Origin of the sequence: Exiguobacterium sp. PHA03 (genome assembly GCF_041945985.1) — a bacterium.
GTDB lineage: Bacteria > Bacillota > Bacilli > Exiguobacteriales > Exiguobacteriaceae > Exiguobacterium_A.
On sequence record NZ_JAUTYQ010000004.1, the window covers coordinates 115,343 to 173,013 of the forward strand.

Annotated in this window: 56 protein-coding genes, 2 tRNA genes, 1 pseudogene and 1 riboswitch (2 of these 60 running past the window's edge); of the genes and pseudogenes, 25 read left to right on the plus strand and 34 right to left on the minus strand. The window is 44.2% G+C overall.

The window, feature by feature from the left end:
* On the plus strand, positions 1-725 hold the 3' portion of the coding sequence (locus Q7C19_RS14390; RefSeq protein WP_035412496.1) for a YitT family protein. 142 nt of this gene lie to the left of the window's left edge; only the last 725 of its 867 coding nucleotides appear in the window; its start codon lies beyond the left edge, outside the window; its stop codon occupies positions 723-725.
* Positions 726-926: 201 nt separating this feature from the next.
* Entirely contained in the window at positions 927-1,565 is a 639-nt protein-coding gene (locus Q7C19_RS14395; RefSeq protein ID WP_035412493.1) for a CHASE3 domain-containing protein, read from the plus strand.
* A gap of 44 nt (positions 1,566-1,609) precedes the next feature.
* Here Q7C19_RS14395 and Q7C19_RS14400 read toward each other — a convergent pair whose 3' ends face one another.
* The 7 genes from Q7C19_RS14400 to Q7C19_RS14430 all read right to left on the minus strand — a co-directional run bounded on the left by Q7C19_RS14400 (position 1,610) and on the right by Q7C19_RS14430 (position 7,903).
* Entirely contained in the window at positions 1,610-1,978 is a 369-nt protein-coding gene (locus Q7C19_RS14400; RefSeq protein ID WP_035412491.1) for an ArsR/SmtB family transcription factor, read from the minus strand.
* A 58-nt stretch (positions 1,979-2,036) separates the two neighbouring features.
* Positions 2,037-2,459 (minus strand): hypothetical protein, encoded by a 423-nt coding sequence (locus Q7C19_RS14405; protein WP_375092365.1) that lies wholly within the window; start codon positions 2,457-2,459, stop codon positions 2,037-2,039.
* Positions 2,460-2,491: 32 nt separating this feature from the next.
* Positions 2,492-3,130 (minus strand): thiamine phosphate synthase, encoded by a 639-nt coding sequence (thiE, locus tag Q7C19_RS14410; protein WP_035412485.1) that lies wholly within the window; start codon positions 3,128-3,130, stop codon positions 2,492-2,494.
* Entirely contained in the window at positions 3,120-3,887 is a 768-nt protein-coding gene (gene thiM / locus Q7C19_RS14415) for a hydroxyethylthiazole kinase (protein ID WP_290787980.1), read from the minus strand. Before thiM ends, thiE begins: the two co-directional genes overlap by 11 nt.
* Positions 3,868-4,671, minus strand: coding sequence for a bifunctional hydroxymethylpyrimidine kinase/phosphomethylpyrimidine kinase (gene thiD, locus Q7C19_RS14420; RefSeq protein WP_056063516.1), 804 nt, complete (start codon positions 4,669-4,671; stop codon positions 3,868-3,870). The genes thiM and thiD overlap by 20 nt, the downstream gene beginning before the upstream one ends.
* A 116-nt stretch (positions 4,672-4,787) precedes the next feature.
* Positions 4,788-4,898, minus strand: a riboswitch (TPP riboswitch).
* Positions 4,899-4,962: 64 nt separating this feature from the next.
* A complete protein-coding gene (locus Q7C19_RS14425; protein ID WP_035412479.1) occupies positions 4,963-6,240 on the minus strand; it encodes a murein hydrolase activator EnvC family protein in 1,278 nt (425 codons plus the stop codon).
* A 202-nt stretch (positions 6,241-6,442) separates the two neighbouring features.
* On the minus strand, positions 6,443-7,903 hold the full coding sequence (locus Q7C19_RS14430; RefSeq protein WP_290754057.1) for a murein hydrolase activator EnvC family protein: 1,461 nt from the start codon (positions 7,901-7,903) through the stop codon (positions 6,443-6,445).
* 264 nt (positions 7,904-8,167) lie between these two features.
* On the opposite strand from Q7C19_RS14430, the gene mce reads away from it, so the two are divergent.
* On the plus strand, positions 8,168-8,578 hold the full coding sequence (gene mce, locus Q7C19_RS14435; protein ID WP_313490003.1) for a methylmalonyl-CoA epimerase: 411 nt from the start codon (positions 8,168-8,170) through the stop codon (positions 8,576-8,578).
* Positions 8,579-8,625: 47 nt separating this feature from the next.
* Here the strand turns inward: mce and Q7C19_RS14440 are convergent, their stop codons facing one another.
* The 5 genes from Q7C19_RS14440 to Q7C19_RS14460 form a co-directional block, all read right to left on the minus strand.
* Complete coding sequence (locus Q7C19_RS14440; RefSeq protein WP_035412470.1) at positions 8,626-9,138, minus strand: type 1 glutamine amidotransferase domain-containing protein; 513 nt, start codon at positions 9,136-9,138, stop codon at positions 8,626-8,628.
* Between the two features lie 27 nt (positions 9,139-9,165).
* Positions 9,166-9,339, minus strand: a complete 174-nt coding sequence (locus tag Q7C19_RS14445) for a hypothetical protein (protein WP_197026247.1) — start codon at positions 9,337-9,339, stop codon at positions 9,166-9,168.
* A gap of 26 nt (positions 9,340-9,365) precedes the next feature.
* Positions 9,366-9,800: an organic hydroperoxide resistance protein gene (locus tag Q7C19_RS14450; protein WP_035412467.1), complete on the minus strand. Its 435-nt coding sequence runs from the start codon at positions 9,798-9,800 to the stop codon at positions 9,366-9,368.
* A gap of 176 nt (positions 9,801-9,976) precedes the next feature.
* On the minus strand, positions 9,977-11,314 hold the full coding sequence (locus tag Q7C19_RS14455; RefSeq protein WP_056063508.1) for a hemolysin family protein: 1,338 nt from the start codon (positions 11,312-11,314) through the stop codon (positions 9,977-9,979).
* A gap of 192 nt (positions 11,315-11,506) precedes the next feature.
* Positions 11,507-11,989 (minus strand): DUF456 domain-containing protein, encoded by a 483-nt coding sequence (locus Q7C19_RS14460; protein ID WP_035412760.1) that lies wholly within the window; start codon positions 11,987-11,989, stop codon positions 11,507-11,509.
* Between the two features lie 279 nt (positions 11,990-12,268).
* On the opposite strand from Q7C19_RS14460, the gene Q7C19_RS14465 reads away from it, so the two are divergent.
* Both Q7C19_RS14465 and Q7C19_RS14470 read left to right on the plus strand, forming a co-directional pair.
* Positions 12,269-13,753 (plus strand): aldehyde dehydrogenase family protein, encoded by a 1,485-nt coding sequence (locus tag Q7C19_RS14465; RefSeq protein ID WP_081780441.1) that lies wholly within the window; start codon positions 12,269-12,271, stop codon positions 13,751-13,753.
* A gap of 60 nt (positions 13,754-13,813) precedes the next feature.
* Positions 13,814-14,203 (plus strand): tautomerase family protein, encoded by a 390-nt coding sequence (locus tag Q7C19_RS14470; RefSeq protein WP_056063504.1) that lies wholly within the window; start codon positions 13,814-13,816, stop codon positions 14,201-14,203.
* A 107-nt stretch (positions 14,204-14,310) separates the two neighbouring features.
* On the opposite strand, the gene yidD is transcribed toward Q7C19_RS14470, so the two are convergent.
* A complete protein-coding gene (yidD, locus tag Q7C19_RS14475) occupies positions 14,311-14,595 on the minus strand; it encodes a membrane protein insertion efficiency factor YidD (RefSeq protein WP_035412458.1) in 285 nt (94 codons plus the stop codon).
* Positions 14,596-14,699: 104 nt separating this feature from the next.
* Between yidD and Q7C19_RS14480 the strand changes: the two genes are divergently transcribed.
* The 5 genes and pseudogenes from Q7C19_RS14480 (at position 14,700) to Q7C19_RS14500 (ending at position 20,370) form a co-directional block, all read left to right on the plus strand.
* Positions 14,700-15,665, plus strand: a complete 966-nt coding sequence (locus Q7C19_RS14480; RefSeq protein WP_313490837.1) for a quinone oxidoreductase family protein — start codon at positions 14,700-14,702, stop codon at positions 15,663-15,665.
* A gap of 149 nt (positions 15,666-15,814) precedes the next feature.
* A complete protein-coding gene (locus Q7C19_RS14485) occupies positions 15,815-18,133 on the plus strand; it encodes a YhgE/Pip domain-containing protein (RefSeq protein ID WP_290775335.1) in 2,319 nt (772 codons plus the stop codon).
* A complete protein-coding gene (locus tag Q7C19_RS14490; protein WP_035412451.1) occupies positions 18,120-18,674 on the plus strand; it encodes a TetR/AcrR family transcriptional regulator in 555 nt (184 codons plus the stop codon). Before Q7C19_RS14485 ends, Q7C19_RS14490 begins: the two co-directional genes overlap by 14 nt.
* Before the next feature lie 110 nt (positions 18,675-18,784).
* Positions 18,785-19,964: pseudogene (locus Q7C19_RS14495) on the plus strand (IS3 family transposase).
* A 124-nt stretch (positions 19,965-20,088) separates the two neighbouring features.
* Positions 20,089-20,370 (plus strand): hypothetical protein, encoded by a 282-nt coding sequence (locus Q7C19_RS14500; RefSeq protein WP_375092366.1) that lies wholly within the window; start codon positions 20,089-20,091, stop codon positions 20,368-20,370.
* 36 nt (positions 20,371-20,406) lie between these two features.
* On the opposite strand, the gene Q7C19_RS14505 is transcribed toward Q7C19_RS14500, so the two are convergent.
* A complete protein-coding gene (locus Q7C19_RS14505) occupies positions 20,407-21,141 on the minus strand; it encodes a metallophosphoesterase family protein (protein WP_375092367.1) in 735 nt (244 codons plus the stop codon).
* A 362-nt stretch (positions 21,142-21,503) separates the two neighbouring features.
* On the opposite strand from Q7C19_RS14505, the gene Q7C19_RS14510 reads away from it, so the two are divergent.
* The gene (locus Q7C19_RS14510) at positions 21,504-22,526 is read left to right on the plus strand and encodes a PTS sugar transporter subunit IIC (protein ID WP_035412440.1); all 1,023 of its coding nucleotides are present in this window, start codon (positions 21,504-21,506) and stop codon (positions 22,524-22,526) included.
* Positions 22,527-22,623: 97 nt separating this feature from the next.
* On the opposite strand, the gene Q7C19_RS14515 is transcribed toward Q7C19_RS14510, so the two are convergent.
* Positions 22,624-22,696: transfer RNA gene (locus tag Q7C19_RS14515), tRNA-Val, on the minus strand.
* A gap of 184 nt (positions 22,697-22,880) precedes the next feature.
* On the opposite strand from Q7C19_RS14515, the gene Q7C19_RS14520 reads away from it, so the two are divergent.
* Positions 22,881-26,021 carry an efflux RND transporter permease subunit gene (locus tag Q7C19_RS14520; protein WP_375092368.1) on the plus strand — a complete coding sequence of 1,047 codons (3,141 nt, stop codon included), beginning with the start codon at positions 22,881-22,883 and terminating at the stop codon, positions 26,019-26,021.
* A 200-nt stretch (positions 26,022-26,221) separates the two neighbouring features.
* Here the strand turns inward: Q7C19_RS14520 and Q7C19_RS14525 are convergent, their stop codons facing one another.
* On the minus strand, positions 26,222-27,049 hold the full coding sequence (locus tag Q7C19_RS14525; protein WP_047395064.1) for a D-alanyl-D-alanine carboxypeptidase family protein: 828 nt from the start codon (positions 27,047-27,049) through the stop codon (positions 26,222-26,224).
* Between the two features lie 213 nt (positions 27,050-27,262).
* On the opposite strand from Q7C19_RS14525, the gene Q7C19_RS14530 reads away from it, so the two are divergent.
* A complete protein-coding gene (locus tag Q7C19_RS14530) occupies positions 27,263-27,808 on the plus strand; it encodes a methyltransferase family protein (RefSeq protein WP_375092369.1) in 546 nt (181 codons plus the stop codon).
* A 17-nt stretch (positions 27,809-27,825) separates the two neighbouring features.
* A complete protein-coding gene (locus tag Q7C19_RS14535) occupies positions 27,826-29,313 on the plus strand; it encodes a phytoene desaturase family protein (protein WP_375092370.1) in 1,488 nt (495 codons plus the stop codon).
* A 59-nt stretch (positions 29,314-29,372) separates the two neighbouring features.
* On the opposite strand, the gene Q7C19_RS14540 is transcribed toward Q7C19_RS14535, so the two are convergent.
* Genes Q7C19_RS14540 through Q7C19_RS14550 form a run of 3 tightly spaced genes read right to left on the minus strand, consistent with a single transcriptional unit; the run spans position 29,373 to position 31,956 of the window.
* Positions 29,373-29,939, minus strand: a complete 567-nt coding sequence (locus Q7C19_RS14540) for a histidine phosphatase family protein (protein WP_375092371.1) — start codon at positions 29,937-29,939, stop codon at positions 29,373-29,375.
* Positions 29,940-29,957: 18 nt separating this feature from the next.
* Complete coding sequence (locus Q7C19_RS14545) at positions 29,958-30,605, minus strand: response regulator transcription factor (protein WP_375092372.1); 648 nt, start codon at positions 30,603-30,605, stop codon at positions 29,958-29,960.
* A 1-nt stretch (position 30,606) separates the two neighbouring features.
* Complete coding sequence (locus Q7C19_RS14550) at positions 30,607-31,956, minus strand: HAMP domain-containing sensor histidine kinase (protein WP_375092373.1); 1,350 nt, start codon at positions 31,954-31,956, stop codon at positions 30,607-30,609.
* Between the two features lie 148 nt (positions 31,957-32,104).
* Here Q7C19_RS14550 and Q7C19_RS14555 point away from each other — a divergent pair, with 148 nt between their 5' ends.
* Positions 32,105-32,656, plus strand: a complete 552-nt coding sequence (locus Q7C19_RS14555) for a YdhK family protein (protein WP_313491899.1) — start codon at positions 32,105-32,107, stop codon at positions 32,654-32,656.
* Between the two features lie 45 nt (positions 32,657-32,701).
* Here the strand turns inward: Q7C19_RS14555 and Q7C19_RS14560 are convergent.
* Positions 32,702-32,774, minus strand: a tRNA-Val gene (locus tag Q7C19_RS14560).
* Between the two features lie 139 nt (positions 32,775-32,913).
* Positions 32,914-33,540 (minus strand): nitroreductase family protein, encoded by a 627-nt coding sequence (locus tag Q7C19_RS14565; protein WP_375092374.1) that lies wholly within the window; start codon positions 33,538-33,540, stop codon positions 32,914-32,916.
* A gap of 185 nt (positions 33,541-33,725) precedes the next feature.
* On the opposite strand from Q7C19_RS14565, the gene yhfH reads away from it, so the two are divergent.
* From yhfH to Q7C19_RS14585, 4 genes are all read left to right on the plus strand, one after another.
* Positions 33,726-33,872: a protein YhfH gene (gene yhfH / locus Q7C19_RS14570; RefSeq protein WP_064505459.1), complete on the plus strand. Its 147-nt coding sequence runs from the start codon at positions 33,726-33,728 to the stop codon at positions 33,870-33,872.
* 191 nt (positions 33,873-34,063) lie between these two features.
* Positions 34,064-34,909, plus strand: a complete 846-nt coding sequence (locus tag Q7C19_RS14575) for a polysaccharide deacetylase family protein (RefSeq protein ID WP_290754118.1) — start codon at positions 34,064-34,066, stop codon at positions 34,907-34,909.
* A gap of 15 nt (positions 34,910-34,924) precedes the next feature.
* Entirely contained in the window at positions 34,925-35,566 is a 642-nt protein-coding gene (locus tag Q7C19_RS14580) for a YkyA family protein (protein ID WP_290774802.1), read from the plus strand.
* 100 nt (positions 35,567-35,666) lie between these two features.
* Positions 35,667-36,569: an EamA family transporter gene (locus Q7C19_RS14585; protein ID WP_290754124.1), complete on the plus strand. Its 903-nt coding sequence runs from the start codon at positions 35,667-35,669 to the stop codon at positions 36,567-36,569.
* A 21-nt stretch (positions 36,570-36,590) separates the two neighbouring features.
* On the opposite strand, the gene nagE is transcribed toward Q7C19_RS14585, so the two are convergent.
* The 3 genes from nagE to Q7C19_RS14600 form a co-directional block, all read right to left on the minus strand.
* Positions 36,591-38,099 carry an N-acetylglucosamine-specific PTS transporter subunit IIBC gene (nagE, locus tag Q7C19_RS14590; protein ID WP_035412415.1) on the minus strand — a complete coding sequence of 503 codons (1,509 nt, stop codon included), beginning with the start codon at positions 38,097-38,099 and terminating at the stop codon, positions 36,591-36,593.
* Between the two features lie 212 nt (positions 38,100-38,311).
* Positions 38,312-38,509: a CsbD family protein gene (locus tag Q7C19_RS14595; protein WP_035412412.1), complete on the minus strand. Its 198-nt coding sequence runs from the start codon at positions 38,507-38,509 to the stop codon at positions 38,312-38,314.
* A gap of 154 nt (positions 38,510-38,663) precedes the next feature.
* On the minus strand, positions 38,664-39,866 hold the full coding sequence (locus tag Q7C19_RS14600; protein ID WP_023467138.1) for an ornithine--oxo-acid transaminase: 1,203 nt from the start codon (positions 39,864-39,866) through the stop codon (positions 38,664-38,666).
* 186 nt (positions 39,867-40,052) lie between these two features.
* On the opposite strand from Q7C19_RS14600, the gene Q7C19_RS14605 reads away from it, so the two are divergent.
* Complete coding sequence (locus Q7C19_RS14605; protein WP_375092375.1) at positions 40,053-42,080, plus strand: EAL domain-containing protein; 2,028 nt, start codon at positions 40,053-40,055, stop codon at positions 42,078-42,080.
* Positions 42,081-42,137: 57 nt separating this feature from the next.
* Here Q7C19_RS14605 and Q7C19_RS14610 read toward each other — a convergent pair whose 3' ends face one another.
* On the minus strand, positions 42,138-43,535 hold the full coding sequence (locus tag Q7C19_RS14610) for a basic amino acid/polyamine antiporter (protein WP_201247407.1): 1,398 nt from the start codon (positions 43,533-43,535) through the stop codon (positions 42,138-42,140).
* 111 nt (positions 43,536-43,646) lie between these two features.
* Here Q7C19_RS14610 and Q7C19_RS14615 point away from each other — a divergent pair, with 111 nt between their 5' ends.
* Positions 43,647-44,330 (plus strand): MgtC/SapB family protein, encoded by a 684-nt coding sequence (locus Q7C19_RS14615; protein WP_375092376.1) that lies wholly within the window; start codon positions 43,647-43,649, stop codon positions 44,328-44,330.
* 109 nt (positions 44,331-44,439) lie between these two features.
* The gene (locus Q7C19_RS14620) at positions 44,440-46,074 is read left to right on the plus strand and encodes a peptide ABC transporter substrate-binding protein (RefSeq protein ID WP_375092377.1); all 1,635 of its coding nucleotides are present in this window, start codon (positions 44,440-44,442) and stop codon (positions 46,072-46,074) included.
* Positions 46,075-46,205: 131 nt separating this feature from the next.
* Here the strand turns inward: Q7C19_RS14620 and Q7C19_RS14625 are convergent, their stop codons facing one another.
* Both Q7C19_RS14625 and ade read right to left on the minus strand, forming a co-directional pair.
* Entirely contained in the window at positions 46,206-46,463 is a 258-nt protein-coding gene (locus Q7C19_RS14625; RefSeq protein ID WP_035412398.1) for a hypothetical protein, read from the minus strand.
* A 263-nt stretch (positions 46,464-46,726) separates the two neighbouring features.
* On the minus strand, positions 46,727-48,460 hold the full coding sequence (gene ade, locus Q7C19_RS14630; RefSeq protein ID WP_375092378.1) for an adenine deaminase: 1,734 nt from the start codon (positions 48,458-48,460) through the stop codon (positions 46,727-46,729).
* Between the two features lie 124 nt (positions 48,461-48,584).
* Here ade and Q7C19_RS14635 point away from each other — a divergent pair, with 124 nt between their 5' ends.
* The gene (locus tag Q7C19_RS14635; protein WP_047395039.1) at positions 48,585-49,124 is read left to right on the plus strand and encodes a gamma carbonic anhydrase family protein; all 540 of its coding nucleotides are present in this window, start codon (positions 48,585-48,587) and stop codon (positions 49,122-49,124) included.
* A 112-nt stretch (positions 49,125-49,236) separates the two neighbouring features.
* Positions 49,237-49,422, plus strand: coding sequence for a hypothetical protein (locus tag Q7C19_RS14640; protein WP_035412391.1), 186 nt, complete (start codon positions 49,237-49,239; stop codon positions 49,420-49,422).
* Positions 49,423-49,567: 145 nt separating this feature from the next.
* Here Q7C19_RS14640 and Q7C19_RS14645 read toward each other — a convergent pair whose 3' ends face one another.
* Both Q7C19_RS14645 and Q7C19_RS14650 read right to left on the minus strand, forming a co-directional pair.
* Positions 49,568-51,151: an ABC transporter permease/substrate-binding protein gene (locus Q7C19_RS14645; RefSeq protein WP_056063467.1), complete on the minus strand. Its 1,584-nt coding sequence runs from the start codon at positions 51,149-51,151 to the stop codon at positions 49,568-49,570.
* A complete protein-coding gene (locus tag Q7C19_RS14650; RefSeq protein ID WP_035412384.1) occupies positions 51,148-52,275 on the minus strand; it encodes an ABC transporter ATP-binding protein in 1,128 nt (375 codons plus the stop codon). The genes Q7C19_RS14645 and Q7C19_RS14650 overlap by 4 nt, the downstream gene beginning before the upstream one ends.
* Positions 52,276-52,467: 192 nt before the next feature.
* On the opposite strand from Q7C19_RS14650, the gene Q7C19_RS14655 reads away from it, so the two are divergent.
* Positions 52,468-53,463 (plus strand): LysM peptidoglycan-binding domain-containing protein, encoded by a 996-nt coding sequence (locus tag Q7C19_RS14655; RefSeq protein WP_375092379.1) that lies wholly within the window; start codon positions 52,468-52,470, stop codon positions 53,461-53,463.
* A 120-nt stretch (positions 53,464-53,583) separates the two neighbouring features.
* On the opposite strand, the gene lysA is transcribed toward Q7C19_RS14655, so the two are convergent.
* The 5 genes in view from lysA to dapB are tightly spaced (at most 25 nt apart) and all read right to left on the minus strand, a layout consistent with a single transcriptional unit that may run on beyond the window.
* Positions 53,584-54,900 carry a diaminopimelate decarboxylase gene (gene lysA / locus Q7C19_RS14660; RefSeq protein ID WP_375092380.1) on the minus strand — a complete coding sequence of 439 codons (1,317 nt, stop codon included), beginning with the start codon at positions 54,898-54,900 and terminating at the stop codon, positions 53,584-53,586.
* Positions 54,901-54,913: 13 nt separating this feature from the next.
* The gene (alr, locus tag Q7C19_RS14665) at positions 54,914-55,972 is read right to left on the minus strand and encodes an alanine racemase (protein WP_035412376.1); all 1,059 of its coding nucleotides are present in this window, start codon (positions 55,970-55,972) and stop codon (positions 54,914-54,916) included.
* Positions 55,969-56,901 (minus strand): branched-chain amino acid transaminase, encoded by a 933-nt coding sequence (locus tag Q7C19_RS14670; protein ID WP_375092381.1) that lies wholly within the window; start codon positions 56,899-56,901, stop codon positions 55,969-55,971. Before Q7C19_RS14670 ends, alr begins: the two co-directional genes overlap by 4 nt.
* 25 nt (positions 56,902-56,926) lie before the next feature.
* A complete protein-coding gene (dapD, locus tag Q7C19_RS14675; RefSeq protein ID WP_029340774.1) occupies positions 56,927-57,634 on the minus strand; it encodes a 2,3,4,5-tetrahydropyridine-2,6-dicarboxylate N-acetyltransferase in 708 nt (235 codons plus the stop codon).
* On the minus strand, positions 57,621-57,671 hold the final stretch of the coding sequence (gene dapB, locus Q7C19_RS14680; protein ID WP_290784118.1) for a 4-hydroxy-tetrahydrodipicolinate reductase. The gene runs 696 nt beyond the window's last position; the window shows 51 of its 747 coding nt (coding positions 697-747); its start codon lies beyond the right edge, outside the window; its stop codon occupies positions 57,621-57,623. The genes dapD and dapB overlap by 14 nt, the downstream gene beginning before the upstream one ends.

Consider the following 57,671-nt stretch of genomic DNA (forward strand, 5'->3'; position numbering starts at 1 on the left):
TCATTCAAGAGCTTTTCCACACTCCAATCGGATTAACCCAATTGCTCTTAAACATTCCCCTTTTCCTTTTAGGTTTCCGTTTCTTACGAAAGCGATTCATGTTCTTATCTGGCATCATTGTCGTTGCCTCTTCTTTTTTAATCGACTGGATTCCGACTCAGATCGTTCCCGAGTCGTTGAATGATCCGCTTGTTGCCTCCATCTTTGCCGGTCTAGTCTCTGGTCTTGCAATGGCATTGATTTTCTTTGGTGGCGCATCGACAGGTGGACTCGATATTCTTGGAAAGTTTTTCTTTGCTCGTTTTCATAATTGGCCACTTCCTCGCATATTTCTGATGCAAGATCTTGTCATCTATATCTTGGTATGGTGGGTCTTCGATTTGAAACACGTTATGTATGCTCTTATCATGAGCTTCGTTCGCGCCAAAGCTCTTCAAACGGTTTACAGTTTTTATTCCGCTTCTAAGCAATGTATCATTATTTGCGAAAAGGCGGATGAAATAAATGAAGTCATCACAAAAGAACTTGGTCGTGGTGTGACGATCCTTGATGCACGGGGAGGATACTCCAACCGAACGAAGAAAATGGTCTATGTCGTCGTTCAAAATAATGAAATCGTTCGTTTGCAAGAAATCGTTTCTTCTGTCGAACCTAACGCGTTCGTTACGTTCTCAGAAATCCATACTGTTTTTGGGAATTATAAGGAACATTCGTATTCGTTTTAAACTCAAGCGCAGCCTAGCTGTGCTTTTTCTATTTCGTTTACTTTAAAACAGCTTCTCGTATTGCACCAGCTTTCCTGCTTTTTTATTAGGAATACTGATTTTTTTACTTTCTTCTCCCTATTCAAAAAATGGACAGGCTTCACTTTTTTTGCGATAGTAGTTAAGCTTATGACATGTCTATTTATTTAAAGGAATGATTGCATGCACTCACTTTGGCGTCAGCGTATTCTGCTGATCCTTTTGATCAGTTTATTCGCTTCTATCCCAATCATTTACGCCCTATCCGGTTATCGGACGATTGCAACGATAACAGAGCAAATGAAGGATCATGACATACCGTTAATCAATCAAGTGGACCAGTTGGTTGAACATAACCGAGATCGTGCCAATGCGGTGCGTGGTCTTTTATTGTATGAAGATAGTCGTTATCTCGAACAGTATTACTTTTCTACTTCTAAAATTCATGATTTACGAAACAGTCTAAATCAATCGTCGACCACGCCAGGAGCAATCAAGGATTTACTACGTCGCAATAATGTCTGGGAGTCCGAGATTGAACGAGTATTCGTCGTCTATGAGCGTCAGAGTCCAACGGCAGCAAAGCGCCTTGCCAAACAAACGACGCAAACGACACAAACGATTCTCGAGGACTTATCTCGTGTGAAAGATGATTTGTATAAGACACTTCAAGCAAAATTACAACAATCAGATACTTTAGTCGCTACATATAAATGGATGTGTCTCAGTCTCTCTATTCTGTCCTTTTTATTAATTAGTGCGACGATCTTTTTTTCCCACCGGTTCGCACCTAACAAGTCAGACGAATCGTCCTTAGAGTAAACGAAAAGCGCAGCTTCGGCTGCGCTTTTCGTTTACTCTAAAAATTATTCAGATACTGCTTTTCCCTCTTGTACATGCTCCATCGCCATATGAACAAGCGACGACACATGATGGTCATCTAAAGAATAATACACGACTTTTCCATCTTTACGAAACTTGACGAGCCCTTGTTTCAACAGGGAGCGAAGATGATGAGATGCTGTCGCAATCGAGCAGTCGACAGAAGCAGAGACGTCACAAACGCACAATTCCTCTTCGATCGTCAACGCATAAACGATTCGTAGTCGTGTCGCATCTGAAAGGATCTTAAATAATTTTCCGATTTCAAGCGTCGGAATCGTATCAACGACTTGTCCAATCTCAGACGCACGCTGTTCATCAATAGCAATCGTTTCACAACGGGGAATGTCCATGTCCGTCACCTCGTTTCTATTTCTATATTGCACCATGAGAAACAGGACATTTGCAAGTTCAGCGCATCCGCCTACGAATGAGCCAAAATACAAACCATCCCCCTACGTAATCACCGATATCCCAAACGATTCGATTTTGATCGACCGCACGTACACCGATATCGATGATCTTCGTACTCTCCAATCGATTCCTATAACGCTTACGTAATCGAGCAGGAATCGGGAGACGAAGCAGTATTCGATAATAGATGTCTAAGTGGGTGTGTCCCCAAATTTCTGTAGCGATCGAACTTGTCTTGATATACAACGGACGTTTGTAGCGTCTTTCATACTTTTCCTTCAGCAAGAGAGCCATTTCATAAGATACACGATTAGGACGCGGAAATAAAATTTTCCCCAAATGGTAGATCCCCCGATTATCCACGCGAATGATTTGTGGTTCCAATCGATACCGGATCCAATAGCCCCGAAAACGGATCATCTGCCATTTCAATACAATCACCTCTGAACGGATTATACCCTGTTCTGAAGAGATTGATGCCATTCCCATACAGCATCTGTCATATGTTGTGCAGCACGTCGTCGATCTTCTTTAGCAAAAATTTCCGAGATGACCGCATATCCTTCTAATGGGATAGGAAGAGAAGCGACATTCGTTGCCGTAATTCCACCAATGCCGATTAAAGGTAAGCGCACGGCTTCGCGAATCGCTTGAAGCATCGTGTGTGACATCGAGTCGGCGTCTGCTTTCGATGACGTCGCAAATAGAGAACCTACACCTAAATAAGATGCTCCATCTCGTTCTGCTTCAATCGCTTGCGCGACGGTTGCTACCGATACGCCGATCACAGTGTTCGGTAAGAGACGGCGCGCTGCGGTTAGAGGAATATCTTCTTGTCCGATATGCAAACCAGCTCCGACAAGTAACGCAATATCAATTCGGTCATTGATAATCAAAGGAACATCATGACGATCCGTCAATCTCTTTAACCGGACTGCCTGTTCGAAGAATTCCTTTCCCTGCGCTGTTTTTTCCCGTAATTGTATAATCGTTGCACCACCTAAAATCGCTTCTTCAACGACCGTTTCGATTGCAACTCCCGGATGATATCGACGATCTGTCACCGCATAAATGGAATAATCAATTGACATGTTCTACCACCTCCATCAAATCTTGCTCCGTCATCAGACTGATTGCATTGAACAACTCTCGTTTGAAATTACCTAGACCTTTTTCTGATGCTGCCTGTCCTCCTGCTTTTCCCATGATAAATGTTCCGTGGACTGCTGCCTCAAACGCAGAATATCCTGCACCAAGAAAACTCGCAATCAAAGAAGCTGTCATACACCCCGTACCTGTGACGTCTCCGAGACGCGGCGTACCTACTTGTAGTTCCACTTCGCGCATGCCATCCGTGATGTAGTCGATTGGACCTGTGACGACAATGACGGACTTTTGTTTACGAGCGAATGCACGAATGATTTCTCGATCCATGATCTCATCACTAGCAGCATCGACTCCTTTTGTTCGTCCATTCTCCCCAAGCAATGTCTTGATTTCTGAAGCATTTCCTTTAACGACCGTACATCCGAGTCTACTCAATTCTTTTGAAAAGGACGTACGCAATGATGTAGCTCCCGCTCCAACTGGATCAAGGATGATCGGAACGTTCAAGCGTCTCGCTTCGCTTGCGGCGAGTCGTTGAGCTGCTTGCATGTCTGCATCAATTGTTCCAATGTTCAAGACAAGAGCTTGCGCAAGTCGAACCATCTCTTCCACTTCGCGAATATCCTCCGCCATGACTGGAGATGCGCCAACGGCGAGTGTGACATTGGCGCAATCATTGATCGTGACTGTGTTCGTCAAATGATGAATGAGTGGTTTGTGTTTAAGAATGGTCGTAAACATGTGTATCCCTCCAAAGTGAATGAAAATGATGTGTCGGTCCAATCCCTTGTCCGAGAGCAAATCCATGACGAATCGCCTCTGTAACATACTTCTTGGCCTGACGTACACTGTCCGGTAAAGCTTCTCCAAGTGCCATCCGTGCCGCAATCGCTGCAGATAAGGTACAGCCTGTTCCATGAGTATGTTGATTATCTAACCGATCTGATGTGAAACGGTATTCCTCTTGCCCGTCCCATAATAAATCCGTGGCAGCTCCCGGTAGATGTCCACCTTTTAGCAAGACGGCTCCAGTCTTCATAGCCAACTGATGCATCGCCAGTCGCATCTCCTCTAGATTAGTAACTGACTGCCCTGTTAAGCGCTCTGCTTCCGGTAAATTTGGTGTGACGAGTGTCGCAAGTGGCAGTAACTCCGCGATTAGTGCTTCCTCTGCCTCCGTCCGCAATAGGGCATGCCCGCCTTTTGCGACCATGACAGGGTCTAGTATGATCGGAACTGTCTGTTTGCGAAGATGTGTTGCAATGACGTGAATCGTTTGTGCATTCGAGACCATACCGATTTTGATAGCATCCACACGAATATCTGAAAAGATTGAAGCTAATTGGGCATCAACGATTTCCGATGATAACTCTTCTACTGCTTGAACGCCCAGTGTATTTTGAGCCGTTACCGCCGTCAAAACACTCATCCCATAAACGCCCAATGCCGAAAATGTCTTTAAATCTGCCTGAATTCCAGCTCCACCACCGGAGTCAGATCCCGCAATCGTCAATACATGTTTCATATTTTTCTCACCTTTCCATCGAGCAATGTAAGGGAGTTGTTACCGACAAAAAAAAGCGTCGACCGCTGTAAAAAAGCAGTCGACGCTATACGAAATCGTTATCCAACCATTTCGGTATTCGTTCGGCTCAACTTTCCTACGCTGGTATTATCCAGTTCAGGTAATAGGGTCGAAAACAGATTGGTTTTCCTCTCAGCCGGATTCCTCCAGCTCCCCTAGTTGCTCAAGTATTCATTTCGCCTTAACTGTAGCATAGCGGCAAGAAAAAAACGAGCCGAAGCTCGTTTTGAATTATAGGTATGCTAATGGATTAACTGCATTCAGAGGAGAAGAGGCACTGTACTGATAGCCTCCGACATGTAGTTCGAAATGCAAGTGTGGTCCTGTTGAATTCCCAGTACTACCAAGTGTTCCAACTTGCTGACCTTGAGAAACTGTTTGTCCTGCATGAACAGATAATGAACTCATATGAGCGTAGACTGTCGTATAGACTTTCCCGTCAAGGAAGTGAGAAATCATGACGTGATTTCCATAAGGCCCACCACCTGAAGCTGTAATGACCGTTCCAGCTGCTGCTGCGACGATTGGTGAGCCGACCGAACCACTGAAATCGACACCATTATGGAACGTATAGCCGTTCGCACCGCTTGCTGGTCCAAACCCTTGTGATACGCCACCAGAAGATGGACGAACGAATTTCCCACCGCTCGAAACAACGGGTGGGGCAACTGAAGTAGGTGATTCTGAACTCTTACCTGCTTGTTTTGCTGCTTGAGCATTCGCTTTAGCGGCTTTTTCAGCTGCTGCTTTCTCGGCTGCTGCTCTTTCAGCCGCTGCTTTAGCTGCTGCCTTCGCTGCCGCAATCGCACGTTCTTGAGCTTCAAGTGTGGCTTGTAGTTCTTTCGCGTCTAGAAGTTCTGTCGTAAACTTCGTCTTACCTTTTCGTAATTTTTTAAGCGTAGCACTGCGTTCTTTCATTTGAACTTTCAACGCTTTTTTTTGTTCGATTAATGTTTTCTTCTCTTCAACCTGCTCCGCCTTTTTTTCAACGAGCGCTTGTTTTGCTTCCGCTAGCTTTTGTTGGGTTGCGATGTAATCCGAAATCATTTTATCATCTTGCTCCGCGATTTTTTTCCCTGCCATGACACGACTAAATAAATCACCTAAATCCTTCGATCCAAAAATGACTTCTTCCCATTTGATTGAGTTTCCATCGTTTTCTTGGAAGACACGTAGACGATCACCGAGTAGTTCTTCTTGTTTTTTCAACATCTCTTCGTAGCGAACGATGTCTGCTTTTAATTCATCGATTCGCAAATTCAATTTCTCGATTTGTTTATTTTTTTCGGAAATCTGAAAAATCTTTTCGTTGATCGCTGCATCGATTCGATTGATTTGACGTTGTTCTTTCGAAATTTTCGACTCTTGTTTTTTAATTGCTTTTTCTAATTTACGTTGTTCTGCGGCATTTTCAGCCTTTTTTTCTTTGATCGTTGCTGCTGCAATTGGTTGTGTTCCTGTTATAAGTAATGCTCCTAAAACAATGGTAGAAATTAGTTTTTTTAGCATATATCGTTTTCCTCACTTATGTTTTTCATATTTTATTATAGTATTCAAGTTTCTCTCATATCTGAAATAGATTATAGCACCCTAATCGTTTCAAAAAAATTTCATTTACATTTCAAATGAAAACGTTTTTTTGTAATATAATCATTTATTTTTTGAAAATCGCAAAAAAAGAACCGCTGCATAAGCAACGATTCTTTACTGTTTAAAACATCGTCATTGGGTTCACTGAGCTAGCTGGACCAGTTGCACTATAGCTGTATCCACCGACGTGGATTTCAAAGTGTAAGTGTGGACCAGTTGAATTCCCAGTACTTCCACGTAAACCGATTTGTTCACCTTGACTGACGCGTTGACCTGCGTGAGCATTGAGTGCGCTCATATGAGCATACAATGTTGTGTACGTTTTACCGTTTAATTGGTGAGCAATCATGATGTGGTTTCCGTAAGGACCACCACCTGATGCTGTAATGACTGTTCCTGTTGCAGCTGCAACGATTGGAGTTCCAACCGGACCACCAAAGTCGATCCCGTTATGGAACGTATAACCGTTTTCTCCACCTGCTGAGCCATAGCCTTGCGTGACAGCCCCAACCGTTGGATGGATGAACAGACCACCGGATGATGGTGACGGTTTAGGTGTCGCAGGTGCTGACGGTGTTGGCGCAGCTGGTGCTGGCGCAGCTGGTGCTGGCGCAGGTGTAGATGCTTTTGGAGTCGATTGTTTCGTCGAACCAGAAGGTTTCGCGGCTTGCGACGCTTTCTCTTGTGCTGCCTGCTGAGCCGCTGCTTCTTTAGCTGCTTGTTGCTCAGCTTCTTTTTGAGCCGCTGCTTGAGCTGCTTCAGCTTCTGCTCGCGCTTTTGCTTCACGTGCTGCTTGAGCTTGACGCTCTTTTTCGATACGTGCTTCACGTTCACGTGCTGCCTTTTCAGCTGCAATCGCTTTTTCTTGAGCAATCAGAATTTGCTGGACTTCTTTTGCATCCATCAATTGTGTTTCAAATTTCTCTTTTTTCTTACGTAATTCTTTTAAGCGTTTGTTTCGCTCTTTTAATTGCGATTCAAGTTCTGCTTGTTGGCGTTTCAATTCTTGCTTTTCAACAACCAATTGTGCTTTCTTGTCTTTCACTTCTTGTTGTGCATCCGCTAATTGCTTTTGCGTATTTTGATAATCCGTGATCATTTTATCATCTTGCTTTGAAATCGATTTTCCGGCCATGACACGGCTAACGAGGTCACCGACGTTTTTTGCCCCAAAAATGACTTCTTCCCATTTAATCGAGTTCCCGTCATTTTCTTGCATGACACGAAGACGATCCCCAAGTAGTTTTTCTTGGCGTTTTAATTTCGCTTTATACTTTTCGATTTCTTTTCCAAGTTGAACGATTTCTCGTTCCGTCGCCTTAATTTGACGATCTTTCGTTTCGACAGCAAAGATCTTTTCATTCAAGGCTTCGTCTAATCGATTGACTTCTTGTTGCGTCTTAGAAATTTTTTGACCCTCCTGATTAACGGAAGACTCTAAGTTTTTTTGTTTTTTAGCATTGTCTTGTTGCTGTTGTTCGTTTTTAGCTTTCTGTTCACTTAAATCGTCAGCTGCTGCAAAATGAGGTGCTGATGAAAGAACTAGTGCGGAAACGATGAGCGACGCGAACGTTTTTTTCATGTAGTATTCCCTCTTTTTCTCTAGTAGTATGTCGATGCATTATATGGAATAACAGTTACGTTAAAATTAAATTCTATAATAGTTTTTCTTATTTATAGGAACGTTTTTGATTATAGCATTCATTCCTCTTCCATAATATTTCAGTGATATTTCATTTTAAATAAATTGTTCCTCTTCTATGTAATAGAAAATGATGGAAAACAGCTTCCCATTGCAACTTTGATTCATTTTTGGGAAACTGAAGCGAATGGAGGGAAACATCAGATGAAACTAGATCATACCGGCATCGCCGTTCGCAATATGCAAGAAGCAATCTCATTTTATACAAAAGTACTTGGTGGAACATTAACAAAAGAGTACTCAAACCCCGCACCTGGTGTCGCTTCCAACATCGCCGTCATCGAGTTCGATGATGCGCATATCGAGCTGTTGACACCAACTAGCCAGGATAGTCCAATCGCTCGTTTTTTAAAACAACGTGGAAAAGGAGTCCATCACATTGCCTACCGTGTTGATGATTTAGATCAAGCAATTGCCGAAGCAAAACAACAAGGCTTAACATTTTTAGAAGATACGTATCGAACGACGCCGTTTGGACGACGACTGATTTATATGAACCCTCGTCATTCACATGGGGTTATCACGGAACTCTGTGATTATCCAGAGAACTCATAAAAAAATCAGCACTGCGACAACGCAGTGCTGATTTTTGTTTTATACGATTAGCCGAGTTTTGCAACGATTTCTCGATTGAATGCAGGAATGTCATCCGGTTGTCGACTTGAGATAAAATTATCATCAACGACGACTTCTTCGTCCGCGAAATCTACTCCAGCATTTTCTAGGTCGATGCGAATTGATTTATAACCTGTCATTTTTCTTCCTTTAACGATTTTGGCGTTAATCATCAACTGAGGTCCATGACAGATCGAGAAGATCGGTTTTTTTGACATATCAAATTCTTCGACGAATGAGACGAAACGCTCATCTTCGCGTAGTAAATCTGGTGAAAATCCACCTGGTATCAAAAGGGCATCATAGTCTGCCGCCGATGTCTCATCAATTGAGAGATCAACGGTTACTTTTGCATCTTCCTGTTTACCAACAAGCTCTGCACCTTTTTTGGCACCAATGACAGTAATGTCGTGCCCCGCTTCTTTTAACGCATCAACCGGTCCAGTGAATTCTACATCTTCAAAATGATCGGCGAGTACGACTGCTACTTTTTTAGACATGTGATTCATCTCCCAAGTTATTTGAATTTAAATCGGATCTTCTCCGCGATCTCGTGGAGAAACCGGATCATCTGGCATCTCGTTTTTCCCTTTTAGGATTTCCTTTTGCTGCTCCTCTGTCAGTTTCCGTTCTTTATCAGACAGACGATCCCGTTCATCTTCCAATTTTTCATTTGGACGATCGGTTTCTTTTGGTGCCATCGAAAACCCTCCTTAAGGATGTATTCTTATAACGAATCGACGACTTTAACAGAAAGGTCAACATCGATGTTGCCACGAGTCGCTTTTGAATACGGGCAGAAATTGTGTGTCTTCTCAAGTAGTTCTTCTGCTTCTTCTTGCGATACCCCAACGACTTCGACGACAAGTTTCGCCGCAATTTTCACACCGTTATCCGCTTCGTCCTGTAAGAGGCTGACTTCTGAATTCGTCCGCGTCTCGACTCGTTTTTTCGCTTGGCGCGCCATCAAATTGTAGGCACCATCAAAACAAGCGGCATATCCTGCTGCGAATAACTGTTCCGGGTTTGATGTCGGAATGTCTTCTTTGCCTTTTGTTCCAGGCATGACTAAATCAAGATTAATGACGTTATCATCTGAAGCGACTTTCCCGTCGCGACCACCGACTGCAGATGCGCGTGAAGTAAGAATGACGTTTGACATGATAGAAAACCCCTTTTCCTGTTGAATTAAAAAAAGACTTTTTTGCCACATAAACAGTAATACCCGTCACTGGCGGAGATAAACACAAGGAGTGTTCAATCCCTTTACCCTGCCATTCTTTCAATAACGAAAAAAGACGATGAACTTAATGTCCATCGTCTTTTGATTTTGCTATTTTATCCGATATCCTCTGTTGCAACTTCTTCTTGATCAGGCAATTGAAGATAAATCGACTTCACTTGGTGGTTATCGACTTCCATGACCTTGATCGTATACGCTTGATAGCGGAATTCTTGACCACTTGATACTTCTGTATCCTGTGCCATGACCCAACCACCAATCGTATCAATATCTTCTTCTTCAATACCTAGGTTAAAGCGTTCATTTAAGTCATCAATTAAGACACGACCTGAAATCCGGTATAATCGCTCATGAATCTGTTCGATATCCGCTTTCTCATCTTTATCGAATTCGTCTCGGATTTCTCCGACGATTTCCTCCAATATGTCTTCCATCGTGATGACACCAGCTGTCCCTCCGTATTCATCAATGACGAGTGCCATTGGCGTCCGTTCCACTTGCATCTTCAGCATCGCGTCTTGAAGCGGTGAATACTCGGATACGATCGGCAAGTTATGGATGTAATAACTTAATGCTTTCCCTTTGTTCGCCATATGGTCCGTAAATAATTGTTTTGCATTGATGAAGCCAAGTATTTTATCCTTATCTCCTTCTTCCGCTACCGGATAACGTGTGAACTGATACTCTTCAACGAGACGAATAATGTCCTCCATCGATGCATCGTTCGAAATCGTGATTAAATCTGTCCGCGGTAACATGATGTCTTTCGCGATCCGCTCATCGAACGAGAAGATATTTTGCATGTAGGAAAGTTCGGTCTGGTTGATTTCTCCACTCTTGTAACTCTGCGTCATGATGATTTTAATTTCTTCTTCCGAGTGAACTTCTTCGTGACCAGCAGGTTCAACACCAAACAAACGAAGAATGACCCGGGCTGAACCGTTCAATGTCCAAATGAAAGGTTTCATGACCTTACCGAACCAATAAAGCGGTGGTGCGAGTAACATCGTGATGGCTTCCGTCTTTTGAATAGCCAAGGACTTAGGAGCTAGTTCTCCAAGCACGACATGAAGAAACGTTACAATTGAGAATGCAAGGACGAACGAAATGATCGTCGAAACGGAGTTTGGGATGTCGATTTCTTCGAACAACATACTGAGAATCGCACCTACCGTCGATTCTCCTAACCACCCGAGACCAAGCGCTGTCACGGTAATTCCAAGTTGACAGGCTGATAAATAATAATCCAAATTCTCAAGCAGCCTTTTCGCTACTTTCGCAGTCTTGCTTCCTTCTGTAATCAACTGATCGATTCGAGACATTCGCATTTTGACGACCGAAAATTCGGCGGCAACAAAAAAAGCGGTTAAAATGATGAGTAGTGCAATGACGAGTAGTCGAATAATGATCGTCGTCGTGTCGAATGTCTCCATTGAGTGTGTACTGTCCAATCGTTTCCCCGAAGAAAGGGGATTCACCTCCATTAATATAAAGCCAGATGCAAAGGCATCTGGTCGTTTACAGCAAAAAGAAGCTTTATTCTTTCAAAGCTTCCTTACTTTTTCATATTCATACTATAACGGAACTTTTGCAAAATGTGTACTTGAAGACACGATTTCAATCGGTCAGACCACGTATAGGATGAAGATTACAATCATGAGCAACATCGCGATTCCCTTTAACAACGCACTTGATAAGATACCAAGAACCGTACCGATCCCTACTGAAACGGCTGTTTGCCATGTTTTTTTACTAATGATTTTTTCCGTCAAGATGGCAAAGACGAACGGGAAAATCAATAGTCCGATTCCTGGTAAAATAAACGGTCCAGCAATCAATCCCACTGTCGTCGCGATTTTAGCCGCTTGAGATCCTCCCCGTCGATCAACAGTGTAGGCGCTGACGAGATAATCCAGTGTGAACAAGAGAATGATGAAAATCGCTTGAATCACCCAAAAACTAATTGATAATTCAGAGAAACCGAATCCGAATCCATAAATCAAAAAGCCTACTACTAAAATCGGCGCACTTGGGATGATCGGATATACGAGTCCTGCAAAAGCGACGAGAAAACACACGACGATTAGACTCCATAATAAAATTGTCACTTCCATCCCTCCCTTCTTCTAAAGTTCTTGCTTTTATTACGAACGTGAAGAGGCAAAGGTTTCATCAAGCGCTTGTTTCAATCGTCCTTCTAAAAAAGAACGATCCCACTCATTTTTATAGCATTATATTGGTTAAATTCCTGGTTTAAAGTTCTTTAAAACCCGCTTGACTGACTGATTTTGAGCAATATGTTTGGTAGAAGTGTATGGATGTGTTTTACTTCTTTTCATAACGTGAATAACTTAATTGTTATAATAACGAATGGAGGATGAAATGAGATGGCTCAACAAAACGAAGCTACATTGCATACGGATTTTACGAAGATTTATATTGACGGTCAGTGGCGCACAGGCGCAAGTGACAGCAACATGACGAACACAAATCCATTCACTGGAGAAGAGCTCTTTACGATCTCTGCCGCGAACCAACAAGATTTAGATGATGCGTATGAAGCGGCTCAAGTTGCTCAAAAAGACTGGGCGAAAGTTCCTGCCTTAAAACGCCAAGGTCTCATCGAAAACTTCCTGAAGGTGTTGTACGAAGAAAAAGAGACTATCATCGATTGGCTAATCAAAGAGTCAGGAAGTACACGTATTAAAGCGGAAGGTGAATTCCTCGCCTCAGTCTTGATCGTAAAAGAAGCTGCTACCTTCCCATTACGGATGCACGGTGAAATTCGTCCATCGGTCGTACCAGGCAAAGAAAACCGAATCTATCGTAAAGCACTTGGCGTCATCGGTGTCATCAGTCCATGGAACTTCCCGTTCCACTTAGCTGTGCGGTCGATCGCTACTGCTATCGCTATTGGGAATGCAGTCGTCGTTAAACCGGCAACAGACACACCTGTCTCAGGCGGTTTAATTTTCGCTAGCCTGTTTGAAAAAGCTGGATTACCAAAAGGTGTTTTAAATGTTATCGTCGGTCGTGGTTCAGAAATCGGTGACGCCATCGTCGAACACCCTGTCCCACGCTTGATTTCCTTTACAGGATCAACTGAAGTCGGTCGCCACATCGGAGAACTTGCCGGTAAACACCTGAAGAAAACAGCGCTTGAACTTGGCGGAAACAACGTCTTCGTCGTACTTGATGATGCTGATCTCGATCGTGCGGTTGAATCTGCTGTCTACAGCAAGTTCTATCATCAAGGTCAAATCTGTATGTCGACGAACCGAATTCTTGTCGCTTCTTCGATTCATGATGAGTTCGTCGAAAAATACGTTGCTCGTGTGAAAGAATTACAGTATGGTGATCCATCACATGACCGGACACAAGTCGGACCACTCATCAATCAATCACAAGTCGAACGCATCCTTGAAGATCTTGAAAAAACAAAAGCTGCCGGTGCAACCGTTCGTGTAGGTGGAGAAGCAAAAGACAACGTCATTGCGCCAACTGTCGTCACAGGCGTCACGAACGATATGCCGCTTGCTAAAAATGAAATCTTTGGACCAGTTGCAGTCATCATCCCATTCGATACAGATGAAGAGGCACTTGAAATCGCAAACTCTCTTCCATACGGATTGAGTGGTGCAGTGCACGGTTCATCTATTGAACGTGCGACCGCTTTTGCACTGGAAGTCGAGACAGGTATGATTCACATCAACGACCAATCGGTCAACGATGAGCCACATATGCCATTTGGTGGTGAAAAAGATTCAGGACTTGGTCGCTTTAACGGTGAATGGGTACTTGAAGAATTCTCAACTGTACAATGGTTGTCCGTCATGCATGATCGCCGCCAATACAAACCATTCTTTGAATAAATAATCGAGAGCAGGGAACTCTTCCCTGCTCTACATACTTAAAAAAGGAGCTGAACGGTTATGCCATTATTACGATTCGACGTCATTGAAGGACGTTCTGAAGAAGAGTTGAACGTGTTACTCAACACTGCACATGACGCGATGGTCGAAGCATTCGACGTACCGGAACGTGATCGGTATCAAATCGTGCATACACACAAAGCCCACGAAATGGTCATTCAAGATACAGGTCTTGGTTTTAAGCGGAGTAAAGATATCGTCCTTATCAGTGTGACAAGTAAAACGCGGACGAAAGAGAAGAAGCAACGTCTCTATCAATTGCTCGCTGAACGATTAGAAGCAAATTGTGGACTTGCTCCGACTGATTTAATGGTTTCAATCGTCGAAAATGATGCGGCGGACTGGAGTTTCGGTCTCGGTGAAGCACAGTTTTTAACAGGTAAACTATGAGCGTTCAACAAATGAAACAATTAAAGGGGGGTGTTACCGATGATTTCCGGTAACACACCCCCCTTTTTCTTCATTCATTAAACTATTAACATAAACCCTAACATGACTTATTCCACAGTGACTTCGACCTTCTCACGGGGATTTTCTCGCTGTAACGGCGCTTTCCAACTAAACTGATCAGGTTCTGGAACGAAATCGAGACCTCCTGGATGAAACGGTTGGCAACGGAGCAAACGGCGTGTCGTCAAATAACTCCCTTTTACTGCACCATGACGTTCAATTGCCTCCATCCCGTAATGGGAACACGTCGGATAGAATCGACATGTGGCTGGTTTCATGGGAGAAATGACTTTTTGATAAAAGCGAATGCCTCCCATTAAGACACGTTTCATAACGTCCCTTCTTTCTTCTTTTTTTCTAGTGTAACGCATCTGTCCATCATTTTCAGATGTTCTGCTTTATACTATAAGCAGATTTAAAAGAAGGATGTGTTGAGATGAAGGCATTAACATTCCACGAATTCGGAGGTTCTGATGTATTACGCTTCGAAGACGTGCCAACGCCAACAATCAGCGAACAGGAAGTTCTGATTGAAATGAAAGCGATCGGTCTGAATTTTGCAGATATTTATCGTCGAAAAGGAAACTATCATTTAGAAGGACAGCCTCCCTATATTTTAGGTTACGAAGGAGCAGGAGTCATCACCGCAATCGGTGCAGCCGTTTCAACGTTCCATGTAGGTCAACGGATTGCTTTTGCGGACGTTCCGCTTGCGAACGCTGAGTACGTGGCGGCACCCGTTGATAAATTGATTCCGCTTCCTGACGGTATCTCATACGAAACAGCAGCTTCTGTCTTATTACAAGGATTGACGGCACATTATTTGACTCGCGACAGTTATCACGTTCAACCAGGAGATACCGTCTTAGTTCACGCTGCTGCCGGTGGCGTGGGGCAATTACTGACACAACTCATTCGTTTACTTGGTGCAACTCCGATTGGCTTAACTTCTTCTCCCGATAAGGCACAGATCGCAAAAACTGCCGGTTGTGAGTCTGTCTATTTGTACTCAGAGAACTGGGTCGAGCAAGTGCTTACACAAACTTCTGGTAGAGGGGTCGATGTCGTTTATGAGTCTATCGGTTCTACGCTAATGGACAGTTTCCATGTAACGAAAGTACATGGGACCGTCGTCTTCTATGGTATGGCAGGCGGTGATCCCGCACCTGTCGATCCACGCTTTTTAATGGATACGTCCAAAACATTAACAGGTGGCGACCTTTGGAATGTGTTAACGTCTTCTGAGGAACGCATCCGCAGATCGGGTGAGCTGTTTGATTGGATTTTATCTAGTCACCTTAACCTGCCCTCTCCGACAATTTTTGCTTTATCTGATGGAAAAGCAGCGCATGACTTTTTAGAAAGCCGACGTAGTACAGGAAAGTTACTGTTAATTCCTTAATCATTTTCTAGAGACGACTCTCCGTGAGTCGTTTTTTTGTGTGAAATTGGAATTATCGATTGATTTTTTATAATGAAGAGAGTAAAGTAAATCTCATCAAAACCTAAAACTCAAATTAGTTTTGAGTTTTAGAAAGGGGATTTGTATTTATGTTTCGCTCAGAATGGAAGAAATTGAAGAGTCCGATGATGATCGTCGTTATTCTCGCCCTCATCCTCGTACCGTTTCTTTACAACTCCATCTTCTTATCTGCATTCTGGGACCCGTACGGTCGTACAGAAGATATTAAGGTAGCTATCGTCAACGAAGATCAGGCGACAAAGTTTAAAGGAGAGAAAGTCGACATCGGGGATCAATTCGTCGATAAACTCAAAAAAAATGATGATTTTGATTGGCAGTTCTTGTCTCAGGATAAGGCAGAGAAAGAATTGCGTGACGGAAAAGTCTACATGACAGTCGTCATTCCAAAGAATTTTTCTAAAAATGCAACGACACTACTCGATGATCACCCGAAGAAGATTGAGTTAGAATATTACTTGAATCCAGCGAAAAACTACTCGGGAACACAAATTTCGAGTACTGCCGCAAAACAGTTAAACGAAAAAATCCGAAAATCCGTTACGAAACAATATAGTAGTGCTATATTCGGTGCGTTAAAGAAAATCGCAAACGGAATGGAAAAAGCGTCGGACGGTTCCTCTAAACTCGAGGACGGTAACCATAAAACAGCGGATGGCGCTAGAACACTAGCAACAAATCTTGGAAAACTCGCAGATGGCAGTCTGACACTGTCCGAAAAACTCGGGGAAGCAAATCAAGGTTCTAAAAAACTGAGTGATGGTGTCACGACACTCGACGAAAAAACCACCCTCTTCGCTCAAAAAACGGGTGAGCTATCTTCTGGATTGAACACACTCGATGAAAACGGTGGCAAGTTACAGGCAGGTGCCGCGCAACTTCAAGAAGGCGCAACAAAACTCAGTGGTGGCTCAACACAGGTACGCCAAGGGGCAGAACAACTGGCTGCGGGTACTGCTCAGCTTAATGAAAAAATTCCTCAGTTGACGGACGGATTAAATCAACTGGATGAAAAAGCACAAGCTGCGAATGCCTTTTTAACACAACTCAATCAAGATGCTGAACAGGCGAAACAGGACTTACGGGCCCGTCGCGAAGCACTTGAAGCAAACGTCGCTCAACTAAAAGAAGTTATTTCTGCTTCTGAACAGTTATCAGATGAAGAAAAACAAACATTACTCGGTTCTATTGGTTCATTAGAAGAAAATATTCAAAGTCTTGCTGCCCAAGAAGGTGCAATTGATCAGAGTCTTGCTCAAGCAACAGAAGCAACGAAGAAAATCGGTCAACTCGCCGCAGGTGGTCAGCAAGTCCAGTCTGCTGTATCGCAACTAAACGCTGGACAATTGAAGCTCGTCGATGGTGCGAAACAAGTCGAGTCTGGCGCACAACAATTAGCTAGTGGACAACAGACGTTCAATGAAAAACTCGGTCAGTATACTGCGGGTGTGCATAAAGCCGCAACAGGCGGTGCCCAACTAGCTGACGGCGCGAACCAACTGTCAGATGGTACACATCAACTTCAAGCTGGGGCTAGCGCGTTGAATAACGGATTAGGACAATTGGCATCTGGTTCTTCTACGATTACAGATGGTATCGGCAAAACGACCGAGGGTGCTTCAAAAATCGCGGATGCCAACACGAAACTTGAAGATGGAGCTAAAACACTGAAGGATGAGCTCAGCAAAGGAGCTAAAGACGCGACGGTCAAGCCGACAAAAGAGCGGGATAATATGCTAGCAGAACCCGTCGTCTTAAAAGAACATGACTATTCGACTGTCAACAATTACGGTTCTGGTTTATCAGCTTATATCCTTAGTATTGCCTTGTTCGCAGGTGCCTTGATGTTCTCTTCGGTCTATCAGATTCGTCCCGAACATGGTGAGAGTCTGACATGGCGCTTCCTCGTCGGTAAATTATCACTTATCTTACCGATTGGCGCATTACAAGGTGTCGCAGCGGCCACAGCCATCGTCTATGTGCTGGATGCTGATGTCGCGAGTGTCCCTGCGCTCTATGGATTCGCTGCCTTGACAGGTATGACGTTCATTACCATTCTATTCACGCTCGCGATGCTACTCGGTCGCGTCGGACAGTTCCTTGCCTTCTTACTACTCCTTCTTCAAATCGGTGGTAGTGGTGGAACGTTCCCTGTCGAAATGACGCCAGGGTTCTTCCAAGCGATTCACGCTTTCTTACCGATGACATATTCGGTCGGTGGATTCCGCGAAGCGCTTGGACTCGGTGTGACGGATGCCCTCGTATCCAATAGTCAAGTCCTTGCGATCATATTAGTCGTCGCATTAATCATCAGCTTCGTTGGAGGGCTCGGAGCCAAACGGATTCTACTCTCAACGAAAGCGAGACGAAAACAACATGACACAGTCTGATAAAGAAACTTTGATACTCGACTCAGCAATGGCTTGCTTTTCAGAACTCGGTTATAAGGGAACGACGATCGAGCGTGTCGCCCGACGCGCTCATGTCGGAAAACCAACCGTCTATCAATTGTTCGAAAGTAAACTCAATCTGTTTGAATCACTCGTAACACGTGTGTTGCAAGAGATGAAAGAAGAAGCAGAACGCGCTTACGTCGAACAGGCGACCGTAGAAGAAAATAAACAAGCAATGATCGACGCCATCGTCTATCATCAGCAACAACACTTATTCATTCTTCAAATCATCGAAGAAACACGCAACTTAAAATTACAAGAGATGCAGGAATTACGGATGCGGATTGAACGACATGTCGTCGAATATATCAAGACATTACTTGAGACTCGTCTTGGTCAAGACGATCGCGACATACCGGTCGATGTCACGGCCTTCCTGATCTTTCGAACGTATATCGCGTTGATCGCCGAATGGCCATCGATTGCGCGTCCACTTGAACTCGATACGATTCGACGTGCCATGTTGCGCGTTCTGTGAATAAAAAACCGCTGATCAATGGATTGGGCTAACCTAAAATTTTGAGACAATATAAAACACCTTCGGAGTGGTACACTTTTAAAAAGTACTAACATCGGAGGTGTTTTTGCATGGGCAAAAACGTATATTCAAGTGAAGTGAAATGGGCAGTAGTAAAAGATAAGCTGAGTGGTAAGTTAACGACGAAAGAGATTATGGAGAAGTACGGAATCAAAAATGAATCTCAAATTAAAACATGGATGAGATGGTATCGCGCTAACGAACATTATCGATTTGATCAGCCGATTGGAAAACAATATACCTATGGACATGGTCCAGATTCTGCAAGTGAGGATGATAAGAGAGAACGACAAATGTCTCATCTGAAGATGGAAAACGAAATTGAAGATGGAAAACGAAATCTTAAAAAAGTACATGGAGATCGAAAGAGAGTTGAGAAAGAAGTAGTCATAAAAATTGTAGAGTTTCTTCGGGGAAGTATACAATCACCGCTATTCTTAGCGTTTTGAATGTACCGAGAGCAAACTATTACCGTTGGATTAAGGAATCTGTGAAAGCACCCTCGGTGCTCGAAAAAGCATCATTGGACTAAGTAAGCAGACGAAGTATCGGAACGGACATCGAAAAATAAAGGCATTATTACAGCAAATTTATCAGTTGAAAGCCAATCGGAATACCGTACAGAAAATCATGCAAAAACACCATCTCCAATGCCGGATCAAGCTGAAACGAAGATGGAAGTCTCAAGGTGAGCGCATCGTAACGGCACCGGATCTCATCAAGCGCGACTTCACAGCAAGTAAACCGAATCAGAAGTGGGTGACGGATATCACCTATATCCAATACGGCAGCACGACGAAATATCTTTCAACTATCATGGACTTATTCAATAACGAAATCATCGCCTACAAGTTATACGAGCATCAACAAATGCCTCTTGTGATCGATACGTTGAAGATAGCGCTTGAGAACCGAAACTATCCCGAAGGGGTCATCCTTCATTCGGACCAAGGCAGTGTCTATACGTCATATGCCTTTCAAGAATTCGTTAAGAGCAATCACCTAATAAGTAGCATGTCTCGTAGAGGAAACTGTTGGGACAACGCAGTTATTGAATCGTTCCACTCTAATTTAAAGTCCGAGGAGTTCCAGTACGTCAAATTTAACTCGCTAAGAGACCATGAGGTCTCTGAACGCGTTATTAATTACTTAAACTACTATAACGAAGAACGAATCCAAGAAAAATTAGGCTACCTGACACCGAAAAGATACGGTGTACTGGCAGCCTAATCAAGGTGTTTTATATGTGTCTCATAGTGCTAGGTCAGTCTATACGTTCATCGATTCGTCACGTTTTTTCCTGCAAGACATATAGTCATCTTTGCTCCTTCCCTTATACTAAAAAAGGAATGGAGTGATGATCGTTTTGAGTTTATCGACCGGAATCATCTTTGTATTACTCGCTTATACACTTATGTCGCTTTACGACATGTGGCAGGTTTACCGGACAACGAGCAAGCTCTGGATATTTGTTTTATTTCTTGCAACACTGATCAGTCTTGTTCTTGCCTTTTTCGTGGCCCCTGTACTTGCACTATTCTTCTACTGGTCACGCCACTCGTTGAAACGAAATATCGGTATCCTGTTACTGATTATCGTCTGCCTCGTCTCAATCATGACGAAACTGTCTGCATGATCGACTTCCTTCATGATCTATTCATGAAGGTTTTTTTCATGATCTATTTCCGAAGAAGAGACGTCGCATCAATTCACGTTCCGGCATTTCTGTTGTATTGAGTACATTTAGAAATGGGCGGTCATCGTAAGGAATCGTCAGGATTTCCGAACGAACTTGTCCTTTTTCTAAAGTGAGGATTGCTACTGGGGCAAGAGCTGTTTCCTGACACCCGATCGCTCCAGGGTTGATGTACAGCGTTTGATCCGTCTCAACTTGTTGTGCTGGATGGTGGTGACCAAAGCCAATGATTCGCGCCTCATTTCCGGAAAAAAGGACGGGTAAGTTTTCTTTCGTTCCATCCACTGCTGGCTTTAAGGGCTCCTCACCGATTTTTTTCGTCTGATCGGCATAGGCATAATGTGTCAGATACATCGTTTGTTCCTGATGGGTGACATTCAATACACGCGGTAAACGCTCCAAATAACTCTGATTCTCCTGCGTCAATGAATCTGCAATCCATTGGTGATGCTCTTTCGCATGTTGGTAACTAGCGGGATAGACATCCCCATGAATCAAAGCAAGGACGCATTCATCATGGTTTCCTGAAATCGTCTGAATATCAGGTCGCTGCCTTAACAAATTGATGACCTCATTATGTTCAGGTCCGATACCGACGAGATCACCGAGGCAATATATAGCATCGATGTCTGAAGACTGATCGAGATAGGACAACACGGCACGCAATGCTGAAGCATTCCCGTGAATATCTGCAAAAATCATTACTTTCATGTAAACGCCTCCATTGTTAGTACATTAGGATTTCCCGATGATAGCGTGAATTCCTATTAGATTTAGAGAAAAAATAAATTGTCAGAAAATATTGATTATTGATCAGAAGCATGTTAGGCTTAGAAAAATTCACAGAGAGGGGCACGATTGAATGATTCCGACGCAACAGCCATTTAACCAAGCCGGACGACTGATTATTCTATGCATGAGGGACTGAAAACTTTTCCGGTGATGAAACGGAAATGATTTTTGGGCCCTCCTTTCGATGCATCGAATGAGGCGCCCGCACAGAATGAGTGGCGCCTATCCCAAAAATGGATAGGCTTTTTTCATGGCAAAAAATAGAGATAGATAGAGAGAGGATGACAACGTTGAAAGAATATGCGATGGATCGAATGGTAAAAGTATCAGCTGGAATGGCGAATGCCGTTCTTGTAACACTCGGTGTCGGACTCCTGATTGAGACGCTCGGCAATTTTTTACATATCCAAATGCTACTGACGATTGGCGGCGTCGCAAAAGTACTGCTTGCTCCTGCACTCGGTGCCGGTATCGCCTTTCAGCTCGGAGGAAACACACTTGTCCTGTTCAGCGCGATGATCGCAGCGACGATAGGTGGTGCTGCGCTTCAATCGACTGCTTCTGGACTCGTTCTTGCCCCCGGTCAGCCAATCAGTGCATTACTCGCAGCTGCGGTCGCTGTATACGTTGGAAAACGCATGACTGGAAAAACAAAATTTGACATGATGGTCATCCCGATGAGTGCTGTGCTTGCCGGTGGTATCACTGGTATCGGTGCTGCTGCCGTAACGACACCACTCCTTACAAAATTCAGCGCTATGATCACCGCTTCAGTCGAATCGTCTCCTATTGCTACATCTCTTGTCATTGCACTCATCTTTAGTGTCTTATTGATGTCTCCCGCTTCGTCCGCTGCACTCGCTATCGCTTTGCAGCTTGATCCTGTAGCAAGTGCCGCTGCACTCATTGGCTGTTCCGCTCAATTCGTTGGCTTCACATTGATGGCATATCGTCAGACGGATCCCGGTGGTTTGATTGCTTCTTTCTTTGTCACACCTAAAGTACAATTCCCGAATATCGTTAAAAATCCACGTCTTGTCGTTGCACCGTTTCTCGCAGCGATGATTTCAGCTCCTGTAGCGACGCTTCTTCTCTCTTTGAAAGTACCATATGAACTCGCTGGACTCGGTTTAAATTCGATGATTGCGCCACTCAATATCTTCGTCAACCAAGGTCCTCAGGCGTTCCTTATCTTCTTCTTGACTGGTGTCGTTTTACCTGGCGTCTTGACACTCGTCTTCTATCGATTGACGACTGTCGCAGGCTGGACGAAGCGTGGCGATCTTCATCTCGAAATCCAATAAAATAATATCTCTACCTTCCAACTATTCCTGATTGATTTCGGGAATAGTTTTTTTAATGCAAAAAAAATCGTTCCTTCGAAAAGGAACGATTTCGGTATGATTCTGACTGGGCTCGAACCAGCGACCTCTACCCTGTCAAGGTAGCGCTCTCCCAGCTGAGCTACAGAATCATGCTGTGTTGTTACTGGGTATATTTTTATTATAGCAGCATATCGAAAGGTGTAAAGCCTTTTTAACAAAAAAAATTATCTTTTTTCAAAAAGATCTTTTTGAATAAAACAGTTTTAAAGTTGCGGGTTCTATGAGTGTCCTCTACTATGTAAATAAGCACATATAAACGAAAGGAGTGTTCATATGAACTTTTTAACCCGATTCAGTTTAAAGAATTCGGTGGCTGTTTTCATCATCGCCATTCTTTTAGTTTTAGGAGGCGTCTATTCTTTCTCGAAATTAAAAGTCGATCAGTTCCCAGAAATCGAATTTCCTCAAATCTCTGTTGAAGCAGTATATCCTGGTGCTTCGCCCGACGATGTCGATAAACAAGTCGTCTCGAAGCTTGAAACTGCTTTGAAAGGAATCGAAGGAGCTACTAAGCTGACAAGCTCTTCTTATGAAAGCATCGGTATCTTAAACATCGAATTCCCGTTCGATACTGATATGGATAAAGTCGAACAACAGATTGATGCTGCAATCCAAGATGCGAATCTACCAGAGGAAGCAACAACGAAATTAAATCGTCTGTCCTTTGGATCGTTCCCAATCTATAATATCTCTTTCTTTAGTAAGGATGGTAAAGACATCGAAAAAATCCTCAAGGACGATATCGAACCTGAACTTAATAAGATTCCAGGAATCAATAGCGTTTCCGTTGGTGGCTACAAAGATGATCTCGTTCAAATCACCGTCGATAATCAGAAAGCAACAGAAGCAGGACTCTCGCTCTCAAGTATCAAGGAACAAATCAACGGAAAGTATGTCTCGTTCCCATCTGGTCAGCTATCAGAAAACGATTCAAAAATACCGATTCGCGTTGAGGAAAAACTAGAAAATCTAGATAAACTAAAAAATCTACAATTGACACCCGTTGCAGGTGCGACTAGTTCAGCTAGTAGCGATCAAACAGGTGGTTCATCTGCTGGCGGTCCACCACAAGGTGCAACACAAGGACCACCAAGTACAACAGGTGGAGCAGCTACAGATCAGGCGTCTGAACCTGCAGAACCGATTCGTCTAGAAGATATTGCAAAAATCGAAGCAGTCTCGCAACAAAGCGAAAAAACACGTTACGATTTAAAAGATTCCTTATCGATGGCAATCACGAAAAAACAAGATGCCAATACGGTCGAAATCGCAGATGAAGTCACGAAGATCCTTAATAAATATGACGATCAAGTCGACTATACGATTGGGATCGATTCAGCGAAGGATATCGAGGAATCCGTCGCGACACTCGTCAAAGAAGGATTACTTGGTGCCCTCTTTGCCTCTCTCGCTGTACTCTTGTTCTTACGAAATATTCGCGCAACGATTATTGCCATCGTCTCGATTCCTTTATCGTTACTCATTGCTGCTATCTTCTTGAACTGGCAAGATATTTCTCTGAACATCATGACACTTGGCGGGATGGCCGTTGCGGTCGGTCGTGTCGTTGATGATAGTATCGTCGTTATCGAGAACATCTTCCGGCGTGTTCGAAAATCCGAATCCGGTATGACGGATGAGATCATCGAACAATCGACAAAAGAGATTTTAAAAGCAATCACGTCATCGACGCTAACGACCGTCGTCGTCTTCCTGCCAATCGGATTCGTCGGTGGAATCACTGGTAAGTTCTTCTTACCGTTTGCTTTGACAATTATTTTCTCATTACTTGCTTCACTACTCGTTGCGATCACGATCGTACCGATTCTTGCGAAATTTGCCTTTAAGAAGGTTCCAGCAGAAGAAAAAGAAGGTGCTCTTCAACGGTGGTATGGCAAGCTGATTGAAAAGTCACTCTCGCATAAGGCGACGATCTTAATTGTATCGTTCATTCTTCTCGGCGGTTCTCTAGCGATCGTTCCACGTCTCGGCTTTACGTTCATTCCGAACGAAGCCTCAAAGACACTAACGGCATCGCTTGAACTTCCGGCTGCCACATCGCTCGAGAAAACGAGCGACGTCTCATTTGAGATGGAACAGATGTTTGATAAAGAACAAGCAATCGCTGACGTCACGACGTCTGTCGGAGCACGAGACTTTACGACAGGCTTACGTCTCGATAATAAAGCAAGTTATTTCTTGAACCTGAAGGACGGCGCGAACGTTGAGCAAACGATCAAATCACTTGAGACACAGATGGAGGACATCGCTCAAGAGGAAAACGTCAATGTCAAAATCAGCGTAGCTGAATTATCAACAGGTGGTCCTCCGTCGAACAACAACGTCGATGTCGACCTGTTCTCGAACGATCTCGAAGCGCTTCAAAAAGCTGCGAAATTAGTCGAGGATAATATGTCCAAAAATAGTGATTTAAAATATATCACAAACAACTTCAGCGAAAAACAAAAGCAATTCCTCGTTGAAATCGATCCTGAAAAAGCAAGTGATCGTGGACTATCCGGCTTTCAGATCCTCGGGACCGTCAATGATCAAACGAAGCCTGTTACTGTTGGCACGTTGAATCTTGATAATAAAGATCAAGATGTACAATTGTCTTATGAAAAAGGACTCGTTTCGAAGAAAGATCTCGAAGACGTCCAACTGTTCTCAGCAAACGGTCCTGTTGCTCTAAAAGATGTCGCGACCGTCAAAGAAGTTGAGACCTTCACATCAATTCAGAAGCTCGACGGAAAAGTATATGCTCGCGTTTCCGGACAAGTTAAAGGAGACGACGTACAAAACGTTTCTAATGCTGTAAAAACAGAGGTCGAAAAAATTAATTTACCGGACGGTGTCTCGTTGACAAGTGGTGGTGGGAATGATGATACAGTCGAAATCTTCCAGTCCCTCGGAATCGCGATTGTCGTTGCAATCGGGCTTGTTTACCTGACGATGCTGATCACGTTCGGAAAAGCACGAATTCCGTTCATCATCTTGTCTTCACTGATTTTTGTTCCAATCGGTTCACTCGTCACGCTCTTCTTTGCAAATGAACCATTATCGGTCAGTGTCATGATCGGCTTCTTGATGTTAATTGGTATCGTCACCACGAATGCCATCGTTCTCGTCGACCGTATTGGTCAAAACGTTGGTCGTGGTATGCCAATTCGCGAATCATTGATTGAAGCGGGTAAAACACGATTGCGTCCAATCCTGATGACCGCATTCGCAACGATCATGGCATTGGTACCACTCGCATTAACAACTTCTTCAGGGACATTGATCTCAAAAGGTCTCGCCCTAACAGTTATTGGGGGGTTAACGACATCTACGTTGTTAACACTCATCATTGTTCCAGTCGTCTATGAACTGTTCTTCTTCAAAAAAGCGAAAAAAGAACGAACAACCAATTAAGTGAACATCAAAAAAGCCCATCGCTTGGATTGCGATGGGCTTTTTATAGTGTGAGGCTTATGATTCCAACGTTTCATCCGTCTGCTCCAATGTACCGTCATGTTCAGCTACCAATCAGCATGCCGGTCATTGTCAAACAGTCCATCTCTTTCATTCAAGACGAATAATAGATGAATCCAACACCCTCTATTTATCATGTTTTAAGATGTCGAAGTCTTTACTGGTTTCCAAGGAGCAAGATGAAAATACTCTTCCATTGTCAACCCACTGAGTTTCAGGCGAGCAGCAAGCGTCGCCCCTACATAACGGTAGTGCCAGCTTTCATACGTATAACCTGTCCACGATTCTTTACCAGATGGATAACGAAGATGGAAACCATACCGGTGCGCATTCGCGAACAGCCATTTCGCCTCTTTCGTCTTCGCAAAACTGAACATCGCGTATTTAGAAGAATCTGCTCCCCCTATATCAAAAGCGAGTCCTGTCTGATGTTCGCTTTTTCCTGGCTCCGCACTATAAGTACTCGCTTTTTCATATCCATCTCGCGCGACATATTTATCAAACAATGCCTTTTGGTAAGCGTACGAACGGTATGTACTAAATGCGACCAGCGTAATCCCCTCTTTTTTTGCTGCCAAGCGCATTTTCTCAAAAGCTGCACGCGCTTGCTGATTCTCTCCAGGAGCGTACGTCGAACGGAGTGCTAAGTTCTTATTCGCGATGAGTGTCTTGCCAATACGTTTCCCACCGATTTGTTCATCCGTCAACAGATATTTCGTACTCGCATAGCCAATCTTCGTTCCGTACTGTATTTTGGACCACGTACCGATTTTTGATAGTTCTGTTACATAAATCCCTGTCGGAATGACTGCAATACTCGGTTGCTCGACTGATGTCCCTTGACGTAAATGAAGGGATGTCTTGGCTTGACGATAAGAAGAAGTCGCCGCCTCAGCTTCTGATATATAAGTCGACGTACAGGCTACCGTCAATGCCAATGTCGTGATGAGTGTCTTGATGTATTTCATGAATCGTGTATCTCCTTTATGCATGAGGATCTGCATCCATATTTTAGATTAGAATACCATTATTTTTTTCAAACAGGGTTCATTCGGAATGCTTGTCATGAAAATGAAGTATTTCTGAAGTTTTCTAAATGTAGCTTAAGGGTGAATTGCAATGGGTAAATAACGTTGAATGCGCTTTCGAAACAAGTTCTGAAACAGAAAGGAGGAGCGTACGTGACATTGTGGGAATGGATCTTCAGCATTGGTAGCGTCTGTTGGATCAGTGAAATGATTCGTTTTCGGAATCGATCCGATTCCCAGTCGGGCGCCGCAGAACAAGTAAGTTTTTATTTGATTTTCCTTGTCTTGAGTGGAACGATCGTCTGCTCTTTCCTCTTTGCGGACGAAAGTATTTCTCCCTGGTTGCGCATCACTTCCTGCCTGCTGTTGTGGAGTGGAGTCGCTTTACGCCTTTGGGGAATTCTCCACTTAAAACAACAATTCACTCGTCACGTCGTCGTCGCAGCTGATGACAAGCTTGTCAGTAGTGGTCCTTATCGTTTCTTGCGCCATCCATTGTACAGTGGATTATTGTTGATCACGATCAGCTTTCCTCTGTTCACGGGACAAATGGTCCTATTCGCTTTCGCTGGAGTGCTCATGTTCTTTTTCCTACTCTATCGAATCCGGATCGAGGAAGCGATGTTGACAAAAGGTTTCGGACCTGCCTATACGATGTGGGCTGCAAAACGAAAACGTTTGATTCCATTCATCTATTAAAAGGAGAAGTGATCCATTTGAAGAAACGTGCAATCGTCATTGGAGCTGGTCTTGCCGGTATGTCTGCTGCCATTCGTTTAGCTGGAGATGGTTACGCAGTCACGATGCTTGAAAAAAATGCAAACGTCGGTGGGAAACTAAATCAGCGCAGCGGGAAAGGATTTACTTTTGATACTGGTCCATCGATTTTAACGATGCCTTGGGTACTCGAACAACTCTTCTCAAGTGTTCATCGTAACTTAGATGATTACTTAGAAATCGAACGCATTGAACCGCAATGGCGTACTTTTTTTGAAGATGGGACAAAAATCGACGTCAAAGGTGACTTACCTGGGATGCTTGAAGAAGTCGAGCAAATTTCGTCACGAGCGGATTTCGTCGAATTGTTCCGGTACTCAAAACAAATGTATGACTTATGTCTCGACAGCTTTTATAAATACAGTCTCGAAGATTTAAAGGACTTAAAAAAATACCATACGATGTCTGATTTATTAAAGATGGACCCGATGAACACCGTCGCGACCGGAACAAAAAAACACCTCAATAATCCGTATCTCGAACAGCTGTTCAACTACATGGTCATGTATGTCGGTTCCAACCCTTATCAAGCGCCAGCCGTCTTCAATCAAATGATTTATGTACAGATGGGGCTTGGCATCTATTATGTTAAAGGCGGGATGTATCAAATCGCGCGTGCTATGAAACGATTGCTTGACGAGCTCCGCGTCACGGTGCATCTCAACTCACCGGTTGAACAAATCGTCCTTGAGAATAAAAAAGCAGTTGGTGTCCTTTCGAATGGTACGTTCCATGCAGCCGACATCGTCGTCTCAAATCTTGAGGTCATCCCGACTTACGAACGAATCGTACCTGAGAAAAAAGCCCGGAAGCAGGCAAAAAAATTACAGGCATCGTTTGCTCCCTCTGTTTCTGGACTCGTATTATTACTTGGTGTGAACCGTGAGTACAGTGGACTAGCACATCACAACTTCTTTTTCTCAGAAAATCCAGAGCGCGAATTCGTTCAAATGTTCAAAGAAGGAACGCCTCCTGAGGATCCGACGATTTATGTTGGGGTCTCGTCGAAATCTGATGCTTCGCAAGCGCCCGATGGAAAAGATAATCTGTTCGTCTTGACGCATGTCCCTCCTCTAACACTCCAAAAAGGTGAGGTCGACTGGGATGCTTATCGTGAAGTTGTTCTTGATAAACTCGAACGAATGGGACTTTACGGTCTTCGGGAATCAATCGAGTTTGAATATCGCTTCACCCCAGAAGATCTGAAGGACTTATATGGTCCAAACGGTGGATCGATTTATGGTGTCGCAGCTGATCGGAAGAAAAATGGTGGATTCAAGATTCCATCGAAGAGCGAGTTATACGAAGGACTTTATTTCGTTGGTGGTTCTACACACCCAGGCGGCGGTGTGCCAATGGTCACCTTATCCGGTCAATTAACAGCTGATTTGATCCGAAAACATGAAGGTGCTATTCCTACGCCTTAAGATTTCTTTGATTACAAAAGAGACGGAAACTGATTTACTCATCAGTTCCGTCTCTTTTTTTACTTTACATTCGTCAAAAGTGGTACGACGTGAATATCTACCTCTCCTCCTGATTTCACTTCCAACCGGCACACGGCTGGCATCGGTAAGGATTTCCAAAATGTATAATCAAATGTCGGATCGAATGTTTCGAGAAGTAACACCATGATGTTTCCATGTGTTCCAAGAACAACTATTTCGTCGGAATGCTTCTCCACCAGTTCATCGATGAATTGCCGAATGCGTTGCGCTGCTTCTTTGTTCGTTTCGCCCCCGAATGGATTATCGTTCGGATGTTGCCATACATACATAACCGCCTCCTGAAAACCGTCAAGCTCTCCAGGTGCTAGTAATCGCTCTCTTAGTTCTTCTACCTCAATAATTGGTTGTCGACGTGCCTCCGCGAGCGGTGCAACCGTCTCGATCGCCCGCTGATACGGACTACTATAGAATCTGTCGATTGGAATTTCTTGAAACGTTTCAAGTAAACGTCTTGCATCTGTCTGTCCTTTATCGGAAAGTGGACGTCTCCGTTCATCCGGTGAGTATGTCGAATGTGCGTGCCGTACGAAATAGAGTGTCGTCATGTTTGAATCTCCTTCTTACTAGTGTATCCAGCGGTATCCGATTCCGCGAACCGTTTCCAGATGCTGTTCGATTGGAAAACCGCAAACACGTAGTTTTTCTCTTAAATGTCTGATATGCGAGTCGATTGTCCGCTCGTCTACAGACGCTTCCGCTCCCCATAACATCGTCGTCAGCTGATCCCGTGTCCAAACACGTCGTGGAGAATCCAAAAATACACCTAACAACTCAAATTCCGTTTTCGTTAACGAAATCTTTTGTTGGAGGTAACTACAACGATAGCTTTCCCGGTCATAGGATAGACCATCATACTGTTGCTGTAATAAAACTTCCATTCGCCCGATCAGTTCCCCTTCTTGAATCGGTTTTGATATGTAATCATTCGCTCCTACTTCTCGTGTCCGAATGATGTCTTCCCGTTGATTCCGAGCCGTAACCATCAAGATCGGGATGTTAGAGTGTTCTCGAATGAGACGACAACATGTCCAGCCATCCATATCCGGCATCATGACATCTAGTAAAATCAGGTCGAATACGTGCTGACGGCAGAGATCAAGAGCTTGTTGCGCAGAATCCACAAGCTGACACGTATATCCATACGGCTGAATATACAGTTTGAGCAGTTCAAGCATTCTTGGTTCATCATCTACGATCAATACATGCGGCATTTTATTTCTCCTTCCACTGCAGTGTCACTTGTGTTCCATGTCCAAGTTGACTCTTGATGTTCAATTCTGCTCCATGTGTTTGAGCAATTGCTTCAACGATGGAGAGTCCGATTCCAGTTCCTCCATGTTTTCGAGAACGAGATGCTTCCGTTCGGTAGAGCCGTTTCGTTACATGAGGTAAAGATTCTGCAGCGATCCCTTCTCCTGTATCTTCGATTTGAATGAAAGCCCCTAATGCGTTGACACCATAACGAACGATAATTTTTCCCGACGTCGTATGTCGCCGTGCATTTTCAATGATATTCACGATCATCTGACGGAGCTGCTGAGCGTCACCCATCACTTCTAATCGCTCACCTTCTATCTCGAACGAAACATTTTCTTGTTCGATGTCTGGACGCATCAATCGTATCACTTGATGAATCAAGTCTTCGACATCGACAGGTTTTCGCTCCATCATAAAAGCATTGGCGTCAATTCGTGCTAACCAAAACAATTGCTCAATCCATTCATTCATTTGCTGACTTTCTTCTCGAATGATCGTAATGTAGCGTTGTTGCTCATCCGGCGTCAACGTTTGGCGTTCGAGAATATCCGCGTATCCCTTTATATATGTCAATGGTGTTCGTAGTTCATGAGATACGGTTGCTAAAAATTCGGATCGTTCCCGATTCAAAAAATCGAGATCTTGTTTTAATTGCTGAATCGAACGCGCCAATTGTCCCAGTTCATCTTTTCGATCAATCGGCAACTCTCCACCTTCCCCATCCAATAGACGCGCTGTCGCTTTTTCCATCTGAATCAACGGACGAGAAATGAGTCGGGTCGTCCAAATGCTTGCAGCACCTGCTAATAAAAGCGCTAGCAGACCCACTTGGAAAAACTGCTGTTTCAACGGATCAAGTACGTGATCTACGATTGCTTTAGAAGCGAACATGAATACATGACCACGATGTTCCCCGTTAATGGTGATGGGACTGTCCGTCATTAAAAAGTCACGCATCGTCACGATTTTTCCTTGTTGACGGTAATCAAAATCCGTATGCTCTAACATGCTCTTCATCTCATTCGACAAAGGTCGTGACGCTTCAAGTTGTTTTCCATCTGCATCAGTGATCACCACAGTAAACGATGAATCTGCTTCCATCATGCTGACATGGCGCATCGTCGTTTGGTCATAGGAATCGACAAGGACATCACGGTGTGTATTTCCTCGGTTCAGTAAACCGTCTACTACTTCCTGCGTTCGTGTTTGAGACAACTGATAATACAATGTCCCGAACAACACACTGCCACAAATTAAAAATGCCGAAAGCACGATTCCTCCAACTGAGTATGAAATACGACGCATGACGATTCCTCCTTTTTCTCTCCACTTTTAGTATAGCTAAAAAAAACGCGATCGATGCAGACAAACGAAACTGTCACCTCATCTGCACACGATTTGCACATACGCTGGGTATAGTAAAGAAGACTAATGACTTCAGGAGGGTTTTAATATGAAAAAATCATTGACGTTAACTGTACTTGCTCTTAGTTCTACGATTTGGCTCGGTGCATGTGGATCCGCCAATAACGATGGAAGTAATAGTGACTCACACGACATGTCACATGGAGATATGATGCATTCGAGTGACGGAAAGGTACCGTCTGGTTTAAAGAAAGCTAGTGATCCGACTTATCCGAGAGGCAGTAATGTCACTTTGACGACGAATCATATGGACGGAATGAACGGAGCAAAAGCAACGATTGCCGGTGCTTATGATACTGTCGTCTATGCGATCAGTTATAAACCGACTACTGGTGGAAAGATGGTGAAAAATCACAAATGGGTCATTCAGGAAGAACTTGATCCAGTTCCAACTAAGCCACTGCAAGTTGGTGATGAAACGACTGTCAAGGCAGATCATATGAAAGGTATGGATGGAGCTAAAGCGACGATTGATGAAGTAAAAGAAACGACTGTCTACATGGTGAACTATGAACCAACGGACGGTGGAGAGATGGTGAAAAATCATAAATGGGTCACCGAGGATGAGATAAAGAAATAATAAAAAAACCCGCTTTTCCTATAAAGGAGAAGCGGGCTTTCGGTATGATTCTGACTGGGCTCGAACCAGCGACCTCTACCCTGTCAAGGTAGCGCTCTCCCAGCTGAGCTACAGAATCATGTTTGCAGTACGTAATGTACTTGCTAGGACATGTATTAATATATCAAGAAACTAAAAGGCTGACAAGTCTTTTTCCGAAAAAAAATAAAAAAATTAAAATGGAGGAATTGCCCCCCGCTTCCTCCATTTTGAATGACTTACAGGAAGGTTGATACTCGATCGATCGGTAAACGGAGTGCTGGACGTTTTTTTGCATTTTCGACCGCTTTACCGACAGCAATTAACATGACCGGTACATACCGTGATTCGGTAATAAACGTTTCCGTAAAACGTTGATGATCAAATCCACCCATTGCGAGTGTTGATAATCCACGCGCTTCTGCCGCAAGCATCAATTGCATCGCAGCAAGACTCGCATTCGACATTGCCGCGTCGCGACCATACGCTTCACTTTGATAAGCGCCTTCTACTTGTTCTTTGATCGAATCGAACAATTCTTCTGTCATACCACCCGCTTCTACTGCCGGACCATAAACCGGATTGTAGTTTCGATTGGCTTGAACATCCCCTAGAATCGCAATGATTGCTGAAGCCGAAGTGATAGCCGGCTGATTGTATGCGATCGGTGCAAGCTGTTGCTTCGCTTCTTCTGAATGGAAGACCGTGAAATGCCAGTGTTGCAAATTCCAAGCACTCGGCGCCGCTGTCGTCCATTCTAATAGTTCTTCCACTTCCTGTTTTGAAAGTTTGAACGTTTCGTCGTAATGACGAACGGAACGTCTTTCTGTTAAGACATGCATTGTATCAAGTGTTGCCTGTGTCATGTGTAAATCCCCCTTATTATTATCAGATTACTTAGATATCGTAGCATGTCTCTTTTTTATTGTCCTCTATCAATACTTCAAACGAATTTACTGTTATAAAACAATAGTTGACATTAAACTTCTGTACTAATACAATAAAAACAAGAAAAAGACCATTGCGTTTATTTTGAAGGAGGAAAAAACACATGGAACAACCCCTTTACCAAGAAGCATCTGCTGCATTCTATCGTGAGCTTCCCGTCAAGACGTGTGCCCATTGCGGAAAAGAGATGGATGAACAATGTGAATCCTATCAAACGGAATGCGATGAGTGTGCTGTAACAGAACACTAATAACACATGAAACAATCACTTATTCAGTGGTTGTTTTTTTATTTCTTACAAACTTCTTCTAAATAAATCGATATTTTTTAGAAAAATCGATTTTTCGTCATCTTTTTGTCATCTGTTTGTTACAAAAGAAACAGTCAGAATGTTACATTATCTGTATATGATATTTTTGACAAAAGGAGCGACAGACAACGATGGATCCATTTACCTCAAGCCACGCTAGCGAACTCGGTCCACGACCGCGGACAAAAAAAAGAAAGTTTTTCCCTCGGTTCTTCTTACTTCTCACACTTGTCTTTCTCGGAGTTGGGGGATATGTCGCTTATCGATACGTATTTACTCCTGAACAACAATCCATTACGACAGGTAAATCCATTACTGAAGTCCCTGTCGTCAATATGGAAAAAGCACGCGTGGAAAAATGGAATGGTGTGACGAAAAAAGTCGCTTATTTAACATTCGAGGATGGTCCATCCGCATTAACACCGGACTTACTTCGAACATTGGATCAACTTCAGACTCGTGCCACTTTCTTTTATCTCGGAACACAAATAGATGCTTTTCCGCAAGAAGTTAAAGCTGCTGCGAAAGCCGGACATTACATCGGCTTACACGGGGAAACACACGATTACGATACATTGTACAAAAAAGGAAAGTATGTCTCAGAGATGCAAAGTGTTCAGAAGAAAATCCATGAGTTGACGAAGCTAACACCACATTTGACACGACCACCTTATGGCTCTGATCCAGGCATCACGAAAAAAATGGCATCTGCCATTCACGCTGCAGACTTCCGAGTATGGGACTGGTCGATCGATTCAATGGACTGGTATTACAAAGATAGTGCAAAAGAAGTGGCTAATACGGTCATTCGGCGAGCAGAGCGTCCATTTGAAATCATTCTCTTGCATGAACAACCACAAGCTATCAAGGCCCTTCCGGCCATTGTTGCCGGACTTCAAAAAAAGGGCTATCAGTTCGCGATTTATGATGAAGATTTCCATATTCCGTACAACTTCGTGCAATACTCGAATTTATAAGGAGTTACTATCTAGATGAAAAAATCATTCGTAGCAGTACTATTCCTGTCGAGCTTCGGACTCGCTGCCTGCTCCAACGATTCACCAGCCTCTCTTCATGAACAGCTAGAGCAACAAGTCAAAGGTGAAGAAAAGGCATTCATGCTAGCTGATCAACGTGCTCGTAAGGACGAAATTTCAGTTAATACGTACCAAGCCGTTCTTGATGCAGGTGCTGAAGAAATCAAACGCTCTCAAAATGAACGGGAGGAACTAGAAGCCTTAAATGATGAACGGCTTGCTTTATTGAAACAAGAAGAAACGTTACGTAAGGAAACGTACGCTGAACTTGATCTTGAAGAATTGAAGGATGCTGTAAACAAACTTGATGGTAAAGCAAAAACGGAAGGAACTGCCTTAGTGGCAATCATCAAGGAACGCCAGCAGACGTTTCAAACGTTCTCGAAAACGTATCGACAAGCGATGGACGCTGAAAAGAAAGTGCTTTCACGCTTGACTAAAAAACCGGATTTCGTTAAGATTGATGAGTCAACAGCGGATTTAAATCGTTTAACACGGAAAGCTACCGCGTCATTAAAGAAGTGGAACACGCTGACCGTTCAGTACAACCAAACGAAAACCCGGCTGTATCGTTTGCTCGACACATCAACTCAATAAATCACACAGGTTGCAACCAAACCCTGTCCAAAAAACCTGGACAAGGCCCCGTTGCAACCTTTTTTGTGTGGTTTTTACTAAAAATGGAGGGAAATTATTCATGCATCGCTCAAAAGCAACCTTATTCGTTCTCATTGGCGCTATCAGTTATGGTGTCCTCTCAACGATCGTCAAACTCGCTTATGCAGCTGGATTTAACTCAGCAGCCGTTTCTGGAAGTCAATTTTTCTTCGGTTGGCTGATGATTTTCAGTCTTGCCTTATTTACGAAAAATCTTCGTCTCGATCTTAAGACAGCTGGTCTTCTCATGTTGATCGGTATCTCTAGTGGTACAACTGGCTATCTGTACTATCAAAGTCTTCAGACCGTATCGGCATCCGTTGCAATCATTCTCTTATTCCAATTCACTTGGATTGGTGTCATCATCGATGCGCTCGCATTCAGACGTTTACCATCTCGCGCGCATTTCCTGTCTGCGATTCTGTTGATTGGCGGAGCCATTCTTGCGAGTGCCGCTTACTCGAGTCCACTTGACTTCCGTGGAACATTATTCGGTCTTGGAGCGGCTGTCAGCTTCTCAATTTTCTTACTCGCTAGTGGACGCATCGCCAATCATTTACCCGTCATCAAGAAGAGTTTTTACATGATGACAGGTGGTCTTGCTTTCGTCATGACGATGTATCCACCGACGACGTTCTTATCCTCTGCGAACTTCGAAAATGGACTTCTGTTATACGCGATTCCGCTTGGTCTGTTCGCGTTAATTTTACCACCGCTCTTATTTGCTGCGGGCGCGCCTCACCTCTCCCCAGCAAGCGTTTCTTTGCTTGGAGCAGCTGAACTACCGACAGCGGTCATCTGTTCCGTGTTAATTTTAGGTGAACATCTGATGAGCTCTCAATGGATTGGGATCGTCATCATCTTGATTGGAATCTTTTATCCGATCTATCGCTCGAGCAAAACAGCACCTGTTGCGAGCGTACAGCAAAACGACCTTTCCTGAGCTCAGGAAAGGTCGTTTTCTTTACTTCTGTCGTTTCATCGCATCTGCAACGAATTCGACATCTGTGCCAATGATGATTTGAACACTAGTCGCCCCCATCTTCATAACACCTTTTGCTCCAGCCGCTTTAATCGCTGCTTCATCAATGATGCTTGGATCCTTGACTTGAAGACGTAAACGTGTCGCACAGTTGTCAATCGACGTGACATTTTCTGTTCCTTTCAATCCAGCAAAAATTTGAGCTGCTTGTTGTTCATATTTATCGTCTGAGTCCGTCAAAACGACTCCCGTGTCTGTAACGAGCGATTCATCTTCACGACCTGGTGTCTTCAGATCGAATTTTGTGATCATGAAGTAGAACAGGAAGTAGTAGACGACCGCGAACGCGAGACCAACTGGGATGATCAACAATGGTTTTTTCGCAATCCCGAAGTTCAAGGCGTAATCAATGAAACCAGCCGAGAAGGAGAAGCCATGTAAAATACCGAGTAAGTTAACGATGGCCATCGATAGACCCGTTAGTACAGCATGGATGACGTATAAAACAGGTGACAAGAACATGAACGAGAACTCGATTGGTTCCGTAATTCCTGTCAGGAAGGATGTCAGTCCAAGACCAATCATCGCTCCAGCAACGGCTTTTCGATTTTCCTTACGCGCAGCCATGACGATGGCAAAGGCTGCAGCTGGCAAGGCAAACATCATGATCGGGAAGAAGCCAGCTTGATAAATCCCCGCTGTTGGATCTCCAGCGAAGAAACGCGCAATATCCCCGTTCGCTACCGTACCATCTGCTTTTTCGTATGAACCGAAAACAAACCAAAAAATATTATTTAAAACATGGTGCAAGCCGACAGGAATCAGGAGACGGTTAAAGAATCCAAACAAAGCAGCGCCTCCTGCGCCAAGACCGACCATCCATTCACCGGCACCGTTGATACCTTGCTCGATGAACGGCCAAACATAACCAAAGATGAAAGCAAGTACGAGCATGACAGCTGAGGTAATGATTGGAACAAAACGACGGCCTCCGAAGAATGCCAACCAATCCGGTAACTTAATATTGTAGAAGCGATTGTATAGAAGACCGGCAACGATACCCGCAATGATCCCACCGAATACTGCCATATTGACGGTTGAACCGAGCGTCGCCTGGTTCGCAATCGAACCAAGTGTCGCGCCATCGACCTTGGTCGAGGAATCATTGACGATCGCCGCAATCGCATCATATTTTGCTTGAATCTGTGCACTGGAATAATCCTTGTTCATCGAGTCGACGCCATTTTTTAAGACAAGATACCCGATGGCTCCGGCAAGACCCGCTGCCCCACTCGCATCAATCGATAGACCGATTGCGACACCAATGGCAAATATCAATGGAAGGTTATCAAAAATTGCCCCTCCTGCTGCTACCATCAATGGAATATCTAGCATATCCGCCGAACCTAATCGAAGTACGATTCCGGCAGCTGGTAATACTGCGATTGGTAACATCAAAGCCTTACCAATTCGTTGTAGAAACTGCAACATCCCTTTCACCCTTTCCTGAATAAAACGATAATGACAGAACAATGTAAACGCTTTTACGTTTTTAATTATTCCATATAAATATCTAAATGACTAGACCTTTATACAAATTATTCACTATCTTTTTTATTAGTATAAAAATTCATTATAGCAAACACTAAAAACCGGACTAGAGTAATCCTCCAGTCCGGTTTTTCTATTTAATTCCCACGGTCTTAACGACGAGTTGTATCTTCAAAATTTTGTTGAACGTTTCCTACGGTTTTCTTGGCGTCACCTTTTAATTGATCTTTTTTACCTTCGCGCTCTGTCGATTTATCTCCTGTTGCTTTACCGAGTGCTTCTTTTGCTTTACCCGCTACTTTATCAACAAGACCATCTGCTTTTTTATTGAGACCACTGTCATTTGACATAACCATTACCCCCATTTAAAAAGTTTTTTTTGCGATAGTTGTATGTTCCCGTATGACTGAATTTCAAACATTTCCTGTATCCATACCGACACTCATCCAAATAAAAATAACAGTGAACATCTTGTTCACTGTTATTCGATTTGAATGTATTCATTTACTGGGCGACGGAAACGCCTAACACTTGTTCAATCCGTTCGAACGCCCAATCCAACTCTTCTTTTGTGATGACAAGCGGTGGTGCAAAGCGAATGACTGTCTCGTGTGTTTCTTTACAGAGTAAGCCTTTCTCTTTCAACGCTTCGCAATATGGTCGAGCTGCTTCTGTTAGTTCAACACCAATGAACAATCCACGACCACGTACTTCTTTGATCATCGGGTTGTTAATTTGTTTTAATTTTTCCATGAAGTACGTACCGAGTTCGAGTGAACGTTCCGGTAACTTTTCGTCTTCTAATACTTCAAGTGAAGCAATCGATACGGCACAAGCGAGTGGATTACCACCGAATGTCGAGCCGTGTGAACCTGGATTGAAGACAGAAAGGACATCTTTATTCGCGGCAACACATGAGATTGGGAATACCCCACCACCCAGTGCTTTCCCAAGAATGTACATGTCTGGTGTTACCTCGTCCCAATCAGAAGCAAACCATTTACCGGAACGACCAAGTCCAGATTGAATCTCATCCGATACGAGCAAAACATTCTGCGCACGACAAACTTCTTGTGCATCTTTTAGGAAGCCATCATACGGAATTAAAATTCCTGCTTCGCCTTGAATCGGCTCCAAGATGAATGCCGCTGTATTTTCAGTGATTGCCTGTTTTAGTGCCTCCAGATCGCCGTATGGAATCGTCTTGATTCCAGGAAGAAGCGGTCCAAATCCTCGTTGATATTCTGCCTCCGTCGACATGGAGACGGCTGTCATCGTTCTACCGTGAAAGTTTCCTTCACAAACGATGATTTCAGCATCACCTGGGATTTGTTTCACTTCATATGCCCAGCGTCGTGCTGCTTTCACTGCCGTCTCAACAGCTTCCGCACCTGTATTCATCGGTAATACCATGTCTTTACCCGTCAATTGTGCTACTTTTTCATAGAAAAAGCCCAGTTGATCATTGTGGAAGGCACGTGACGTCAAAGTGATCTTATCCGCCTGTCGTTTTAGAGCTTCGATGATTTTCGGATGACGATGTCCTTGGTTGACAGCTGAGTAAGCACTCAACATATCCATGTAACGACGTCCTTCCGGATCCGTGACGAAGACACCTTCTGCTTCTGAAATGACGATCGGGAGTGGATGGTAGTTATGTGCTCCGAACTGTTCTGTCTGTTGAATGATTTTCTCTGTTTGATTCATCGAGATTCCCCCTTATAGCTCTTTAGAAAACGCTTTCAAAATCATTATAGCAGATTTTCTTGTATAATCTTCATCTAAAAAATGTATAACCTAGAGGATTGGGATGCGTAAGAATTGAATATATTGGGAAAAGACAAGACAAGTGAACCGTCATCTCTTTTCATCATAAAGGAGCGTGCGCACGTAATGGATCGTTCGACCATTGATTCCTATGAAGTCGTCATTCAAGAGTTTCCACTACCGTCTTTCATCTTAAATATCGATTTGACTATTCGTTCCTGGAACGAGTTAGCAGAACAGCATTGGGGCTGGACACAACAGGAAATCGTCGGACAAATCGTTCCTTTACTTGACCAGGAAGATATGGCATTCAGCCATCAGATTTGGCATTCCTTTCTGGAACGCCGTCAATCGGTCCAATTGCCGAATGCCTCCTTATTCCATAAGTCTGGTACTCCCATGACCTCAACGTTGCTACTGTCTCCTCTACTTGATGAAGTAGGCAATGCCATTGCTGCTTTCGTTTGCTGTATTCCGTCTGCTCAACAACCGATTACAACAAAACCATTATTTCAAGGTTTGATGGATTTACGTCAGGCGTTCGATCAAATCGCCAGTGTCGCTGTATTTGACGCGCGTGGTGCAATTACGTATATAAACGACCAACTTATGGATGTAACAGGTTACTGTCTTGAAATGCTTATTGGTCAGCCATGGTCCGTAATTCTCGATCAAACTAGTACGACTGTCTCAGAAATCCGAACACAACTCCGTGAACGCAAAGCATGGTCTGGTCGTCTTAGTCTCATTTCACACACGGGTGAACGAAAACATCTTCAAGCGACATTGATTCCGATTTATGATGCAAACGGCGTGCGTTTTCAGCATCTGTTCATCGGTAACGACATTACGGAAACAACTGTGCTTGAAGAAGAACTTGATTTTTTAGTGCATCACCATGAGATGACGCATTTATTGAATAAACGTGGATTTTTACGCGAAGGGGAAGCATTGTTCCAGTCTGCTGCATCACATGAACCCATTGCACTCATTTTGTTCGATATCGATCGTTTCAAAGTCATAAACGATTCTTTTGGAACACATGTCGGGGATCAACTCCTTCAAGCAATGGCAACACGGCTTTTGCAACATGCGACGGGTGTCCTTGCTTTTCATCCGACGAGTGATTTATTCGGTGTCCTATTACCTGCACCCTCGAGTAATCTACTCTTTCAATATGCTCGAAAATTACAACAAGCGTTACAACGTCCTTATTACATTAACGGTCATTCACTCATCGTTTCTTGCACATTCGGTATCACCGTCTATCCGTCTGAAGCGAAAACACTTGAAGATTTATACCGCCGCTCTGAAACTGCTCTCTATGCGGGAAAATCAATTGGTACGGGAACGATTCAGTACTTAACACACGAGATGGACACACAATTCACACGTAAAATCCAACTCGAACGTTCTCTCTTCACGGCACTTGAAGATCAGTCGCTCTACCTTGCTTATCAACCGATCATCGAGCTTCAATCACAAGCCGTCAAAGGATTCGAAGCGTTATTACGGTGGAATCATACGGCGCTCGGAAATATTCCGCCGGATGAGTTCATCCCACTCGCCGAAGAGGCTTCTCTAATCACACCAATCAACAACTGGGTCATCATTGAAGCATGTGAACAGCTCGCGAAGTGGCAACAAACGATTGACCCTGAATTGACGATGGCGATCAACATTTCACCGCACCAATTCCAAAGTGACTCCTTTATTCGAACGTTGCAACATGTCGTAACGGAGCGACTCGTTTCGCCATCTTCCGTCACGCTCGAGATGACAGAGAATATTGCTATCTTACAGACACAACGAACCGTCGAACGCATGCACCTCATTAAGTCACTCGGTTTCCGCTTATCGATTGATGATTTTGGAACCGGCTACTCTTCTTTACAGTATCTCAGCGCGTTTCCAATTGATGAATTAAAAATCGATAAAGTGTTCATTGATGGACTAGCAATGAACGAACATGCTTTGCTGGATTCTATCATTCAACTGGGTCGCAATCTAGAGTTGAACCTCGTCGCTGAGGGTGTCGAGACAGAACATGCCTTGACTTACTTGAAAACGACAGATTGCCAGTACATGCAAGGGTTCATTTTCTCTGAACCACTGTCCGTACAGGATGTCGAAAAAAGATTCTTAACCCCTTAATAAAAAAAGAAGTCACGGTGATTTTTATCCACCGTGACTTCTTTTGCATATCGTTTCTTACAATTGAATTTCTCCTACGACCATTCCGTAAACAGCCACTCCGGCTAAGACAACAAGAATCATGCTAGCAATCCACTCATAGCGTGACATGCCTGTCCGTTGCTGTTCTCGTTCTGCTAACGCATATGCTAAAATGCCTGGCGCATAAACTAATGCCGCAATGACGATATACCAAACGCCCGACGCATAGACGAGCCAAATAGAGTACGCGGATGCGATGACCGAGAAGAGTAACATTTTCCGATTCCGCTCTTCCCGTGAAGTCCGGATGCTGTACAAGGCTGATAACAGATATGGTAAGAGCGCACAAATCCCGGCAATACTTGATAGAACGAGATACGTCTGTGCAGAGAATAGCGCAATCCCAGCAACAATTTGTGTGGCGATCTGTGTAATCAGTAGTGCTCCGACTGGTGCCCCTTTTCGATTCGTCTTAGCGAACGCTTTTGGGAACGCACCATCTTTCGCAACCAAATATGAAATCTCTGATGCTAAAATCGTCCATCCAAGAAGCGCTCCGGATAGAGAGATGATTAAACCAATCATGATGATCGTCGCGCCGACTGGTCCGATTGCTGCCTCTAATACATACGCCATCGTCGGTTCCTTTAATCCAGCCAGTTTTTCTTGACTAAGGACGCCAAGTGATAAGACCGAAATCAAGATATAGATGACCAAAACACCAACGAGTCCCGTTACGGTCGCTTTTCCGACATCACTTCGATTTTTAGCACGACTCGATAAAACGACTGCCCCTTCAATTCCAACGAACGCCCAAAGCGTGACGAGCATCGTTCCTTTTACTTGATCGAAGATTGAACCGAGTTCTGTCCCATCTCCCCAGATGTCTAAATTGAACGTTTTGATATTAAAGGCGATCCCAACCAATAGAATGAAAATCAAGATTGGAACGAGCTTTGCAATTGTTGTAATCAGATTGACGAGGGTCGCTTCCTTGATCCCGCTTGAGACAAGCCAGAATAATCCCCAAATGACTACCATACTCATCAAGAGAAGGAATATCCGATTCTCTGCCGCGAAAATCGGGAAGAAATAACTTATCGCATTGAAGACGAGTGTGATGTTCGCAACCGTTCCAATCCATGCAGATACCCAGTATCCCCAAGCACTGTTGAAACCGACGAAACGTCCGAACCCTTCACGTGCATAGGCATAAATACCACCTTCAAGTTCGGGTTTACTGTTTGCAAGGTGCTGGAAGACGAGCGCGAGCATGATCATTCCAATTCCTGTAATACTCCATCCGATGAGAATAGGTCCTGCACTTGCACTTTGGGCCATTGCACCGGGAAGGTTAAAGGCACCTCCACCGACCATCGAACCGATAACCATTGCTGCGAGAGCAAAGAAGCCGATTTTTTGTTGATTCATGATGAGACACTTCCTTTTTCCGTATATCTATTACATCTTACGTATATTCATTCGAAAGACACAAAAGTCATTATAACAAATCACCTTTTAAAGTAAAGAAAGGATTTGAGACGAATGAACTGGATTCATGTATTTCAGCTCGAGGATCTCTTTAAACTCCTGTTGGCTGCTGCCCTTGGAATTTTCATGGGATTCGAGCGTGAAATAAAAAATAAACCGGTCGGTATACGCACTAGCCTCGTAATTACCCTCATCAGCTGTCTTTTAACCATCGTATCCATCAAATCCGTTTCACTCTATCACGATATGGCGACGAATGTTCAAATGGATCCGATGCGCCTTGTCGCACAAATCATTGCCGGTATCGGCTTCATTGGTGCTGGTGTCATTTTGCGTCGTCCTCACGATATCGTCAGTGGATTGACGACGGCCGCCATTATATGGAGTTCAAGTGGAATTGGAATTGCTGTCGGTGCAGGATTTATATGGGAATCGGTTTTTCTTGTTTTATTTTTGTTCTTCTTATTAGAGGGATTGACTCGAGGAATGCGCCGCATTAATAACAGTCGATTCGAAGCGAACGTCCTTGTCGCACACTTGCTCCTTCCTGCTGATATGGAGCCATCTGAAATCATCTTCGCTCTTGAACGAAAAGGTGTTCATATTACGAATATGCGCATGCGAGGAGATCCGGTTCGGTTGACATTACGAATGTATTCTCCGCATAAACTGACCATATTCCTACTTTATGACTATTTAAAATCACTCGGAATTAAGGATATAGACCTTGATCAGTGAGAATTATCTGAAAATTTATGTTGCATTTTTAATCACTTTCACTTAAATTAACAATATGTTCACATTTTTCTGAAATATTTAACTCTAACTCTCGGGGGGTCATCGTTCAATGAATAAAACATCGAAAATTGCGTTTGCTGGACTATCTAGCATCGCACTACTTGCTGTCGCTGCATGCGGGCAAGGAAATGATGAAAACACAAGCGGATCTGATTCAAAAAACAAGAAAAAGGAAGTCACGCTCGTTTCGACGACAGATGTACCTCAGCTTGATCCGACGAAAACGACGGACTCGACTTCCATCATTGTTACGAACAACGTCTTTGAAGGACTTTATCGACTCGATGGTGATAACAAGCCGACACCTGGAATCGCAGAAAATGTCGAAGTGTCAAAAGATAAAAAGACATATACGTTTAAATTGCGTAAAGATGCGAAGTGGTCGGATGGATCAGCCGTCACAGCAGATGATTTCATCTATGCTTGGAAGCGTGCACTTGATCCAAAGACAGCCGCAGAATACGCATACATTTTACAGGACTTGAAAAATGCCAATAAAATTATGGCAGGCAAAGCTGAACTCGATGAACTCGGTGTCAAGAAAATCGATGATCAGACACTTGAAGTACAACTCGAAGCTCCAGCACCTTACTTCCTTGGTTTGACGAGTTTTCCGACTTACTTACCATTAAAGCAATCATTCGTTGAAGATAAAGGCGATAAGTTCGCGACAAGTGTGGACACTATGGTCTTCAACGGACCTTTTGTCCTCGATAAGTGGCAAGCGAACGCGGGTTGGACATATAAGAAAAACCCGGATTACTGGGATAAAGCAAACGTCAAGATGGATCAGATCAACGTTAAAGTCGTTAAGGAAATCTCGACTGGCGTCAACCTCTTTGAAGCAAAAGAAGTCGACTTCGCACCGATTACATCTGAATTCGTCTCACAATATGAAAAATCAGAGGATTACAAGACACGTCCAGATGCTCGGATCAACTTCCTCCGCTTTAACCAAAAGAATAAAGCATTGAAAAACAAGAACATTCGAAAAGCGCTCGCACTTGGTTTTGAGAAACAAGGGATTACGGACGTCATCCTAAACGATGGATCAAAACCAGCAAACTTCATCGTTGCGAAAGACTTCACGTTCACACCGGATGGTGAGGATTTCCGAGCGAAATATCCGGATCTTCAAAGCTATGATGCCGATGCAGCGAAAAAAGCTTGGGATGCTGGATTGAAAGAACTTGGTGTCAAAACAGTCGAACTCAGCATGCTCTCACGAGATGAGGATGCATTCAAGAAAGTCTCTGAATACTTAAAAGGTGATCTAGAGAAACATCTTCCTGGTTTGACGATCAATATCAAACAACAACCGTTCAAGAACTTCCTCGACCTCGAATCGAAGGGCGATTATGATATCTCTGCAGCTGGATGGGGACCTGACTATCAGGATCCAATGACGTTCCTCGATATGTGGTTGACAGGCGGAAGCTTCAACCGGATGGAATACTCGAACAAAAAATTCGATGATCTCATCAAAGGGGCAAAACAACAAGCAGATGAAGCGAAACGTTGGTCTGATATGCAAGAAGCTGAAAAAATCTTGCTAACCGATGACTACGCGATCGCGCCGATCTATCAAAAAGGTGAAGCGTACTTGCAACGGACAAACATTGATAAATTATACCGTCACCCATTCGGTGCCGATATGAGCTTTAAATGGATGGAAATCAAGTAAACGAGGACCTGACGCACACATCGAATTCTTTAATCAACAAGTAGTGGACCTCGTCCGCTACTTGTTTTTGATTTCCTGAAGATATCTCTAAAAACAACAAAGACCCCTTCTGACGGAGCCATCGGGGGTCTTTACTGTGCGATTTGTTTATAAAAAGCGATTTCTTCATCTTGTCCTTCTTCCACTGCTCGGAAGAATTCAGCAAAATAGGCGTACAAAACGGTGCGTTCTTCATACGTCGGTCTGGCTTGACGAATAACGGAGAATGCAAGGTTTCGCAATTGACGTTTCGTTCGCCGATGTGTCGGAAGTGCATAAAATTGACGCGTGAATGAACGATAGACGTCCGCAATCAAGACTTCATGTCCTTCAAAATATGATTTATCCATAAATATAGTCCCCTTTCCACTTTAGTGATCCTATTCTTTTCTACGACTCTTTTAAATAAAGAGTTTCAAAGAAAGTGAGATTTCTCACAAATGATATAGACCTTACTATAACAAGCTTTCCAAAATGATTCAACATCCAAACTATTAAGTTTCATTAAGAATATTTAGACCTTTTGTAAAGTATCTTTCTTTGATTTTAGATCATCTATTTCTAATAAAAAACGGTCTGAGTCCCGGAAAGAGACTCAGACTCGCGATGGACTTTAGTTTGCTTGTACTGAAATATGCTGGAAGTGTTTCACATCGAATAACCCACTGTCGGTCAACTTCAATTCCGGAATGACCGGTAAGCAAAGGAACGACATCGTCAAATAAGGATTAAAGGACCGATCCGCTTCTAATACATCAAGTGCATCGTTTAATGCTTCGAGTGTATCCCCGACTTCTTGGAAAGGACGATTCGTCATCAGCCCAGCGATTTCAAGCGGTAACTCTGCAAGCACGTCTTGTCCATTAACAGCAATGACACCCCCACCCGCTTGAACAAGACGTTCTGCAGCGAGTTGCATCTCTTCGTCTGATGCCCCAACGATGACGAGATTATGGGAATCATGAGCAACGGTCGCAGCAATCGCGCCACGCTTCATCTTAAATCCTTTGACGATTCCAACTGCTGAGAACGATGTCCCGTGATGACGCTCAATGACAGCAATTTTTAAGAGATCCTCCTCTGGCACAGGAACAAAATGTCCTTCTTGAAGCGGAACGTCAAGAATCAAGTGCTCGGTGACGATGCTTTTCGGAATGACTCCGATGACATGCGCACGTGCTGATTCGAGTGGAAGGGCGAATACTTCTGGTGTGATCGGTTTTGTATTCAAGGTTCCACGTAATGACTCCGGCACATGAGCACGGCGAACGGGTCGAATCGTTTTCCCTGCTCGTGCGACACAATTCCCTTGAATATAAACCTCATCAATCACGACGTTATCGGCATCCGATAATAAGACGAAGTCCGCCCGGCGTCCTGGTACGATGGCTCCCCGATCGTCTAGACGATACGCGTTCGTCGCGTGCAACGATGCCATCGCATACGCTGTTTCGCGTTTAATCCCATGACGAATCGCATAGCGAATATTATAATCAATCGTACCTTCCCGTAATGTATCGTCCAAATGTTTATCATCCGTACAGAAGAGGAACCTGCTGGCATTACTCTCTGTCACGGCATCGAGGACTTCCTTCAAGTTTCGGGCTGCTGACCCTTCCCGTACTTCGACATACAGACCACGACGTGCTCGGGCAATTGCATCTTCCTTACTGACGGATTCATGATCCGTCCGAATTCCAGCGACACCATAAATGTTGATTTCGCGTGGTCCGAGTCCTGCAGCATGTCCATCGACAAGTTTCCCTGCGTCTTCAATCTGTTTGATTTTTTGTAACATGTCGCGATCGGCTCGTTCGACAGCCGGATAATCCATGACTTCCCCTAAACCATGGACACCCGGATGATTGACGAATGGCGCAAGTGCCGCAGCATCAAGTGATGCCCCCGCATGTTCAAACGAAGTCGCCGGGACACAGCTCGGTAACATCATGCGCACGTCAAGGGCGAGATCTTCTGCATCATCTAGCATGAAGGACAAACCTTCTGCGCCTTTGACGTTCGCGATCTCATGTGGATCCGCGATGATCGTCGTGACGCCTAGTGGTAAAATCGCCTGTTCATACTCACTTGGTGGTACCATCGATGATTCAATATGAACATGAGCGTCAATAAAACTTGGAGCGATAAACAGATTCGTTCCCGGACGATTCTCGACTCCCTCATATCCCTCTCCGACAGCAGCAATAAAGCCTGAATCAATCGCTACATCTGCCGTATACGTCTCACGTGTCATGACATCGATGACTGAAATGTTTTGATAGACGACAGCTGCTTTCTCTTTTTTTGCAGCAATCGCGATCAATCGTTCACGTACTGTTTGTTCCATCCTGTCTCCTCCTGGTGTAAGCGTATTTTCACTATCTTACAATTAGTTTGGAAGCTGTTGCAATTTATTTTTTGTAACGTCAAGATGAAAGAGTATGGATTTAATGCCTGAGGGGGAAAAACGTATGAAATATCGTGTCGGTTCACTTATTCCAAACATCGATCCATCCGTTTATTTAGCGGATGGATCAAAGGTCATCGGAGAGGTCACGATCGGAAAAGACTCATCCGTCTGGTTCAATACGGTCATCCGGGGAGATGAAGGTCCGATCCAAATCGGAGAACGCGTCAACATTCAAGATGGTTCGATGATTCATCAGTATGAAGGGTTTCCGACTATCATTGAAGATGAAGTCACGATTGGTCATATGGCAATGATTCATGGAGGTATCATTCGAAAAGGAGCGTTGATTGGAATGTCGGCAACGATCCTTGATGAAGCTGAAATTGGAGAAGGTGCATTCGTTGCTGCCGGAAGTCTTGTTCCGCCAAAAATGAAGGTGCCTGCAGGGACAATGGTTATGGGGGTTCCTGCAAAAATCGTCCGCGATATCAGCGACCACGATCGATTCATCATGGAACGGACAGTCCGAAAATATGTGAAACGAGGGCAGCAATATGCCGATAGTTGTGAAGCCATTACAGAGGATTTGACAAGTTTGTGAGAACGTTTACAAAGTTCACAGGTTCTTAATACCTCCCCTCTTCCGTCTTTACAATTCTTTCGTACACTAGAGGTGCAAGAGATGAATCAAGACACAGAGAGGGGATTTTTATATGATTCCAGTATATGAAGAACGTATTATGTCTGATTTATTTTCATCTACGAGTAACCCAAGCTATGGTTTGCCGACGTTACCTGAATTCGAAACAGATTGGTTGACAGCTGAGGTTCAAGTACGTATCGTTAAAGATGCCGAGCACCGCCTTGGAACATTAAACCGAGAGGAAGAACGTGTATGATTCAGCAACGCACTGTTCGCGCTTGGCTCGCTAGTCGCATCAAAAAATAATTTAATCACTTGATTACGTATTTTCCAAAACGATATAGCGCGTCAGCGCGCATACAAAAAGAGCCGAAGCGGATTCCCGCCTCGGCTCTACCTGTTTATTTAGAAATCAATCCTTCTTTAATCAAGAAATCACGCGCGACTTTTTCAGGACGCTGCTTCTCAACATCTGCTTTGTAGTTCAGTTCTTGCATCGTTTCATCCGTGATTTTATCCTTCAATGTGTTGAGGACTTTTTTCAGCTCTGGATGTTCTTTAAGGGTTTCTTGACGAACAAGTGGTACCGCATAGTAGGGTGGGAAAAACTCTTTATCATCTTTGAGTACAGTCAAATCAAACTTCTTCAAAAGACCGTCTGTTGAAAAACTATCGATGACATTCGTTCGACCGTTCGTCAATGCTGTATAGCGAAGTCCTCCATCAACTGGTTGTACATCTTTGAACTTCATATCCGGATACTTCTTCTTTAGACCAAGATAACCATCCTCACGGTTCGCGAATTCAATCGTTGAACCGAGAATCAAGCGATCACTGACTTTTGACATATCCGACACTGTCTTCAAGTCGTACTTCTTAATGTCTTCTTTTGTCATGGCAAGAGCATACGTATTGTTGAAGCCGATCGGATCTAGGACATCGACCTGACTTTTTTCGGGAATCATCTTCCCGACTTTTGCATAGACCGTTTTCGGATCCGTCTCGACTTCCTGCTTGAGCACGTCGATCAACAATGTCCCTGTGTACTCGACATACGCGTCAATCTCCCCTTTTTCAAGCGCCCCGTAAGCGACCTTCGTCCCCCCGAGATTTAATTGACGTTCGACTTGTAGATCCGTTTTATCTTCGATTAAATCCGCTAACATATTTCCAAGAATCAACTGTTCCGTAAAGTTCTTCGATCCGATGACGATCTTATCTTCCTTGAGGAAAGAATAAGCGACTGTACCACCAACCAATAGGAAGACGATGCTTGCGATTGCGATCTTGCGTCCCGCTGACATCGCTTTACGGCGCTTCCGTGCCTTGTTTTTAATTCGACCATCTGCGAGCGGAATACCGTTCGGCGCCACCGAATATTCAATCCGGCTGACGACGAAGTCGATGATAAGCGCTAAGATACCAGCTGGAATCGCTCCGGCGAGAATCTGGTTATTATCAACCGTTTGAATACCTGAAAAGACAAGGTAACCAAGACCACCGGCACCGATGAATGCTGAAATCGTCATTAAACCAACCGCTGTGACGGCTGAAATCCGAATCCCTGCCATCATGATCGGTAAGGCAAGCGGAATCTGGACCTTACTGAGGATTTGACGATCCGTCAAACCAATTCCTTTTGCTGCTTCAAGCGTATCTCCCGGAATACTCGATAGACCTGTGTACGTATTTTTGACGATTGGCAAGAGTGAATAGAGCACGACCATGATGATCGCTGGTGTCGATCCGATACCGATGAACGGAATTAAGAAACCGAGTAAGGCAAGACTCGGGACGGCTTGCACGACGCTCGTCAGCGCGAGGACCGGTTTTGCGAACTTTTGATAGCGCGTGATTAAAATCCCGATCGGAATCCCAAGGACGACGGCGATGACGACGGCAAAGACCGTCAGCTGTAAGTGCTCCAGTAATAAGTCACCGATTTGATCGGTATTATTTTTTACATAATCAAAGAAACCGTTCATTGAACTTCCTCCTCATGAATGAATTGCTCACTCAAGACGGAAAGTAAGCTACTACGCGTGATTAATCCTCTTAGTTTTCCTGTTGCATCTGTTACCGGCAGATAACCTGTCTCTTCCTGATTCATGACTTCAAGGACATCAAGTAACGAATCGTGTTCATTGACGGCAATGATTTCGCCCTCCATTACTTCTTCAATTCGTTGGCTCTTATCCGGGATCGTTTGGATGTTCTTTAACTTAATCAGCCCTTGTAAAACGCGGTCACGATCAGTGATCAATAGACTGTCGACTTTTCGCCCACGCATGATTTCAATTCCCTGTAGCAATGTACGTTTGCCACTGATTGAAACTGGATCCTCAATCATGATATCTTCTGCCTTGATGAATTCTGGACTACTCCAAATTTTATTTTTTCCGATGAACGATTCGACATATTCATCTTTTGGATGACGCAGGATTTCTTCTGGAGTATCGAACTGAACGATCTCCCCGTCACGCATGATACATATCCGATCCGCTAACTTGATCGCTTCATCCATATCATGAGTGACGAAAACAATCGTCTTTTTCACTTCCTCTTGTAAGTTGAAAAGCTCTTCCTGCAAATCATTACGAGTAACGGGATCGAGAGCACTGAACGGCTCATCCATCAGGATGACATCAGGATCATTCATCAGAGCACGCGCGAAACCGACACGTTGCTGCTGTCCGCCACTGAGTTCGCTCGGATAACGATCAATAAATTGTCTCGGATCAAGCCCGACCATCGTTAATAGTTGTTCTGTCCGCTGATCCATCTCATCGTGATCTTTCCCCTCAAGTCCAGCAATCAATTGAATGTTTTCCCGGACCGTCATATGAGGGAACAGACCAGTTTGCTGAATGACATATCCCATATGGCGTCTTAATTCAATCGTATCCGTCTTCATGATATCCTTCCCATTGACCAAAATTGTGCCTGAAGAAGGTTCGATCAATCGATTGATCATTTTAAGTGATGTCGTTTTCCCACAACCACTTGGTCCGATGAAAACAACGAGTTCACCCTTTTGAATCTCGAGCGATAAGCCTTTTAAGACGACATTTTCCTTAAACTGCTTGCCGACGTTTTTGAATTCGATCATTCCTTCTCACTCCTTTTTACTATTTCCATATATTATGTTTTCCCAAAAAGGTTACGGTTTAAACAAATTTCCATTAAATCAGTTTTATTTCTTTGAAAAAGGGGAAATTTTTAGTTCTTTTTTTAAAAATAAAGGGAATACGTAAATAAAGAGTACTGATAAAGCATGTTTTGATGAAGGAGGCCCTTAACGATGAACATCAAGAAACCCACCATCATGATGATCGGATTGCTTCTCCTAACCTCACTTTCAATTCCCTCACAGGTCGATGCAGCGAGTTCTACGTTTGTCACAAAAGGAACGACGACCAAAAAAGTCGTCGCATTGACATTTGATGACGGTTCAGATGGAACGAACATTGCCAAAATATTAAGTGTCTTAAAAAGTAATCAAGTGAAAGCTACTTTCTTTTTAACAGGCAGTGGTGCAAACAACCATCCTCAATCGATTAAAAACATCACAACCGCCTCTCCAACACATCAAATCGGCAATCACTCGTATTCACATCCGGATTTCACGACTTTATCAGCAAGCCAAATGACAAGTGAATTATCCCGGACGGAGTCGCTCATCCGATCCTTGACCGGAAAAACGACGAAACCGATTTTTCGGGCGCCGTTCGGTGCAAGTAACAGTAAGGTATTGAGTGTCGTCGGAGCGGCTGGTTATACGAAAACGATTCAATGGAATATCGATTCGACGGATTGGAAAGGCATCTCTTCAACAGCTATCTTGGATCGTGTGTTACCAAAAGTCGTTCCTGGATCAATCATCCTCATGCACACTGGGGCTGGTGCGAAAGGAACACCAACCGCCCTGCCGACGATGATTTCGAAATTAAAAGCAAAAGGCTATTCGTTCGTCACGATTTCAGAACTGTTGCGTTCTACGGTCCCAACCGGTACGACGTATACTGTCAAAGCGGGCGATACACTCTATTCGATTGCCCGTAAATACAATGTCTCGGTCTCTGCCCTCGCGAGTGCGAACAACATCACGAATTGGAGTCTACTCAATGTCGGTCAAGTCTTAAAAATCCCGACAACGACGTATACGGTTAAAGCGGGTGATACACTTTACTCGATTGCGACACGTTACGGCGTCACCGTCACAGCATTAATGCAGGCGAACGGCATCACAAATCCGAATCTCTTACTCGTTGGACAAGTCTTGAAAATCCCAAAATGAATATACTGTCACAGCAAAAAAAACGATTCCTCTCTAGTCGCGAGAAGAATCGTCACATGTATGAAAAACCGGCGAGATTGCGCCGGTTTTTTTGTCGTCAATCGCTTGACCCCTCACCTCTTATGACTCCGAACGGACCCCATTGATTCCAAGATCACACTGAACTAAGTCCGCATATGTTTGTCGACGGACGACTTCGCGGGATTCCCCGTCCCGAACGAAGACGAGTGCCGGACGTAAGAATTGATTGTAGTTGCTTGCCATCGAGAAGTTATACGCTCCCGTTCCAAATACAGCGAGGGTATCGCCACTCTTTGGCGTAACTAACTGCGCTTTTTCAGCGACGAGATCACCTGATTCACAAGCTGCTCCAACGACAGTCATTTCGGTCGTTTCGCCACTCATCCGGTTAGCGATGACGGTTTCATAAACCGCTCCGTAAAGTGCGGGACGAATGTTATCCGTCATTCCACCGTCCACCGAAAGATATGTCCGGACGCCTTCGATCTCTTTGATTGCCCCAACTGTATAAAGTGTCGTCCCTGCATTCGCAACGACCCAGCGTCCTGGTTCGATACCGATTCGCGGACGTTCGATGCCAAGTCGTGCCGTTTCCGTCTCAATGACATCCATGACGTGTGCGATCGTCGCTTCAAAATCAAGTGGCTGGTCGTCCTGCGTATAGGCAATTCCGAACCCACCTCCAACGTTGACTTCGCTGACTGTGAAATCATGTTGTACACGAATTGTTTCGACGAAGCCCATCATCGTCCGAGCCGTCTGTTCGAACAGCGACGGATCTTGGATTTGCGAACCGACATGACAATGGATGCCAAGTAACGATAGATGTTCTGATGCTAAAATCGCTTCGATTGCGTCCAAGTAATCTGACGCATGTGTCGAGAAACCGAATTTCGTATCGACACCACCTGTCTGAATTTTCGCATGCGCTCCACCGATGACTTGTGGCACGATCCGAATCAAGACATGAACCGTTCGACCAGCTTGTGCCGCAATCGCTTCCAGTTGTGCAATCTCTGCAAAGTGATCGATGACGATTCGTCCGACACCTTCTTCGACAGCATACTGAAGATCAGCCGTTGATTTATTCGAACCATGGAAATAAATTCGCTCTGCTGGAACGCCCGATTGACGGGCGATGAAGAGTTCCCCGCCCGTGACGACGTCAATTCCAAGACCATGACGCACGACTTGTTCATACACCGCACTGACAGTCAATGCTTTAGAAGCGAAGGAAGCATACGTATTCGGATACTTATCAAGGAAGTGTTCCCGGACGGTCGCCAGTCGATCCGTCAGCTCCCGTTCTGCCATCACGTACAATGGTGTTCCGTACTGTGCTGCAAGATCGGTCGCTGCGACACCATCGATGTGCAACGTGTTGTTTTCTTCTGTCAGGTATTGACTTCCATACATAATAAGTTCCTCCTTATAGATACTGATGCGTCAAACGCCAAGACCGGGCACACATCTGCTCTGAATTGTTCGCTGCTCCTGTCCGAGTAATATCGTCAATTTCAACGCCATCCCCGTATAGCACGACCTCGTCTCCGACCTCAACCGTCCCATCGACAGCGACGAACGTATGACTCATGAATAATTTATTGATGACCGGATAAGGTTTTTCTTTAATATGAACAGGCAGAGCGGCACGCCCACGGACGACACCGTCTCCATAGCCGACTGGTAAGATGGCAATCCGCATCGGTTCTGTACTCGTAAAATTCGTCCCGTACCCAACGTGTTCACCCGGTCCGATTTCGCGAATTTCAACGACCTCCGTCGTCATCCGTAGCGAAGGAACGAGCCAGTCCATCTTTTCAATCGGTGAATAGCCGAATAAGAAGATTCCAGGGCGGACATAATTACAAAATGCGAGACGCGGATCGTGTTTGACGATCGTCGCACTGTTTTCCGAGTGCATATACGTAAACGTATGGCGCTTTCGTAACACATCGGCAATGGCGACGAAACGTTCGACTTGTCCATCGTGATCCGCATCCGGCTCATCGGCAAGCGGAAAATGTGTATATAAACCTGTTAAAGCGAGCGAATCTGCTTGCGCAAGCGCAAGAACAGCTTCCGCCTCTTGAAGCGAACTGACACCAAAACGATTCATCCCGACGTTGATCTTCAAATGTAACTCGATTCCTTGCAGCTGTTTACTGTTTAGGGCGAGCCATTCTAGCGATGAGACACCGAGTGCAATTCCGAAACGTCGTGCTGTTTCAAAATCCTCCGTCGGATTCATCACCAGTACATAACTGTCTGGAAAATTCGTTTTGATTTCAATGGCTTCATACAACTCGGCGACAGCAAAGTGATGCACATCAGACGCCGTCAGCGTTTCGACCATCTCGAGCATGCCTAAGTTGTACGCATTGTTCTTGACCACGGCAAAAATATGTTTACGTGATCGAGCGAAGACCGATGCGACGTTCTGTCGCACCGCCTTCCGATCGATCGTGACGAGTGTACGCGTCGTCATTCTGCGACAGCTGGTGTCACATACGTCAACCAATCCGCATATTGCGGCAATTGACCTGTGACGGCTTGACGGTAAAGATCGAGCAACTCATCTGCGACGTTCCGTGTTCCGCCGTTGATGGAGATATGATCGATTTCACCGACACTCGTGATTTCAGCAGCTGTTCCTGTTAAGAAAATCTCATCTGCGACATATAACTCATCGCGTCCGATGTGACGTTTGACGACAGGATAGCCTTGATCTTGTGCCAAACGGATGATGACTTGGCGTGTGATACCGTCGAGTACTGAACAATCAAGTGACGGTGTATGAATCGTTCCGTTTTTAAGAAGGAAAAGATTCGCAACACTCGCTTCACTAACGTTTCCGTTCATGTCGAGCGCGATTGCTTCATCAAATCCATCACGGATGGCTTCACCTTTTAAGAGTTGTGAGTTCATATAGTTGGCAGCCGCTTTCGCTTGCATCGGCATCATCGTTGATGAGACGCGGCGGTATGATGCGACTTTGGCACGGATGCCAGCACCTTTATCGAAGTATTCCCCAAGCTCCCAGCAAGAGATACCGACATGAACTGTCGTATCTTTCGCCATCAATGCTTGCCATGGCGTACCGAGGAACACGAATGGACGGATATAACAAGATTCGAATCCGTTTTTCGCAACTAGATCAATCGTCGCCTGGACGAGTTCATCAACCGTATACGGAATTGTGACGTGGTAATAGGCGCAACTACGGAAAAGACGTTCAATATGTTCCTTCAATTGGAAAATCGCCGGTCCGTCCGGTGTCGCGTAGGCACGAATTCCTTCAAAGAATCCACTACCATAGTGAATCGCATGTGACATGACGCTCGTGTTCGCATCTTTCGGATCATGAAAGACTCCATCTAACCAAATTGCTTCTCCATACTGTGTATCCACTGCCATGTGTTTTCCTCCTCTTCGACGTCAATCAGAGTGAACGTAAATCATCCACCAATTGCGTCTTCTCTTCTGTTTTCGCATCTTTCTGTTTGATGACACGTGCAGGTGTTCCGGCAACGACGCTTCCAGCAGGTACGTCTTCTGTGACGACACTACCGGCAGCGACGACGGCATCTTTACCGACTTTGACGCCTTCGAGAATGACTGCATTCGCACCAATCAAGACACCGTCTTCAATGATGACAGGTGTTTTTGAAGGTGGTTCGAGGACACCCGCGACCACGGCACCTGCGCCGACATGAACGTTTTTCCCGATCGTCCCACGTGCACCGACGACAGCGTTCATATCAATCATTGTACCATCTCCGATCGATGCACCGATATTAATGATGGCACCCATCATAACGACCGCGTTATCACCGATGACGACATGATCACGAATCCATGAACCTGGTTCGATGCGCGCATTCAAGTGACGTGTATCAAGCATTGGTACCGCACTGTTGCGACGGTCATACTCCACGTGAACATCCGTGATGCGATCTGAATACTTTTCTAAGAAAGTAGCCGCAAGTCCTGCATCCGCGAAGAAAATCTTTGATTCATCTGATCCGAACGCTGTTGCGCCTTCGATCGTCAAGCCCGCCAAATCGCCGTTGACGTAAAGTTTTACCGGTGTTTGTTTTTTAGCATCTTTAATGAATTTAGCAATTTCGTAAGCATCAGTGAGTAACATGTGAATCCTCCTGTGTGTAGAGCGTCTCTAATGTATA

Excerpts from the sequence above, each read along its gene's own strand:
- Q7C19_RS14395 (WP_035412493.1), top strand. The coding sequence starts at position 927 with ATGCACTCACTTTGGCGTCAGCGTATTCTGCTGATCCTTTTGATCAGT.
- Q7C19_RS14400 (WP_035412491.1), bottom strand. The coding sequence starts at position 1,978 with ATGGACATTCCCCGTTGTGAAACGATTGCTATTGATGAACAGCGTGCG.
- Q7C19_RS14405 (WP_375092365.1), bottom strand. The coding sequence starts at position 2,459 with ATGATCCGTTTTCGGGGCTATTGGATCCGGTATCGATTGGAACCACAA.
- thiE (WP_035412485.1), bottom strand. The coding sequence starts at position 3,130 with ATGTCAATTGATTATTCCATTTATGCGGTGACAGATCGTCGATATCAT.
- thiM (WP_290787980.1), bottom strand. The coding sequence starts at position 3,887 with ATGTTTACGACCATTCTTAAACACAAACCACTCATTCATCATTTGACG.
- thiD (WP_056063516.1), bottom strand. The coding sequence starts at position 4,671 with ATGAAACATGTATTGACGATTGCGGGATCTGACTCCGGTGGTGGAGCT.
- Q7C19_RS14425 (WP_035412479.1), bottom strand. The coding sequence starts at position 6,240 with ATGCTAAAAAAACTAATTTCTACCATTGTTTTAGGAGCATTACTTATA.
- Q7C19_RS14430 (WP_290754057.1), bottom strand. The coding sequence starts at position 7,903 with ATGAAAAAAACGTTCGCGTCGCTCATCGTTTCCGCACTAGTTCTTTCA.
- mce (WP_313490003.1), top strand. The coding sequence starts at position 8,168 with ATGAAACTAGATCATACCGGCATCGCCGTTCGCAATATGCAAGAAGCA.
- Q7C19_RS14440 (WP_035412470.1), bottom strand. The coding sequence starts at position 9,138 with ATGTCTAAAAAAGTAGCAGTCGTACTCGCCGATCATTTTGAAGATGTA.
- Q7C19_RS14445 (WP_197026247.1), bottom strand. The coding sequence starts at position 9,339 with ATGGCACCAAAAGAAACCGATCGTCCAAATGAAAAATTGGAAGATGAA.
- Q7C19_RS14450 (WP_035412467.1), bottom strand. The coding sequence starts at position 9,800 with ATGTCAAACGTCATTCTTACTTCACGCGCATCTGCAGTCGGTGGTCGC.
- Q7C19_RS14455 (WP_056063508.1), bottom strand. The coding sequence starts at position 11,314 with ATGGAGACATTCGACACGACGACGATCATTATTCGACTACTCGTCATT.
- Q7C19_RS14465 (WP_081780441.1), top strand. The coding sequence starts at position 12,269 with ATGGCTCAACAAAACGAAGCTACATTGCATACGGATTTTACGAAGATT.
- Q7C19_RS14470 (WP_056063504.1), top strand. The coding sequence starts at position 13,814 with ATGCCATTATTACGATTCGACGTCATTGAAGGACGTTCTGAAGAAGAG.
- yidD (WP_035412458.1), bottom strand. The coding sequence starts at position 14,595 with ATGAAACGTGTCTTAATGGGAGGCATTCGCTTTTATCAAAAAGTCATT.
- Q7C19_RS14480 (WP_313490837.1), top strand. The coding sequence starts at position 14,700 with ATGAAGGCATTAACATTCCACGAATTCGGAGGTTCTGATGTATTACGC.
- Q7C19_RS14485 (WP_290775335.1), top strand. The coding sequence starts at position 15,815 with ATGTTTCGCTCAGAATGGAAGAAATTGAAGAGTCCGATGATGATCGTC.
- Q7C19_RS14490 (WP_035412451.1), top strand. The coding sequence starts at position 18,120 with ATGACACAGTCTGATAAAGAAACTTTGATACTCGACTCAGCAATGGCT.
- Q7C19_RS14505 (WP_375092367.1), bottom strand. The coding sequence starts at position 21,141 with ATGAAAGTAATGATTTTTGCAGATATTCACGGGAATGCTTCAGCATTG.
- Q7C19_RS14510 (WP_035412440.1), top strand. The coding sequence starts at position 21,504 with ATGACAACGTTGAAAGAATATGCGATGGATCGAATGGTAAAAGTATCA.
- Q7C19_RS14520 (WP_375092368.1), top strand. The coding sequence starts at position 22,881 with ATGAACTTTTTAACCCGATTCAGTTTAAAGAATTCGGTGGCTGTTTTC.
- Q7C19_RS14525 (WP_047395064.1), bottom strand. The coding sequence starts at position 27,049 with ATGAAATACATCAAGACACTCATCACGACATTGGCATTGACGGTAGCC.
- Q7C19_RS14540 (WP_375092371.1), bottom strand. The coding sequence starts at position 29,939 with ATGACGACACTCTATTTCGTACGGCACGCACATTCGACATACTCACCG.
- Q7C19_RS14545 (WP_375092372.1), bottom strand. The coding sequence starts at position 30,605 with ATGCCGCATGTATTGATCGTAGATGATGAACCAAGAATGCTTGAACTG.
- Q7C19_RS14550 (WP_375092373.1), bottom strand. The coding sequence starts at position 31,956 with ATGCGTCGTATTTCATACTCAGTTGGAGGAATCGTGCTTTCGGCATTT.
- Q7C19_RS14555 (WP_313491899.1), top strand. The coding sequence starts at position 32,105 with ATGAAAAAATCATTGACGTTAACTGTACTTGCTCTTAGTTCTACGATT.
- Q7C19_RS14565 (WP_375092374.1), bottom strand. The coding sequence starts at position 33,540 with ATGACACAGGCAACACTTGATACAATGCATGTCTTAACAGAAAGACGT.
- yhfH (WP_064505459.1), top strand. The coding sequence starts at position 33,726 with ATGGAACAACCCCTTTACCAAGAAGCATCTGCTGCATTCTATCGTGAG.
- Q7C19_RS14575 (WP_290754118.1), top strand. The coding sequence starts at position 34,064 with ATGGATCCATTTACCTCAAGCCACGCTAGCGAACTCGGTCCACGACCG.
- Q7C19_RS14580 (WP_290774802.1), top strand. The coding sequence starts at position 34,925 with ATGAAAAAATCATTCGTAGCAGTACTATTCCTGTCGAGCTTCGGACTC.
- Q7C19_RS14585 (WP_290754124.1), top strand. The coding sequence starts at position 35,667 with ATGCATCGCTCAAAAGCAACCTTATTCGTTCTCATTGGCGCTATCAGT.
- nagE (WP_035412415.1), bottom strand. The coding sequence starts at position 38,099 with ATGTTGCAGTTTCTACAACGAATTGGTAAGGCTTTGATGTTACCAATC.
- Q7C19_RS14595 (WP_035412412.1), bottom strand. The coding sequence starts at position 38,509 with ATGTCAAATGACAGTGGTCTCAATAAAAAAGCAGATGGTCTTGTTGAT.
- Q7C19_RS14600 (WP_023467138.1), bottom strand. The coding sequence starts at position 39,866 with ATGAATCAAACAGAGAAAATCATTCAACAGACAGAACAGTTCGGAGCA.
- Q7C19_RS14605 (WP_375092375.1), top strand. The coding sequence starts at position 40,053 with ATGGATCGTTCGACCATTGATTCCTATGAAGTCGTCATTCAAGAGTTT.
- Q7C19_RS14615 (WP_375092376.1), top strand. The coding sequence starts at position 43,647 with ATGAACTGGATTCATGTATTTCAGCTCGAGGATCTCTTTAAACTCCTG.
- Q7C19_RS14620 (WP_375092377.1), top strand. The coding sequence starts at position 44,440 with ATGAATAAAACATCGAAAATTGCGTTTGCTGGACTATCTAGCATCGCA.
- Q7C19_RS14625 (WP_035412398.1), bottom strand. The coding sequence starts at position 46,463 with ATGGATAAATCATATTTTGAAGGACATGAAGTCTTGATTGCGGACGTC.
- ade (WP_375092378.1), bottom strand. The coding sequence starts at position 48,460 with ATGGAACAAACAGTACGTGAACGATTGATCGCGATTGCTGCAAAAAAA.
- Q7C19_RS14635 (WP_047395039.1), top strand. The coding sequence starts at position 48,585 with ATGAAATATCGTGTCGGTTCACTTATTCCAAACATCGATCCATCCGTT.
- Q7C19_RS14640 (WP_035412391.1), top strand. The coding sequence starts at position 49,237 with ATGATTCCAGTATATGAAGAACGTATTATGTCTGATTTATTTTCATCT.
- Q7C19_RS14645 (WP_056063467.1), bottom strand. The coding sequence starts at position 51,151 with ATGAACGGTTTCTTTGATTATGTAAAAAATAATACCGATCAAATCGGT.
- Q7C19_RS14650 (WP_035412384.1), bottom strand. The coding sequence starts at position 52,275 with ATGATCGAATTCAAAAACGTCGGCAAGCAGTTTAAGGAAAATGTCGTC.
- Q7C19_RS14655 (WP_375092379.1), top strand. The coding sequence starts at position 52,468 with ATGAACATCAAGAAACCCACCATCATGATGATCGGATTGCTTCTCCTA.
- lysA (WP_375092380.1), bottom strand. The coding sequence starts at position 54,900 with ATGTATGGAAGTCAATACCTGACAGAAGAAAACAACACGTTGCACATC.
- alr (WP_035412376.1), bottom strand. The coding sequence starts at position 55,972 with ATGACGACGCGTACACTCGTCACGATCGATCGGAAGGCGGTGCGACAG.
- Q7C19_RS14670 (WP_375092381.1), bottom strand. The coding sequence starts at position 56,901 with ATGGCAGTGGATACACAGTATGGAGAAGCAATTTGGTTAGATGGAGTC.
- dapD (WP_029340774.1), bottom strand. The coding sequence starts at position 57,634 with ATGTTACTCACTGATGCTTACGAAATTGCTAAATTCATTAAAGATGCT.